The organism is Streptomyces sp. NPDC059861, from assembly GCF_042731435.1.
In the GTDB taxonomy this organism is placed as follows: domain Bacteria; phylum Actinomycetota; class Actinomycetes; order Streptomycetales; family Streptomycetaceae; genus Streptomyces.
The window spans coordinates 1-47,471 of the sequence record NZ_JBHWJQ010000053.1 but is presented as its reverse complement, the minus strand read 5'-3'; the positions used below and the strand labels follow the sequence as shown (position 1 = coordinate 47,471).

The window sequence follows — 47,471 nt, the reverse complement described above, 5'->3', positions numbered from 1 at the left end:
GCGGAACGAGGGAAAGCGGCACCACCAGGCCCTCATCGCCCTGGCGCGACGCCGCGTGAACGTCCTCTACGCCATCCTCCGCGACCGCCGTCCCTTCGAGAACCGGCCCCAACTGCGTCTCGTGGCTTGACTTCAGCATTAGGCAGCCACTCCTTCCTTCTCCGCCGCGGCGGCCGAAGCCTGCCCGGCGATCCGCAGAAACGCCTCCTCCAGTGAGGCCGATCGCACATCAAGCCCGCGAAGCTCGACTCCGGCGCCCCGGGCCCACACCAGCAGCTCGGTGGCCGTCCGCTGCACCTGGTGCGTGCGCAGCCGCACCGACCGCCCGTCCGTCTCGTGCCCGACGACCCCCAGCTCGCCGAGGGCCGGCAGGTCTCCGAGGAAATAGGACTCGGGCAGCTCGAAGGAGATCCGGGCCGGCTGGGTCGCCGTCACCTCGGCCGGGGTCCCGGTTTCCGCGATCTGCCCCTGGTGCAGGATCGCCAGCCGGTCGGCGAGGCCCTCGGCCTCTTCCAGGTAGTGCGTGGTCAGCAGCACCGTCGTCCCGGCGTCCCGCAGCTCCCGAACCAACTCCCAGGTGTCCCGCCGCCCTTCGGCGTCCAGTCCGGTCGTCGGCTCGTCCAGGAACAGCACCTCGGGTTCGCCGAGCAGGGCCAGCGCCAGGTCGAGCCGCCGCCGTTCACCCCCGGACAGTTGCTTCACGCGGACGTCGGGCCGCCGACCGAGCCCGACCAGCTCCAGCGCCTCGCCCACGGGCCGCGCCCCGCTCGTACAGCCGGCCCACATCCGGACGGTCTCCGCGACGGTCAGCTCGGAGGGGAAGCCGCCCTCCTGCAACATCACTCCGGTCCGCGGCCGTACGGCGGCGCGCTCGGCGTAGGGGTCGTGCCCCAGCACCCGGACCCGGCCCCCGGACGGTGCCGCGAGGCCTTCCAGCAGTTCGACGGTCGACGTCTTGCCCGCCCCGTTGGTGCCCAGCAGCGCGAAGACCTCGGCATGTTTCACGTGGAACGTGATCCCGCGTACCGCCTCGAACCCGCCCCCGTAGACACGGCTCAGATCCGTGACCTCAATCACGTGCTCGTGCTCGTTCGTGTTCATGGCTTCAGCATCCCGGCGCGGAATGCCCGGAAGCAGTGCGCGGTGTCATCACTGGTCATGACAAATGTCAGACGGCCGGTCCCTGGGCAGGGCACGGGCTCACGCACATACGCCGAAGGCCCCGGTCATTGACCGGGGCCTTCGGAAAGAGAGCGGACGACGAGGCTCGAACTCGCGACCTCAACCTTGGCAAGGTTGCGCTCTACCAACTGAGCTACGTCCGCATTGCCGCCGACCAGCTTTCACCGATCGGTGCGAGCACCAGCCTACCTGATCCACAAGAGTGGTCCGGACGGCTGTGCAGAGCGGGTGACAGGAATCGCACACTGCGCCTTCCCCCTGGAAGGGGGATGTTCTACTACTGAACTACACCCGCATGTACTCCGTGAGCTGGGGTTTTTCCGCCCCGCCCGTCGGCGTGCTCCAGACTCTAGCTGATCACCTGGGGTGCTGTGCAAGTCGGTTGCTCCGAGGGGCGGCTGAACGCCCGTCGGAGCCCGGCCCACGGAGTCGGTTCGGGCGGCCGGATTCACTGCGCCGCGGTGAACGCCTCGTAGACCTTCTTGGGGATACGGCCCCGCGCGGGTACGTCCATCTTGTTGGCCTGCGCCCAGGCCCGTACGGCCGCCGGATCGGGGGCGACCTCTGTCTGCCGGTAGGCCTTGCCCGACCTCGACCGCTTGCGGCCGGCGTCCACGTAGGGCGCGAGCGCCTTACGCAGTTTCTTGGCATTGGCTTCATTCAGGTCGATCTCGTACGACTTGCCGTCGAGTCCGAAGGCGATCGTTTCCGCCGCTTCCGAGCCGTCGATGTCGTCAAAGAGCGTGACCACGACCTTCTGCGCCACGAATATCGGTCCCTTCGTACGGCACGTCTATCCAGCTCAGCTGCGACGACATGCCGAGTGTCGGCTTTTGCCAATTCATTTGTACAGTGCCCGGCAAAGCATTGTGAAGCCCGACTAAATCTCTCCGCGTGTCCCGACGCAATAGCTCTCGCGGGTGGATCTCGCATCTTTCCCGGAACTTTTCGTGAACGCGCGCTGTCGATGCATGACCGTGACCATCGATCCGTAGCTTCCTACAACTCTACCCGCGTAGAAATTTTGTGCGGGTAGTCTGAAGGGACCTGCTCAGCACCACACACCGGGAGTGCCAGTGGCACGCGTCGTAGTCGACGTCATGCTCAAGCCGGAGATCCTCGACCCCCAGGGCCAGGCGGTGCAGCGCGCACTGCCGCGCCTCGGTTTCGACGGGATCTCCGACGTACGTCAGGGAAAGCGATTCGAACTGGAAGTGGACGGACCGGTCGACGAGGCCGCGCTCGCCCGCATCCACGAGCTCGCGGAATCCTTCCTCGCCAACACCGTGATCGAGGACTTCACCGTCAAGGTGGAGGAAGTCGCGGAGGCCGCCAAGTGACCGCTCGTATTGGCGTCGTCACTTTTCCGGGCAGCCTCGACGACCGGGACACCCAGCGCGCGATCCGTATCGCCGGCGCCGAACCCGTCGCCCTCTGGCACAAGGACAAGGACCTCAAGCAGGTCGACGCCGTGGTGCTGTGCGGAGGATTCTCCTACGGCGACTATCTGCGCGCCGGCGCCATCGCCCGCTTCTCGCCAGTGATGGAGCCCCTCATCGAGCAGGCGAAGTCCGGACTGCCGGTCCTCGGCATCTGCAACGGCTTCCAGATCCTGACCGAGGCCCATCTGCTGCCCGGCACGATGCTGCGCAACAACCACCTGCACTTCATCTGCCGCGACCAGAAGCTGCGGGTGGAGAACGACCGGACCGCCTGGACCAGTGACTACAGCGCGGGCCAGGAGATCCACATCCCGCTGAAGAACATCGACGGGCAGTACGTCGCCGACGAGCGCACGCTCGACGAGCTGGAGGCCGAGGGCCGGGTCGCCTTCCGCTACCTGGACGTCAACCCCAACGGTTCGCAGCGCGACATCGCCGGCGTCAGCAACGCGGCCGGGAACGTCGTAGGCCTCATGCCGCACCCGGAGCACGCCGTCGAGTCCCTCATCGGCACCGGCCGCACCGACGGTCTGCCCTTCTTCACCTCGATCCTCAAGAAGCTGGTCAACGCATGAGCAGGACGCCTCTGGACACGGTCGAGCACGCGACCGCGACCCCCGACGTCGAGCTGCCCTGGGCCGAACTCGGCCTGAAGAAGGACGAGTACGAGCGGGTGGTGGAGATCCTCGGTCGCCGCCCGACCGGCGCGGAACTCGCCATGTACTCGGTGATGTGGTCCGAGCACTGCAGCTACAAGTCCTCCAAGGTCCACCTCCGCCAGTTCGGCGAGAAGGCGCCGCAGAGCGACGCGCTGCTGGTCGGCATCGGCGAGAACGCCGGTGTCGTGGACGTCGGCCTGGGCTACGCGGTCACCTTCAAGGTCGAGTCGCACAACCACCCGTCGTACGTCGAGCCCTACCAGGGCGCGGCCACCGGTGTCGGCGGCATCGTCCGCGACATCATCGCGATGGGCGCCCGCCCGGTCGCGGTGGTCGACCCACTGCGCTTCGGCGCGGCCGACCACCCCGACACCAAGCGCGTCCTGCCCGGCGTCGTCGCCGGCATCGGCGGCTACGGCAACTGCCTGGGCCTGCCCAACATCGGCGGCGAGGTCGTCTTCGACTCCTGCTACCAGGGCAACCCGCTGGTCAACGCCGGAGCCATCGGCGTGATGCGGCACGAGGACATCCACCTCGCGAAGGCGTCCGGCGCGGGCAACAAGGTCATCCTGTACGGCGCCCGGACCGGCGGCGACGGCATCGGTGGCGCGTCGATCCTGGCCTCGGAGACCTTCGACGACGCGAAGCCCTCCAAGCGCCCCGCCGTCCAGGTGGGCGACCCGTTCCAGGAGAAGCTCCTCATCGAGTGCACCCTGGAGGCGTTCGCCGAGAAGCTGGTCGTCGGCATCCAGGACCTCGGCGCGGCGGGCCTGTCCTGCGCGACGTCCGAGCTGGCGTCCAACGGATCCGGCGGCATGACGGTCGTCCTCGACGACGTACCCCTGCGCGACTCGACGCTCTCCCCCGAGGAGATCCTGATGAGCGAGTCGCAGGAGCGGATGTGCGCGGTCGTCGAGCCGGCCAAGGTCGACCGCTTCCTGGAGATCTGCGAGAAGTGGGACGTCATCGCCACGGTCATCGGTGAGGTGACCGACGGCGACCGCCTGGAGATCTACTGGCACGGCGAGAAGATCGTCGACGTCGACCCGCGGACCGTCGCCCACGACGGCCCGGTGTACGAGCGTCCGTACGCCCGCCCGTCCTGGCAGGACGCGCTCCAGGCGGACGACGCGAACAAGCTGCCGCGGCCGGCTTCGAGCGAGGACCTGAAGGACCAGGTCCTCCAGCTGGTGGCGTCCCCCAACCAGGCGTCGAAGAAGTGGATCACGTCCCAGTACGACCACTTCGTCCAGGGCAACACGGTGCTCGCCCAGCCCGAGGACTCCGGCATGATCCGGATCGACGAGGAGACCGGCCTCGGCGTCGCCATCGCGACGGACGGCAACGGCCGCTACGCCAAGCTCGACCCGTACAAGGGCGCGCAGCTGGCCCTCGCGGAGGCCTACCGGAACGTGGCCACGACCGGCGCGAAGCCGCTCGCCGTCTCCGACTGCCTGAACTTCGGCTCCCCCGAGGACCCGGCGGTGATGTGGCAGTTCGCGGAGGCGGTTCGGGGTCTGGCGGACGCCTGCCAGCAGCTGGGCACGCCCGTGACCGGCGGCAACGTCTCCCTCTACAACCAGACGGGCGAGGCGGCGATCCACCCGACGCCGGTCGTCGCCGTCCTCGGCGTGATCGACGACGTGGCCCGCCGCACCCCGGTCGGCTTCCAGGAGGAGGGGCACCTGCTCTACCTCCTCGGCGACACCCGTGAGGAGTTCGGCGGCTCGGCCTGGTCCCAGGTCGTCCACGACCACCTCGGCGGTCTGCCGCCCGAGGTCGATCTGGAGCGCGAGCGTCTGCTGGCCGAGATCCTGATCTCCGCCTCCCGCGACGGCATGATCGACGCCGCGCACGACTTGTCGGACGGCGGCCTGATCCAGGCGGTCGTCGAGTCCGCACTGCTCGGCGGCAAGGGCGCCCGCCTGGTGGTCCCCGACGGCCTGGACGCCTTCACGTTCCTGTTCTCCGAGTCCGCGGGCCGCGCGATCGTCGCCGTCCCCCGCTCCGAGGAACTCCGCTTCACCGACATGTGCGGCGCCCGCGCCCTCCCGGCCACCCGCGTCGGAGTCGTCGACGGCACCACGATCGACCTCCAGGGCGAGTTCACCCTCACCCTGGAGGAGCTCCGCGAGTCCCACGAGGCCACGATCCCGGCCCTGCTCGCGTAGCCGGTCGTCCCACGGCGAAGGCCCTGCCCGGTGTCGGGCGGGGCCTTCGTGGTCCCGGCGCCCGTCCCGGTGCGCCCGTCCCGGTGCGCCCGGCCGTAGGCTCACGCTCATGTCACCGGCCAGGAAACGCGCCCGCAACTACGACCCCGTCAGGACCCGCGCCGCCGTGCTTGCTCAGTTCGGAGCCGTCCGCGGGGCCGTCCGGGGGCTCACGGACGAACAGCTCGGGTTGCCCACGCGGCTGGGGGACTGGGCCGTGCGGGACCTCGTCGCGCACATCGGGATGGCGCTCGCGGCCGTGAGCCGGCTGCTCGGCGAAGCCGAGCCCGTGCGGCAGGACGCGCAGTTGCTCGACTGGCCGTCCGCCATCGCCGCCGACGCACCGGCCATCGCCCGCACCGCCCGGAGCCTCGCCGAGCGGCATCCCGACCTGGACGCCCACCTCGCCGACGTCGAGCGGCGTTTCACCGCCGACCTCGACGCGCACCCGGGCACCCGTCTGCTTCCCACCAGCGCCGGCGCGCTCCCGCTGGCCGACTACGTCGTCACCCGCACCGTCGAGCTGGTCGTCCACACCGACGACCTGAACGCCGCCGTGCCGGGCCTCGAGATCCCCTACGACCGGCAGGCCCTCGCCGCGGCCACCCGGCTCCTCACCGACGCGCTCGCCGCGAAGGCCCCCGGCGGTTCGACCGAGGTGCGGATCCCGCCGTACGCCGTGGTGCAGTGTGTCGAGGGGCCGCGGCACACGCGTGGCACCCCGCCCAACGTCGTCGAGACGGCCCCGCTGACCTGGATCCGGCTCGCGACCGGACGCCTCACCTGGCCGAACGCCGTCGCCGAGGCCAAGGTGAGCGCCAGCGGGGAACGGGCCGATCTGGGGAAACTCCTCCCTCTGATGGCCTGAGAGGGGAACCGATCACCCCACCCGCCCCGTCGAATCGGCATGTCCAGGCAGAAGCAGCACATCACCCTCACCGCGGCCCTCGCCCTCCTCCCGCTCGCCGTCGCCTGTGGCAGTGAGCAGGCGGGAAGCACGACGGCCGACGCCTCGAAGCCCGTCACGGGCGTCCACTGGAGCGTCGACAGCGTCACCGTCGACGGCAAGGAGCACGACGCCCCCGCCGACGCGCACGTCACGATCGACGACAGCGGCAAGGCCCAGGGCAACTACGGCTGCAACCACTTCAGCGCGCAGGCCTCCTTCGACGGCGACCGTGTCCGGTTCGCCGACGCCACGACGACCGAGATGGCCTGCGAGGAGAAGCCCATGACCTTCGAGGAGAACCTCGCCCGCACCCTCGCCGACGGGTCCCTGAAGACCGAGGTCGGCGGCGGTCGTCTGACCCTCACCACGGACGCCGGCGACACCGTCCGCCTGACGGAGGAGCAGTCAGCCCCGCTGTACGGCACGAAGTGGACGGTCACCTCCCTCGGCAAGGGCGGCCCCGACGGCACCGCGGAGTCCCTCCCCAAGGGCGCCGAGGGCAAGGCGCACCTCACCTTCGACAAGGCCACCGGCCAGGTCGGCGGCCGGCTCACCTGCAACAAGGTGACCGCCGAGGCCACCGTCCGCGACGGCAGCATCACGCTCGGCCCCGCCTCCACCACCCGCATGATGTGCGAAGCCTCACTCATGGCGACCGAAAAGCGCCTCCTGCGCCTCTTCGACGGCACGGTGGCCTACCGTCTGGAACACCACAGCCTGACGCTGACCAGCGAAAACGGCGAGACGGTCACGGCCGTCGCCGGGAAGTGATCCGTTACCGCCCGGTATCCCCAATTCGGACCAGTGCGCGACCTCGCCTACACTCGGTGGCGTGCCACGTGGTGACGGTCGACTCAATCACGATCTGCTTCCCGGCGAGAAGGGCCCCCAGGACGCATGCGGCGTCTTCGGTGTCTGGGCTCCGGGTGAAGAGGTCGCAAAGCTCACGTACTTCGGGCTCTACGCCCTCCAGCATCGGGGCCAGGAATCCGCGGGAATCGCGGTCAGCAACGGCTCCCAGATCCTCGTCTTCAAGGACATGGGCCTGGTCTCCCAGGTCTTCGACGAGACGTCGCTCGGTTCCCTGCAGGGCCACATCGCGGTCGGTCACGCCCGCTACTCCACCACCGGTGCCTCGGTGTGGGAGAACGCCCAGCCGACGTTCCGCGCGACCGCGCACGGCTCCATCGCGCTCGGCCACAACGGCAACCTGGTCAACACGGCCAAGCTCGCCGAGATGGTCGCCGAACTGCCCAAGCAGGACGGCCGTACCACCCGGGTGGCCGCGACCAACGACACGGACCTGCTGACGGCCCTGCTGGCCGCGCAGGTCGACGCCGACGGCAAGCCGCTGACCGTCGAGGAATCCGCCCCGGTCGTCCTGCCGCAGGTCAGGGGAGCCTTCAGCCTCGTCTTCATGGACGAGCACACGCTGTACGCCGCCCGCGACCCGCAGGGCATCCGCCCGCTGGTCCTGGGCCGCCTGGAGCGCGGCTGGGTCGTGGCGTCCGAGAGCGCCGCCCTCGACATCGTCGGCGCCAGCTTCGTGCGCGAGGTCGAGCCGGGTGAGTTCCTCGCCATCGACGAGAACGGCCTGCGCACCTCCCGATTCGCGGAAGCGAAGCCCAAGGGCTGCATCTTCGAGTACGTGTACCTGGCCCGCCCCGACACCGACATCGCCGGCCGGAACGTGTACCTGAGCAGGGTCGAGATGGGCCGCCGCCTCGCCAAGGAGGCCCCCGTCGAGGCCGACCTGGTCATAGCGACCCCGGAATCCGGCACCCCGGCCGCCATCGGCTACGCCGAGGCCTCCGGCATCCCCTTCGGTGCGGGTCTGGTGAAGAACGCGTACGTCGGACGTACGTTCATCCAGCCCTCCCAGACGATCCGCCAGCTCGGTATCCGGCTGAAGCTGAACCCGCTCAAGGAAGTCATCAAGGGCAAGCGGCTGGTCGTCGTCGACGACTCGATCGTCCGCGGCAACACCCAGCGCGCCCTGGTCCGCATGCTCCGCGAGGCCGGCGCGGCCGAGGTCCACATCCGGATCTCCTCGCCGCCCGTGAAGTGGCCCTGCTTCTTCGGCATCGACTTCGCCACCCGCGCCGAGCTGATCGCCAACGGCATGTCGATCGAGGAGATCGGCACCTCGCTCGGCGCCGACTCGCTGTCCTACATCTCCATCGACGGCATGATCGAGGCGACCACCATCGCCAAGCCGAACCTCTGCCGCGCCTGCTTCGACGGCGAGTACCCGATGGAGCTCCCGGACCCCGAGCTGCTGGGCAAGCAGCTTCTGGAGACCGAGCTGGCGGCCGGTCCGGCGGCCACGGCCGCGGCCGACGCGATCCGCCGTCCGTAGGCACTCAAGCCTCGTATCACCAACCCGAAAGATCCCAGGCAATGTCTGCTGCAGACAATCAGTCGCCTCCGGCGACGGGTCCTGATTCCGGTGCTTCCTACGCGGCTGCCGGTGTCGACATCGAGGCGGGCGACCGCGCGGTCGAGCTGATGAAGGAGTGGGTGAAGAAGACGCAGCGCCCCGAGGTCCTCGGCGGCCTCGGCGGCTTCGCCGGCCTCTTCGACGCCTCCGCCCTCAAGCGCTACGAGCGCCCGCTCCTCGCCTCCGCCACGGACGGCGTGGGCACCAAGGTCGATGTCGCCCGCCGGATGGGTGTGTACGACACGATCGGCCACGACCTGGTCGCGATGGTCATGGACGACATCGTGGTGTGCGGCGCCGAGCCGCTGTTCATGACCGACTACATCTGCGTCGGCAAGGTCCACCCCGAGCGGGTCGCCGCCATCGTGAAGGGCATCGCCGAAGGCTGTGTGCTGGCCGGCTGCGCCCTGGTGGGCGGCGAGACGGCCGAGCACCCCGGGCTGCTGGGCGAGGACGACTTCGACGTCGCCGGCGCCGGTACGGGCGTGGTGGAGGCCGACCGGCTGCTCGGCGCGGATCGCATCCGAACGGGTGACGCCGTCATCGCCATGGCGTCCTCCGGTCTTCACTCGAACGGGTACTCGCTGGTCCGGCATGTCCTGCTGAACCAGGCGGGCCTGTCCCTCGACGCCCACATCGACGACCTCGGCCGCACCCTCGGGGAGGAGCTGCTGGAGCCGACGAAGATCTACTCGCTGGACTGCCTCGCCCTCACCCGCACCACCGAGGTGCACGCCTACAGCCACATCACCGGCGGCGGCCTCGCGGCCAACCTGGCCCGTGTCGTCCCGGACGGCCTGCACGCGATCGTGGACCGCTCCACCTGGACCCCGGCGCCGGTCTTCGACCTCGTCGGCAGGACGGGTGACGTCGAGCGCCTGGAGCTGGAGAAGACCCTCAACATGGGCGTCGGCATGATCGCGGTCGTCCCGGAGGAGTCCACCGAGGTGGCACTGGCGACCCTGGCCGACCGCGGGGTCGAGGCATGGGTCGCCGGCGAGATCACGGACCGTGGCGAGCACACCACGGGCGCGGCCCTCGTCGGTGACTACGACAGCTGAGCTCCGTGCGGGCAGCACAGAACCCGGTCGGTGACCAGGGGTCACCGACCGGGTGGGTGCTCAGTGCAAGGTCAAGCGCCGCGACGATGTGAGGACTGGCCTTCCTCGTCCTCGTCGTCGTCCTCATAGAGGTCGGCGTACCGTGCGTACAGGTCGTCGTCTTGCTCATCGTCCTCGAAACGGTCACCGTTCGTACTCGTCGTACTCGGTGACGTATTCGCAGTCGATGCGCCCAGCTCCTCGGCCAGGCGTGAGAGATCTGTCCCACCGCTGTTGTACTTCAGCTGGCGGGCGACCTTCGTCTGCTTGGCCTTGGCCCGGCCGCGCCCCATGGCTCGACCCCCTCAACGACGGGGCTCGACGGCCCCAGAGTCTTGACACGCGTTCATGATCCGGCACGGGCTCTCCGTGGAGAGACCGGTCCGTAGGGCTTCCACGGTACCTGAGCCCGCGCCCATACGGTACGTCGCCCGCAGCACGCGCGTGTGCCCACAACCTTTGAGGCGCCCTGTCCTCGCTGGTCAGTGGCGATTTTAACCACTTATCGGCGGACGACCCGCCGGTCGAAGTGAGAGTTCTCTCCAACTGTCCACCGGCAGGTACCGCTCAAACCCTCGGATGAGGCCTGCGGAACGTCACCATCCGCGCGCCGCGCGAGCCTCCGCCATCCGCTGCTCGGCGATCCGGTCGGCCGCGGCGGCCGGCGGAATCCCATCGGCCTTCGCACGTGCGAATATGGCCAGCGTGGTGTCGTAGATCTTCGCCGCCTTCGCCTTGCACCGGTCGAAGTCGAAGCCGTGGAGCTCGTCGGCGACCTGGATGACGCCGCCGGCGTTCACCACGTAGTCGGGCGCGTAGAGGATCCCGCGGTCGGCCAGGTCCTTCTCGACACCCGGATGGGCCAGCTGGTTGTTGGCCGCACCGCACACCACCCGCGCGGTCAGCACCGGCACGGAGTAGTCGTTCAGCGCCCCGCCGAGCGCGCAGGGAGCGTAGATGTCGAGGCCGTCGACGCGGATCAGCGCGTCGGTGTCGGCGACCGCCGTGACGCTCGCGTGCCGCTCGGTGACGCGGCGCACGGCGTCCTCGCGCACGTCCGTGACGTAGACCTCGGCGCCCTCCGCCATCAGGTGCTCCACCAGGTGGTGGCCGACCTTGCCGACGCCTGCGATGCCGACCCGGCGGCCCCGCAGCGACGGGTCGCCCCACAGGTGCTGGGCGGAGGCGCGCATGCCCTGGTAGACGCCGAAGGCGGTGAGGACGGACGAGTCGCCGGCCCCGCCGTTCTCGGGGGAGCGACCGGTGGTCCAGCGGCACTCGCGGGCCACGACGTCCATGTCGGCGACGTACGTACCGACGTCGCAGGCGGTGACGTACCGGCCACCGAGCGAGGCCACGAAGCGCCCGTAGGCGAGCAGCAGCTCCTCGCTCTTGATCCGCTCCGGGTCGCCGATGATCACCGCCTTGCCGCCGCCGTGGTCCAGCCCGGCCATGGCGTTCTTGTACGACATTCCCCGCGCGAGGTTGAGCGCGTCGGCGACGGCCTCGGCCTCGTTCGCGTACGGGTAGAAGCGGGTACCACCGAGGGCGGGGCCGAGGGCGGTCGAATGGAGGGCGATCACGGCCTTCAGGCCGCTCGCGGGGTCCTGGCAGAGCACGACTTGCTCATGTCCGCCCTGGTCCGAGTGGAACAGGGTGTGCAGTACATCAGCAGGTGCGCCGGTTACGTCGGTCACGGTGGTGACTCCTGAGGTAAAAAGCGGCGATCGGACGGGGTCCCGTGCGGGTGGCGGGGCCTGTGAGCACGAGATTAGAGCCTCTCGGCCCCGCCGACCGAGCAGTGCTCAGGATCACCTCCGCACGGAGTACGTCCGTGCGACGATTTGCATAGTTTTCCCGCGCGTTTGTGGGCGGGTTCCGCGGTTTTCCCCGGCAGGCGGCGGGGGAGGGAGCAGGCGTGCCCAAGGTGTCCTCGGTGATCGTCCCCTATGCGGCGTACCTGCGCGTGTACGAGCCGCTGGCGGCCTTCCCGGAGCCTGAGCGCGATCACTGGGCGCGCTACGCCCGCCGCCCGGAGCGCCCCTCGTACCAGGACGAACTCCGCCGCTCCCTTGCCGACTTGCTGCCCACCCCGCCCGTGCCCGTGCCGGTGCACGAGAGCGCGGACGCCTTCGTGCTGGAGGCCGACGGGGTGGTCCACGTCTGCCCCTGGCGGACCCGGCTGCGCGGCTGGCAGGCGCTCGGCGACCTCGCCGAGGAGCTCGCGCCCCCGCTGCTGGACGCCGTGCTGCCGCCGGTCCTGCGCCACCAGGCGACCCAGGACTACGAGCGCTGGCTGGCCGGCAACCCGGACGCCCGCCCCTGGATCCGTACGGCGACCTGGCAGGTGCCGCTGAACTGGTTCGTCCTCGTCTCGGACGAGGAGCGGGAGTACGACAAGGGCTCCGGGGGCACCGACGCGGCCCCGCCCGTGCTGCGCTACCGCACGCCCATGGTCCAGGCCCGCCGCAGGGTGGCCCGGGGCCTGCGCACGCTGCGGAACGCCATGGACGAGGGGCCGCTGATCGACGGCCTGGTGGACGTCGGGCGCTGGCTGGAGGAGTTCCACCCGCGCTCCCTGGTCGAGCTGGACTACGGCGGGCTGGTGCACGCCCTGCCGACCGGTGACCTGGAGGGCGACCACTCGGCGGCCGACGTGGCCGAGGGTATCGAGGCGCTGCGCCTGGGTGACGGGGTCGCGGCGGGCGAGGCGTACGCGCGGCTGGTGGAGCGCTGGCGGTCGGTGCGAGACCTGCGTTCGGCGAACTGACGTACTGTTCTGTGACGTAGCTTACGGGGCGTCAACAAGGGATCTAGGGCCCGTTCTGGGCGTATGTGTCAAGAGTGTGATGCATGCGACAAGCGTGATGGAGCGCACGTACACGGCTCTTGCGTCCCTTGCCCATCCTCATGCCAAAATAGGACAAGGAGTCCGGGGAGGACTCTGTCCGTCCCAGTGTGTTCAACTGTGGGCGGAATCTACGTATTGCGTGCTTTGGGGGGTCTGACGACTCCTGATCGCCCTGTGACTGATCGTCACAGTGGCGTGACTGTCCGCTATGGCATGGTCCATCGGCATCCGTCGCTGATGAACACCTGGGAGGGCAATTCCATCGGTTTGGCCGACGCGGCTGGACAGATGGTGTAGTTGTAGTGCCGAGGACAAGCCGTTCGTCCTATAACCGACTCGACTCGCGTCCGCCATTTCGGGCAACGCGGGTCAAGGTGCAGAATTTAGAGGAAAGAACCGAGAAGGTTCGGTTCTCCCGAGGAGGCCGCTCATGACCGCTCGCACCCCTGATGCCGAGCCGCTGCTGACCCCGGCTGAGGTCGCCACGATGTTCCGCGTCGACCCGAAGACGGTCACGCGGTGGGCGAAGGCCGGCAAGCTCACTTCCATCCGTACGCTCGGCGGGCACCGCCGCTACCGCGAGGCTGAGGTGCGCGCTCTGCTCGCGGGCATCCCGCAGCAGCGCAGCGAGGCCTGAACAACTCAATAACAGGGCAAATCGGCGGATCCCCCAACCTGCCGAGGCGTCCGAAACCACGCTCCAACCGACGCGGGTTCTGCCCCAACAGGGCCCACGCCCAGAGCCTTCGGGCGACTGACAGGGTGCGTCATCGATCGCGCTGGACTCCGCCGGGTCCAGCGCGATCTTTTTTGTGCGCACGATGGCGAGCCTGTGGGTGGGCTTGTCGGAGTCTGGGGAGGGGTGTCGGAGCTGCCGTGAGGAGACCCCGCGAGAGAGTGCAATTGCACATATTAAATTGACCAGTTGTAGGAGATGGGTAAGTACCGCTGTTTCAGAAACTCATGCGGTGACTCCCGTCACATGCCAGCGTGCTTGTTGCCTCTGGCCTATGTGCGGTAGGGGAGTTGGGGCTGTGGGGCTGTGGGGCTGTGGGGCTGTGGGGCTGTGGGGCTGTGGGGCTGTGGGGCTTTGAGGCTTTGAGGCTTTGAGGCTTTGGGGTTGTGGGGCTCTGAGGCACTCATGCGCCGGCGGGACGCTCGTCCTCGACGCACTCCTCGGGGGCGTCCGTCGCGTGCGGGGCGGGATCCATGGCGAGGGCGAGGCGCAGCAACCGATGGCAGACCGGGCAGTGCCGGGTCAGATGCCGGTACGACGACGCGGCCGCGAGGTGCGCCCGAAGCAACGCCCGCGTCTCATGCCTCACCGATGCCGCCATACGCCACCTCCGGGGGCCCAGCGGGCGTGTCGCCCTGGTTTCTGAGTACCGACCGAATGTGACGCCGTCAAGGCGGCGCAGGGGCACACGAAAGAGCCCGGACTCCGAAGAACCCGGGCTCGAGGGTGTGGTCATGAAGGAGGCCCGCGTCCCTTGCCGGGATGCGGGCCTCATCTTGCTGCGGTCCTGACGGGATTTGAACCCGCGGCCTCCACCTTGACAGGGTGGCGAGCACTCCAAACTGCTCCACAGGACCAGGTTTCGCGGCGCGATTCCTTCGTTGCGCTGCGAGAAGAGACTGTACAGGAGCGCGGCCGCCTGGTCGAACTCACTTAACGTGCGAGGCCCGTCACGGCGCCGCCGCGTCGATCGCCTTCACGATCCGCTTGTCCGAGACGGGGTACGCCGTGCCCAGCGCGTGCGCGAAGTAGCTGACGCGCAGCTCCTCGATCATCCAGCGGATGTCCCGGACGGCGGCGGGGACCGGTCGGCCCTGCGGCATCTGCTCCAGGAGCCACGCGTACTCGTCCCGCATCTCCCGGACCTTCTCCATGCGCGTGGTGTCCCGTTGGACGTTCGTCGGCATCTGCTGCAGACGCCGGTCCGCGGCCACCAGGTAGCGCATGAGGTGCGGCAGCCGGCTCAGCCCCGCCGCCGTCACGAAGCCGGGCTTCACAAGGGCGTCCAGCTGCCCCCGCACGTCCTGGAGGTTCGCCAGCAGCGCGGGGCTGCGCACGGCCTTCAGACGGCGCTCACAGGCCTGCCATGCGGCGAGGACCTGCTGCACCTGGCCCACCGTGCGCACGGTCGTGTCGACGATGTCGGCGCGCACCTTGTCGTAGAGCCTGCGGTACGACTCCTCGTCCCACGCCGGACCCCCGAAGTCGGCGATCAGCTTGTCCGCGGCCGCGGTCGCGCAGTCGTCGAACAGGGCCTGGATGGAACCGTGCGGGTTCGCTGACAGGGCGAGCTTCTGGGCATTGGTCAGCTTCTCGGACGCGAACTTCGCGGGATTGACCGGGATGTTGCGCAGGATGAGCCGGCGCGTGCCCTTCCACATGGCCTCGGCCTGCTCCGCCTCCGTGTCGAAGAGGCGTACGGAGACCGTGTTCGTCGTCGGTCCGTCGTCGACGAGCGCCGGGTACGCCTTCACCGGCTGGCCGGCGCGGCGGGTCTCGAAGACGCGGGTGAGGGTGCCGATGGTCCAGTCGGTCAGGCCCTGGCGCTCGACGGACTCGCCGCCGCTGCGCTCCGCGGTGGCCGCGGCGGCCTGCGAGAGGGCCTTGCGGGCCTTCGGCCTGAGCTGGAGCCTCAGCGTCTCCAGATCCTTGTCCTCGGCCAGCTTCCGGCGCCGCTCGTCGACGATCCGGAAGGTGATCCGCAGATGGTCGGGGACCTTGGACCAGTCGAAGTCGTCGGCGGTGAAGGGCACGCCGACCATCCGCTTCAACTCGCGGGCCATGGTGGTGGTGAGCGGCTCCTGGAGGGGGGCGGCGGTGTCCAGGAAGCGCTTCGCGAAGTTCGGCGCGGGCACGTAGTGGCGGCGGATCGGCTTGGGGAGGGAGCGGATGAGCTCCGTGACCACTTCCTCCCGCAGGCCCGGGATCTGCCAGTCGAAGCCCTCGTCGGTGACCTGGTTGAGGACCTGGAGCGGGACGTGGACGGTGACGCCGTCGGCGTCCGCACCCGGCTCGAACTGGTAGGTGACCCTGAACTTGAGCGGGCCCTGGCGCCAGGAGTCCGGGTAGTCCGCCTTGGTGACCGCCTCCGCCGACTCGCGGATGAGCATCTCGCGTTCGAAGTCGAGGAAGTCGGGTTGTTCGTGCCGCTTGTGCTTCCACCAGGAGTCGAAGTGCGCGCCGGAGACGACGTGTTCGGGCACCCGCTGGTCGTAGAAGTCGAACAGGGTCTCGTCGTCGACCACGATGTCGCGGCGCCGGGCGCGGTGCTCCAGCTCCTCGACCTCGCTGAGGAGCCGGCGGTTGTCGGCGAAGAACTTGTGGTGGGTCCGCCAGTCGCCCTCGACCAGCGCGTTCCGGATGAACAGCTCGCGGCTGGCCTCCGCGTCGATCCGGCCGTAGTTCACCTTGCGCTGGGCGATGATCGGCACGCCGTACAGCGTGACCTTCTCGTACGCCATCACGGCCGCCTGGTCCTTCTCCCAGTGCGGTTCGCTGTACGTCCGCTTGATCAGGTGCCCGGCGAGGGGCTCGACCCACTCGGGTTCGATCTTGGCGTTGACGCGGGCCCAGAGGCGGGAGGTCTCGACGAGTTCGGCGGACATCACGAAGCGGGGCTGCTTCTTGAAGAGCGCCGAGCCGGGGAAGATCGCGAACTTGGCGCTGCGCGCGCCCAGGTACTCGTTCTTGTTGCCGTCCTTCACGTCCTTCATCCCGATGTGGGACAGGAGGCCGGCGAGGAGGGAGGTGTGGATGCGGTCGGCGGGGGCGTCGTCCTCGTTGAGGTGGATGCCCATCTGCTTGGCGACCGTGCGCAGCTGGGTGTAGATGTCCTGCCATTCGCGGATGCGCAGGAAGTTGAGGTACTCCTGCTTGCACATGCGGCGGAAGGACGACGAGCCGCGCTCCCGCTGCTGCTCGCGGAGATAGCGCCAGAGGTTGAGGTAGGCGAGGAAGTCGCTGGTCTCGTCCCGGAAGCGGATGTGCTGCTGGTCGGCCTGGGTCTGTTTGTCCGCGGGACGCTCGCGGGGGTCCTGGATGGAGAGCGCGGCGGCTATGACCATGACCTCGCGGACACAGCCGTTCTTGTCGGCCTCCAGGACCATCCGGGCCAGCCGCGGGTCGACCGGGAGCTGGGCGAGCTTGCGGCCGGTGTCCGTGAGCCGCTTGCGGGTGTCCTTCTGCGCCGGGTCCAGCGCGCCCAGCTCCTGGAGCAACTGCACGCCGTCGCGGATGTTGCGGTGGTCCGGCGGATCGATGAAGGGGAACTTCTCGATCTCGCCGAGGCCGGCGGCGGTCATCTGCAGGATGACGCTCGCCAGGTTCGTACGGAGGATCTCCGCGTCCGTGAACTCCGGGCGGGCCTCGAAGTCGTCCTCGCTGTAGAGGCGGATGCAGATGCCGTCGGACGTACGGCCGCAACGGCCCTTGCGCTGGTTGGCGCTGGCCTGGGAGATCGGCTCGATGGGCAGCCGCTGGACCTTGGTGCGGTGGCTGTAGCGCGAGATACGGGCGAAGCCGGGGTCGATGACGTACTTGATGCCCGGGACGGTGAGGGAGGTCTCGGCGACGTTGGTCGCCAGAACGATCCTGCGTCCGGTGTGCTGCTGGAAGACGCGGTGCTGCTCGGCGTGCGAGAGCCGGGCGTACAGCGGGAGGACCTCGGTGAATCTGTACTTCTTCTTCTCCAGCGCGTCCGCCGTGTCGCGGATCTCCCGCTCACCGGAGAGGAAGACGAGGATGTCGCCCTTGCCCTCGCCCATCAGCTCCTCGACGGCGTCCGTGATCGCCGTGATCTGGTCGCGGTCGGCGTCGTCGGAGTCGTCCTCGAGGAGCGGCCGGTAGCGCACCTCGACGGGGTAGGTCCGTCCGCTGACCTCGATGATCGGGGCGTCGCCGAAGTGCCGCGAGAAGCGCTCGGGGTCGATGGTCGCCGAGGTGATGACGACCTTGAGGTCCGGCCGCTTCGGCAGCAGCTGCGCGAGATAGCCCAGCAGGAAGTCGATGTTGAGGGACCGCTCGTGGGCCTCGTCGATGATGATCGTGTCGTAGGCGCGCAGCTCGCGGTCGGTCTGGATCTCGGCGAGCAGGATGCCGTCGGTCATCAGCTTGATGAAGGTGGCGTCCGGGTTCACCTGGTCGGTGAAGCGGACTTTCCAGCCGACGGCCTCGCCGAGCGGCGTGTCGAGCTCCTCGGCGACCCGCTCGGCGACCGTGCGGGCGGCGATACGGCGGGGCTGGGTGTGGCCGATCATGCCGCGGACGCCCCGGCCGAGCTCCACGCAGATCTTGGGGATCTGCGTGGTCTTCCCGGACCCGGTCTCACCGGCGACGATCACGACCTGGTGGTCGCGGATGGCGTCCGCGATCGCGTCCTTCTTCTGGCTGACGGGAAGCTGCGGCGGATAGCTGACCACGGGCGCCTGCGCCCGGCGGTCGGCCATCCGGGCCTCGGCCTTCTCGATCTCCGCCTCGATCTCGGCCAGTACGGTGGCACGGGCCTCCGGCTTGCGGATCTTGCGTGCGCCTTCGAGCCTGCGGCCGAGCCGATGCGCGTCGCGCAGGGAGAGGTCCGTCAGGCGGGGGGCGAGGGCAGGCTGCGTAGACATACGGGTACCAGGATCTCATCCTCGGGAAATCCCTGGCGAATGATTTCGTTCCGGCGCGGGCACGGAGGCACGACGAAGCCCCCGCCGATGATCTCGACGGGGGCTTCTGCGGTGGCTGGGGCCGGGGTCGAACCGGCGACCTATCGCTTTTCAGGCGATCGCTCGTACCAACTGAGCTACCCAGCCAGGAGGTTTCAGGGAAACCTCAGCGGTCCTGACGGGATTTGAACCCGCGGCCTCCACCTTGACAGGGTGGCGAGCACTCCAAACTGCTCCACAGGACCAGGTGTGGATGGTGCGCGAACCAATGTAGCCAAGTGTCGCACACCGAACTGCGTGCCCCCAACGGGATTCGAACCCGTGCTACCGCCTTGAAAGGGCGGCGTCCTAGGCCGCTAGACGATGAGGGCTATCGGCCCGCCTGCGCGCTTCTCAGCGCGTCGGGGACGTGAGAAGCATATGGGATGGCGGGAGGGATCGCCAAAACGGTTTACGGACTTCGCTCGCCGGAGGGAACGGGGGACGGGCTGCGGGACGGCGTGGACCCTGGCCGGCCCGAGGGTGTGGCTCCCGGCTGGTCCGACGGTGTGGACCCTGGCTGGTCCGACGGTGTGGCTCCCGGCTGGTTCTCCTCCACCAGGTGGCGGCTGACCTCCGCCGTGGAGAGGCCGAGTCCGCCCAGGCGGATCGCGTCCCAGGCCTGGAGGCGGTGGGTGTCGCGGTCGAAGTAGAGGATCGACGCCTCGATCGGGTCCGGATGCGCGTCCTCCACCGCGCGCAGTCCGCTGCCGCCGGTCGAGCCCTCGATGCGCAGCCGGGTGCCGTACGGCAGCACCTCCATCTCCTGGTGGTGCACATGGCCCGCCAGGACCAGCGGAACCTCGCCGTCCGTCTGCCGCGCGGCCTGCGGCTCATGGGCGACGGCCACGTCCGCCGGGGTGCCGGCGGCGCTCTGGTCGCGCAGGGCGGTGGCCAGGCGGGCGCCGGCCAGCTCCTGGGAGGCCTCGGCGCCGGGCTTGTCGCTGCGGTCGGGGGTGAACTGGGGGTCGCCGATCCCCGCGAACCGCAGCCCCGCAACCGACACCGCGCGGCCGTCGTCGAGGACGTGCACGTTCTTCAGGTCCTCCAGATAGCGCTGGGTGAGCCGCGAGTCGTGGTTGCCGCGCACCCACACGTACGGGGCGCCCAGGTCCTCGATCGGGTCGAGGAACCCGTTCTCGGCAGAGGTGCCGTGGTCCATCGTGTCCCCCGAGTCGACGATCACGTTCACCTCGTACTGCTCGACCAGCGACGCGATGATCTTCCAGCTCGCCGGATTGAGGTGGATGTCCGAGACGTGCAGGACGCGGATGGTGGTCGGGTCCGGCCGGTACGCGGGGAGCGTGGACGTGGCGTCGTAGAGCTTCGTCACGTTCGTCACCAGGCGCGCCAACTCCTGCTGGTAGACGTCGAACTCGGTGACGATGCTGCGCGCGTCGCCGACCAGGGAGGGGGCGGAGGAGAGCAGGCCCGAGAACCTCGGCTCCAGGACCGACTTGGGATTCCAGGTGGCGTACGCCGTCGCCCCCGAGGCCGCCAGCAGGGTGAGCGCGATACCGCCGGCGGCGAGGGCGCGGCGCGGGCGGCGGTAGACGGCGAGGCCGAGCGCGGTCGCGCCGGCGACGACGGCCACGCAGGAGCGCACGGCCAGGTCGAGGGCGCCGTGGCCGACGTCCCGGGCGACCTCGTCCTGGAGGCCGGAGAGGCGCTCGGGGTGGTCGACCAGGGCCTGGGAGCGCTCCGGGTCGAGCTGGTCGACGTTCACGTCCAGCCGGACCGGGGCGCTGTGGCTGTCCAGGTGCAGGGCGCCCAGCGGGGAGATGTTGATCTTCGTGCCCCCGGTGAGGGACGGGCGCAGGGTCATCGTCGTGTCCATCGGGCCGACCGGGACCCGGACGTTTCCGACGACGAGCAGCCCGAGCCACGCGCCCAGCAGGACGACGGCCATCAGACCCAGGGCTCTGGTCCAGCGGTTCGGAGGTGAGGGGACGAGCGCGGTCTCGGTGGTGGGGCGGGGGCGGCGGCGGATACGGAAACGGCTCATGGTGGTCAGGACTGCGGCTGGGACGCGGGCCATTGGTCCCGTATGCCCATGTGGGCAGCTGGGTATGCGGCGCCGAGCGGGTCGTACCCGCGTGGTGGCGGGGGTCTCGAACCGGGGTGGCGTACCGGACAATGGGCCTGTGCTGGAGATGACGCGCGAGGAGTTCGAGGAACTGGTCGCCGAGGCGCTGGACCGGATCCCGCCGGAGCTGACGCGGCTCATGGACAACGTCGCGGTGTTCGTCGAGGACGAACCGTCCGCCGACGATCCCGACCTGCTCGGGCTGTACGAGGGGACGCCGCTGACAGATCGTGGGGAGTGGTACGCGGGGGTGCTGCCGGACCGGATCACGATCTACCGGGGGCCGACGCTGCGGATGTGCGGGACCCGCGAGGAGGTCGTCGCCGAGACCGAGGTCACGGTCGTGCACGAGATCGCCCACCACTTCGGGATCGACGACGCGCGGCTGCACGCGCTGGGATACGGGTAACGGGGCGCGTGTCCTCTTGTGGGTGGCGGGAGTTGGGCACGTTGACTCCATCACCCCGCCTCGGAGGTGGCTGCCCGTGCGCCCCTTGTACGTACCTGTCCGCCTGGCCGCCGCCGTCGTGGCCGCCGCCGCTGCCGCCGGCTGTATGAGCGTGGGTGACGACGACGGCGACCGGGCCAGGCCCTCGCACTCGGCCGGACCACGGGGCGGCGAGGCGCCCGACGGAGGAACGGCCTGGTCCGGCGGTGGCGTCGCGGGCGGCGGGGCCGCGGGCGGCGCCGATCATGTGCGCGGCAAGGACGGGAAGGGCGGTCGCTCGGCGTCGCCGGGCGGGTCGCCCACCCCCTCCGGTTCGGCGAAGGCGCCGGGGGCGACCGCGTCGGGCTCGGCGCCGGGCAAGCCAGGGCACACCGTCAAGCCGGGCGATCCGCCGCCCCCGCCCGAGCCGACCCCCACCCGCACCACCACGGCTCCGGAACCGCCCCCACCGACGCCGGAGCCGCCCACCACCCCGGAGCCGACGGTCGCGGAGCCGTCCTCGTCGGCGCACGAGGACACGAGCCCGCAACTGGTCCAGCGGGAGCCGGCGCCGGAGGCGGGGTCGCCGGTCTAGGGCTGGCTTTCCCGGCGTGAGGCGCCTCCCGCGGGCCCTCGTAGCCGCGCCGACCAGGCATTTCCGGACCGGTTTGCCTTCTGGGGTGGTGGGTGCGTATGGTGGTAGATCGTTTGATCCCATTTGCCCGGCGCCACCGCAGAGCGCGCCGTGTGGCGCGTACTCTCCCTTACCGTGGCGGACCGCATTGAGGCGGTCGTGTGCGAATCACGGAGTTGACGGGCGCGTGCCGATGAGACTCCGGAAGGTTTCGCAGACGTATGTCCATCGCCAGTACTGATCATGCCGTCATGCCCACGGGCGACGACCAGACCCCCGACGTACCTGAGGTACCCGAGGTACCCGAGATCACCTTCTCCGACCTCGGCCTGCCCGAGGGTGTCGTGCGCAAGCTCGCGCAGAACGGTGTGACCACCCCCTTCCCGATCCAGGCCGCGACCATCCCGGACGCCCTGACCGGCAAGGACATCCTGGGCCGTGGCCGCACCGGCTCCGGCAAGACCCTCTCCTTCGGCCTGCCGACCCTGGCCACGCTGGCCGGCGGCCGCACCGAGAAGAAGCGCCCCCGCGCCGTCATCCTCACCCCCACCCGCGAACTGGCGATGCAGGTCGCCGACGCGCTCCAGCCGTACGGGGACGTCCTCGGGCTGAAGATGAAGGTGGTGTGCGGCGGTACGTCGATGGGGAACCAGATCTACGCCCTGGAGCGGGGCGTCGACGTGCTGGTCGCCACCCCCGGCCGGCTCCGCGACATCATCGGCCGCGGCGCCTGCTCGCTGGAGGACGTGCAGATCACCGTCCTCGACGAGGCCGACCAGATGTCCGACCTGGGCTTCCTGCCCGAGGTGACCGAGCTGCTGGACCAGGTTCCGGCGGGCGGCCAGCGGATGCTGTTCTCCGCGACGATGGAGAACGAGATCCAGACACTCGTCGAGCGCTACCTGAACGAGCCGGTCTCGCACGAGGTCGACGCGGCTCAGGGCGCGGTGACGACCATGTCGCACCACATCCTGATCGTGAAGCCCAAGGACAAGGCCCCGGTCACCGCCGCGATCGCCTCCCGCAAGGGCCGCACCATCATCTTCGTCCGCACCCAGCTGGGTGCGGACCGGGTCGCCGAGCAGCTGCGCGACGCCGGTGCGAAGGCCGAGGCGCTGCACGGCGGCATGACGCAGGGCGCCCGGACCCGGACGCTGGCGGACTTCAAGGACGGGTACGTCAACGTGCTCGTCGCGACGGACGTCGCCGCGCGCGGCATCCACGTCGACGGCATCGACCTCGTGCTGAACGTCGACCCCGCCGGTGACCACAAGGACTACCTGCACCGGGCCGGCCGCACCGCGCGTGCCGGGCGCACCGGCACGGTCGTGTCGCTCTCCCTGCCGCACCAGCGCCGCCAGATCTTCCGCCTGATGGAGGACGCGGGCGTCGACGCCTCGCGCCACATCATCCAGGGCGCCGGAGCGTTCGACCCCGAGGTCGCCGAGATCACCGGCGCCCGGTCGATGACCGAGGTGCAGGCCGAGTCCGCGGGCAACGCCGCGCAGCAGGCCGAGCGCGAGGTCGCCCACCTCACCAAGCAGCTGGAGCGGGCGCAGCGGCGCGCCGCCGAGCTGCGCGACGAGGCCGACCGGCTGGTCGCCCGGGTCGCACGCGAGCGCGGCGAGGACCCGGAGGCCGCGGTCGCCGAGGCGCAGACCGCGGTGGCCGAGGCGGCCGAGCTGCCGGACGTCGTCGAGGTGTCGGTGCCGGAGCAGGTGGTGGCGCGGGACGTCGAGCGCTTCGAGCGGCCCGAGCGTTCCGGGGCCTCCTCCTACGAGCGCCGGGACCGTCGTGACGGTGGCGAGCGTGGTGGCTTCCGCCGCGACGAGCGCCGGGACAACGACCGTGGCGGTCGCTCCTTCGAGCGTCGTGACGGCGACCGTGGTGGCCGTTCGTTCGAGCGTCGCGACGGCGACAGCGGCGGCCGTTCGTTCGAGCGCCGTGACGACCGTGGCGGCCGCTCCTTCGACCGCCGTGACGACCGGGGCGGCTTCCGCCGCGACGACCGGGGCGACCGTGGTGGCCGCAGCGACAGCGGCGACCGTGGTGGCCGTTCCTTCGACCGTCGTGACGGTGGCGAGCGTGGTGGCTTCCGCCGCGACGAGCGCCGGGACAACGACCGTGGCGGTCGCTCCTTCGAGCGTCGCGACGGCGACCGTGGTGGCCGTTCGTTCGAGCGTCGCGACGGCGACAGCGGCGGCCGTTCGTTCGAGCGCCGTGACGGTGGCGACCGTGGTGGCTTCCGCCGCGACGAGCGTCCCGCCCGTTCCTTCGACCGTCGTGACGAGCGCGGCGGCCACCGCGGCAGCGACCGCCCGTTCAACCGCGACCGCCAGGGCGACCGCCCCGGCTTCCGCACCGGCGGTCACGAGCGTCCCTACGGCCGCCGTGACGACCACCGTGGCGGCGGTTCCTTCGGGCGCCGCGAGGACAAGCCGCGCTGGAAGCGCAACGGCTGACCTGCCGTAGCCGGCGAGCCATGAGCGCCGTGGCCCCCACCGATCCGTCGGTGGGGGCCACGGCGCTTTCCGTACATGAACAGTCGGGCAACTGGCCGGCCGAGCTACGGGGGCCTGTTCCAGCCAGTGACCGGCGCGTCCGGGGGACGCGCCGATTCGGTGACGCCTGTGGCTCGCGAACCGGGAGATCCCTAGCGCTTCCGGACCCTTCCGCCCCGCACACGGCCCCGTCTCCCGGATACCCGATCGGCGACGCGGCCTCCTCCGGCTATGCTCGGGGAGGCAACATCGCCTGGGCCCTTAGCTCAATTGGCAGAGCAGTGGACTTTTAATCCATTGGTTGTGGGTTCGAGTCCCACAGGGCCTACAAGAAAGCCCCCAGCTCACAGGACCCGAGCTGGGGGCTGCCGCGTCTTCGAAGTCCGGTCGGACCTCGGCACCCTGATCCGACGTCACCCGCACGCCGCCGTTCGCCCCGTCCGTCCGAGCCCGCCGGTCCCGTCCGCGTTCAGCTCACGCCCAGCTTCGCGAGCGGCAGCGTGTGCTGGGTCTGGAGGACCTTGGCGCGCAGGTAGCGGACGTTGTGGGCGGTGGCGAAGACGCCGGTGGGGACGCGGTCGTGGACGGTGATGCCGAGCGCGCGGAGCTGGTCGGCCTTGTCGGGGTTGTTGGACAGCAGGTCCAGGTCCGTCACGGACAGGGCGCGCAGCATCTGGGCCGCCGCCGTGTAGTCGCGGGCGTCCTCCGGGAGGCCGAGCGCGGTGTTCGCCTCGTACGTGTCGAGGCCCTGGTCCTGAAGGGCGTACGCGTCGAGCTTGTTGTAGAGCCCGATGCCACGTCCCTCCTGGCGGAGGTAGAGCAGCACGCCGCCGCGGGCCGCGATGCTCTCGACGGCCTCGCGCAGCTGAGGGCCGCAGTCACAGCGGGCGGAGCCGAAGAGGTCGCCGGTGAGGCACTCGGAGTGCAGGCGCACCAGGGGGCGGGGCCCGGGCTCGCCGAGGACGAGGGCCACGTGTTCCTGGCCGTCGGCCAGGCCGTGGAAGGTGACCAGGTCGGCGTCGACGCTGTAGCCGTCGTGGAAGCGCAACGGCACCCGGACGCGGGCGCGCGGCGTGGCGGCGGGGAAGTCGGGCATACGGTCTCCGGGGTCATGTGTTCCAGATTTGAAGCAGCCTCTCGAGGGGCGACCCTACCCCGTGCTTTAAAGTTGAAGCAAACAGTCCCGGGCGGTCTCAGGAGCACGGTGACGACCGGCGCCGCCACGGCACATCGCCCGACGTGCCGCCCGCGTCCTCCCCCTGCAGCGCCTGCGCGACCCCCGTGAAGATCTCCTCCAACTGCCCCACCTGCCGCGGGGTCAGATGGTCGAACAGGGTCGCGCGCACCGTCTCGACATGTCCCGGCGCCAGTCGCTCCACCGTGCCCATCCCCTCCTCCGTGAGCGCGGCCACGCTCCCCCGTTTGTCCGAGGGGCACTCCTCGCGCCGTACCAGCCCGTCCTTCTCCAGTCGGCCGACGGCGTACGTCAGCCGACTGCGGGTGATCTTCAGCAGCTCCGCGAGATCGGTCATCCGGAGCCGGCGTTCCGGGGCCTCGGAGAGATTGGCGAGGATGGAGTAGTACATGTGCGGCATGCCGGCCTCCTGCTGGAGCTGCCGGTCGAGCGCGTCCTCCAGGAGAAGGGTGGCCCCCAGGTACGCGCGCCAGGCGCGCTGTTCCTCCGGGGTGAGCCAGCGAGTCGTCATGCCGCCAGTGTAGATTTGCTTAAAACTTGAATCAAATCGCCGGACGGTAAGCCCCAGTCCCTCAGGCCACCCAGCCGGCGAACCGCCGGTCCCCGACCCCCGAGGTGGAGTGCGCCCCATGCCCTACCCCTACGTCCTCCTGTCCGCCGCCGTCTCCCTCGACGGCTACCTGGACGACACCGGCCCCGACCGCCTCCTCCTCTCCAGCCCCGCCGACTTCGACCGGGTCGACGAGGTGCGCGCCTCCGTCGACGCGATCCTCATCGGCGCCGGCACCATCCGCGCCGACAACCCCCGGCTGCTGGTCAACTCCCCGGCACGACGGGCGGCCCGGACGGCGGCGGGAAAGCCGGAGTACCCCCTCAAGGTCACGGTGAGCGGCACGGGCGACCTCGACCCGGCCGCCAACTTCTGGCACACGGGCGGCGAGAAGGTGGTGTACACGACGACGGAGGGTGCCCGGCGCCTCAAGGAGAACCCCGTCGCCGCGGACGTGGTCGCGCTCGGCGACACCCTCGACTGGCGAGCGGTACTGGCGCACCTGCACGACGTACGAGGCGTCCGCCGCCTGATGGTCGAGGGCGGTGGCACCGTCCACACCCAGCTCCTCCTGGAGGGCCTCGCCGACGAGGTCCAGCTGGTCCTCGCCCCCCTCTTCGTCGGCGACCCCGCCGCGCCCCGCCTCTTCGGCCCCGGCGGCTACCAGTCCGGGCGCCTGCGCCTGGTCGAGACCCGGCGTATCGAGGACGTCGTCCTCATGCGCTACGAGCCCACCGCCCCCGGTGCCGGCAGCCTCGCCTCGGCCGCCGACCGCCGCTGGCTGGCCCTGGCCTGCGAGCTGGCGGCGCTGTGCCCGCCGTCAAGGACGGCGTTCAGCGTCGGCGCGGTGGTGGTGGCGCGGGACGGCACCGAACTCGCGAGGGGGCACTCCCGGGAGGGCGGCGACCCGGTCGTCCACGCGGAGGAGGCGGCGCTCGCGAAGATCGACGCGGCCGACCCACGGCTGCCCGGCGCCACCGTCTACACCAGCCTGGAACCCTGCACCCGCCGTGCCTCCCGGCCCAAGCCCTGCGCGCGGCTGATCCTCGACGCCGGGGTGGGGCGCGTGGTGACGGCCTGGCGGGAGCCGGACACGTTCGTGACCGGCGCGGACGGGAGCGGCATGCTGGCGGGGGCCGGAGTGGAGGTGGTGGTGGTTCCGGAGTACGAGGAGGCGGCCAAGGCGCCCAATCGGCACTTGGTGGGGTGAGAGCCCCGCGGGGGACGCCGCGATCGCACCTCCGACCGCTGGTCGACGAGGGCGGCGGGAAACCGTGGCGCGGAGCGTCCCGCGCATGGCGTACACTGGTGTCATACCGACGCGGGGTGGAGCAGCTCGGTAGCTCGCTGGGCTCATAACCCAGAGGTCGCAGGTTCAAATCCTGTCCCCGCTACTGAAGGCCCGGGGCCGGAATCCAGATCTTGGATTCCGGCCCCGAGTCGTTTCCGGGCATCGCCCGCTCCTGTCATCCGGTCGGCCCGCCCGGCTGGTCCCGCGCCTGTCTTCCGGGAACTCTGGACTGGTGCGGTGACCTGCGTAACGGGAGACGACAGTGCGGCCTGCGGAGGCAGAGGGAGAGTGGCCGCACGCCAGATCCGGCGACCGCGTCCCCGACGCCGCCCTCGGCCGCGGGGACGACTCCTCCACGCTGGCACGCCCGGTGCCGCCCGTGCCCCCCGCGCCGCCCTCCGACGGACGGCGGATCTCCCTCGCCCGGGCCTTCGTCCGGGCGCTCCCCACCCTGCTCCTGGTCATCGGCGGCAGCTACGACTACTTCACCCCGCGGGGCTTCACCGGCGCCCCCCTCTTCACCGCCGCCCCGCTGGTCGCCGCCCCGATCCTGTCCCGCCGCGCCACGGTCCTCACCGGCGTCGTGGCCGTCGCCATGGTCATCGGGCTGCAGGTCCGGTACGGCACCCTGATGCAGGTCGAACCGTTCACCGAACTGCTCACCGTGGCCACGGTCGCCGTCCTCGCCGTGCTGATCAACGTGCTGGTCCGGCGCAGTCACGCCCGCCTCGACTCGGCCTGGGAGATCGCCGAGGCCGCCCAGCTCGCGGTGCTGCCGGAACCGATGCAGCGGATCGGCGGGTTCGAGATCGCCGCGCGCTACGAGGCCGCCCAGGCGGACGCCTTCATCGGCGGCGATCTCTACGCGGTGCAGGACAGCCGGTACGGCGTGCGGCTGGTGGTCGGGGACGTGCGGGGCAAGGGCATGGGGGCGGTCGCGGCGGTCGCGGTGGTCATCGGGGCGTTCCGGGAGGCCGCCGAGCACGAGACGACGCTGGAGGCGGTCGCACAGCGGCTGGAGCGGGCGCTGGCGCGCGAGGGCGCCCGCCGGGACGGGATCGACGCCTTCGAGGGGTTCACCACCGCCGTACTCGCCGAGATCCCGCACGAGGACGGGGTCGTACGGATCCTCAACCGCGGCCATCCACCGCCGCTGATGCTGTACGCCGACGGCACCGTGAGTCCGCTGCCCGCCCGTGATCCGGCGCTGCCGCTCGGGATGGGCGAGCTGGGCGCCTGGCCGGACCGTGCGGAGGAGTCCCGGTTCCCGGGCGGGGCGACGCTGCTGCTGTACACCGACGGCCTGTCGGAGGCCCGCGACGCGCAGGGCGCCTTCTACGACCCCGCGGCCCGGCTGGCCGGCCGGACCTTCCGCAGCCCCGGCGAACTGCTGTGCGCGGTGACCGAAGAGGTACGCCGGCACAGCGGCGGCGGCACCACCGACGACATGGCGCTGCTCGCGGTCCGGCGGCCGACCGACGACTGTCACCAGGCGTGATCGAACGGAATCCCTCCGCATAACAACTGACATACAGTCAGATGTGGAGATCACCCTGAACCGCGGTCAACTCGCCCGATTTTCGCCGTTCATGAACCTGTACGTCCCGACAGAAAGCGTTAATGATCAAGTGGAACGGCTTGGAAATCAGGCCCCGGTTCTATTAACGTCCGATAACGCAGCGCGGTCGTCCCAGCCGTCACAAGAGGCGGCTCCGTGCGCACGCGCCGAATCCCGCGCGAGGCCCTCATCGGCCGCACAAGGGAACCGGGGAACCATCATCTTGGGGTGAATCGGGCGTATGCCGTCGTAGCAGTACGGCTGGTTTACGCGCGTAGGAGACCTTCCTGCTCCGAACCCGTCAGCTAACCCGGTAGGCGAGAAGGAAGGAAAGGAGCGCGCCCACGTGGCGTCCAACCGGCCTGCCCCACAGGCCCCGTTCGTGCCGGACCAGCGCACCGCCGACAGCGCCGACACGTTCGTCTACGGCGCGCAGCGCACCGACGAGGGCCCGTGGGAGGAGTGGAATCCCACCGCGGAGACCATCCGTCCCGTACGCGGCCGGCATCGGGTCAGCAAGCAGCGCGGCGGCGGACTCGCCCGCAGCTCCACCGTTCTCGGCGTCGGTGTCATAGCCGCGGTCGGCGCGGGCGGCATGGCGAGCGCGAACACCGGCAAGCCGCCGGTGTCGATCTCCATGCCCGACCTGCCCAACGTCGGCTCGCTGATAGCCGACGACGACTCCGACTCCCCCGACACCAAGACCGCGAGCGCCCCGCTCAGCAGCCTCGGCACGGCCACCGTGGACACCGCGGAGGGCACCACCGACGCCGGTGAGAGCCTGCGCGCCCGCATCATCGCGCAGGCCGAGCAGCAGCAGGAGCAGGTCGAGAGCAAGGCCGCCGCGCAGGCCGTGGCCGCCGCCGAGAAGGCCGCCGCCGAGGCCGCCGCCAAGGCGGAGAAGGAGGCCGAGGAGAAGGCCGCCGCCGCCAAGGCGAAGGCCGAGGAGGAGGCCCGGCAGAAGGCCGAGGCCGAACGGCTCGCGGCGCTGGCCAAGCAGTTCACGCTGCCGACCTCCTCGTACACCCTGACCTCCACCTTCGGTCAGGCCGGCGCCCTGTGGTCCTCCGGCTACCACACCGGCCTCGACTTCGCCGCGCCGACCGGCACGCCCCTCAAGGCCGTGCACAGCGGCACCATCACCGAGGCCGGCTGGAACGGCTCGTACGGCTACAAGACCGTGCTGACCCTCGATGACGGCACCGAGATCTGGTACGCCCACCAGTCGTCGATCGGCGTCAGCGTCGGCCAGAAGGTCGCCACCGGCGATGTGATCGGCCGCGTGGGCGCGACGGGCAACGTGACCGGCGCCCACCTGCACATGGAGGTGCACACCGGCAGTTCCGGTGGCATCGACCCGCTGGCCTGGCTGCAGAGCAAGGGCCTCAACCCCTGAGAATCCCGACACGGGTTTCTCGCGAACTCCGGTGGTCCTGACGGCAACCCCCCGACGTCAGGACTGCCGGTTTTCGCATGTCCGGGGCTGTTCCGCGCCGCCTTCGTCCTACGTCCGGTACGGGTTGTACGCGGGGTAGGGCGCCGCGTGCCCGTGCATCGGCGCCCAGCCATGGACCGGCGGCATCAGCACCGGCACCGGCGGCGCGGTCGCCCGCGCCGCGTACTCCAGGGCCGGGCGGGCGATCTCCCGGCGGATCCACAGCTCCTGGAGCAGCTCGCGTTCCCGTACGACGAAGTCCGCACGGGCGCGGCCCATGCGGCCCCGGCGCCGGAGGAAGGCCAGGGACGTGGCGTACGCCTCGTACTGCGCGACCGTACGGGCCGCCGGTTTGCCGAGGTGGTGGCCGGCGTACTCGCGGGCCAGCCGACGGGCCCGCATCGAGCCGAGGGCGAACGGCTGCGCGGGCGAGAGCCAGCCGGCGACGACGTAGGCCGGGAGCTCCTCGCGGACGGTCCGCAGTTCCCGCTGGCGCGTCCAGATCACCAGCCAGGTCAGCAGCCCGAACGCGGGCACCATGAAGCCGCCGTACACCGCGAAGAAGCCGTAGTCGCCGAAGGTCGCCGAGCCGTTCCAGAAGGCGTGCATGCCCATCGCGAGCAGCAGCCCGGCCGGGGGCAGCAGGACGCGGCGCAGCCGCTGGCGCTCCCCGGCGAGCGCGGCGATGCCGAAGCCGATGCCGGTGAGCACGGTGAACAGGGGATGTGCGAACGGCGACATGATGACCCGCACGAAGAAGGTCGCGGCGGTCACGGAGGCGATCCCGCTGTGGCCGGCCAGTTGGTCGGTGCCGAAAGCGGTGCCGAGGTAGAGGATGTTCTCGGTGAAGGCGAAGCCGGTGGCGGTGACGCCGGCTATGACGACGCCGTCGAGGATTCCGGTGAAGTCGCGGCGCCGGAAGAGGAAGAGCAGCAGGACCGCGGCCGCCTTCGCGGACTCCTCGACGATCGGGGCTATGACCGTGGCGCCCCACGTGTCCGCGCTGGTCGGGTCGGCGGTCGCGGTCGCTATCCATCTGGTCGCGAAGCTGTTCGCGATGATGGCTATCAGCGCGGCCGCGCAGGCGCCCCAGGAGAAGGCGAACAGCAGATTCCGCCAGGGGCCGGGCTCGACCCGGTCCAGCCAGCGGAAGACGGCTATGAGCAGCGGCACGGGCAGGACCGCGAGGCCGAGGCCGACCAGGAAGCCCCGAGTGCCGGTCTGTTCGCGGACCAGGGCGAGGATCACCAGGCCGGACAGGGCGAGCAGTGTGATCAGCGCGCCGTACCGCACCCACCGCTTGTGCCACCAGTGCGCGTGCCGCAGGGCGCCGCCGGTGGGGATGCCGGGGTTCGTCGGGTACGGGGGACTGGTCGCCACGGCATTGACCCTAACGAGGGGAGGTTCGAACGAGGGAAGGTTTTACGGCTGACCTTCGTGCGATACGCGGCGGAAGAGCAGGTCGTTCACCACATGACCCTTCTCCAGCCCCTGCCCCTCGAAACGGGTGCGCGGGCGGAAGCCGGGGCGCGGCGCGAAACCTCCGCCGGGCCGGGTGTTCGCGAAGGCGGGGTGCGCGGTGAGCACCTCCAGCATCACCTCGGCGTACGGCTCCCAGTCCGTCGCGCAGTGCACGATCGCGCCTGGCCTCAGCCGGGTCGCGGCGAGGGTGAGGAAGGCCGGCTGGATCAGCCGCCGCTTGTGGTGCCGCTTCTTGGGCCAGGGGTCCGGGAAGAAGACGCGCAGCCCGTCGAGGGAGTCCGGGGTGAGCATCTCGTGCAGCAGGATGATCGCGTCGCCGTTGGCCACCCGGATGTTGCCGACGCCGCTCTGGTCGGCGAGGTTGAGCAGATTGCCCTGGCCGGGGGTGTGTACGTCCACGGCGAGGATGTTGGTGTCCGGGTCGGCGGCGGCCATCCGGGCGGTGGCCTCGCCCATGCCGAAGCCGATCTCCAGCACGACGGGGTTGTCGTTGCCGAAGAACTCGGCGAGGTCGAGGACCCTCGAGCCGTCGACGTCCAGCCCCCACTTGGACCACAGCCGCTGCAACGCGTCCGCCTGCCCCGAAGTCACCCGGCTCCGCCGCGGCTGGAAACTCCGGATCCGCCGCTCGAAGTGCGACCCGGCGGGGTCCGCCTTCGGCCCGTCCGGGAAACGCGGCTCCCCCTTGACCCGCACCCGTGGGGCGACGGCGTCGGGGGTGGGGTGGGGGGCTTCGGGGGTGTTCAGCGAGTCAGACACAGTGGGGTCGATTTTACGGGGTCCCGGGTGGGTGGGTTCGTGGTGCGCGGGCGGCGGGGGCGCGGGGGCACGAGAGGGTGCGCGGCCGCTGCCGCGGGGCAGGACCGGCCGGGCCGGCAGCACCCGCACGAGCCTCGGCGAGGCACGCCCGCACACGGCCTGACACCGCCGGCCCATACGGCCCGATATCGCCGCCCACGGCCCGATACCGCCGCACACGGCCTGACACCGCCCGCCCATACGGCCCGATACCGCCGCACACGGCCCGATACCGCCGCACACGGCCTGACACCGCCCGCCCATACGGCCCGATACCGCCCGCACACGGCCTGACACCGCCCGCCCATACGGCCCGACACTGCCCGCCCATACGGCCTGACACCGCCCGCCCACGGCCCGGCAATCCCGGACGCCGGCTCGCAGCGCCCCACGCGGCCACGGTCACGCACGGCTCAGTGCGCCCAGTGCGCGGCGGGCCACCTCCCGGCCGATCGGCAGGGACGCCGTGGCCGCTGGGGACGGGGCGTTCAGCACGTGGACGGCGCGGGCGCCCTCGTGGATCAGGAAGTCGTCCACCAGCGTGCCGTCCCGGAGCACCGCCTGGGCCCGCACCCCTGCCTCAGACGGGACCAGGTCCTCCTCCGTCACCGCGGGCAGCAGCCGCCGTACCGCACGGGTGAACGCGCCCTTCGACACCGACCGCCACAGCTCGCCGCCCCCGTAGCGCCAGTGCCGGCCCGCTATCCGCCACGCTCCGGGCCAGGCCAGCGTCCGGGCCAGCTCACGGGGCCGGACCACACCCCGGTCGTAGCCCTCACGGGCGAGCGCCGGGACGGCGTTGGGGCCGACGTGGACGCCGCCGTCGATGCCGCGTGTGAGGTGCACTCCGAGGAACGGGAACGCCGGGTCGGGGACCGGATAGACCAGTCCGCGCACCAGCTCGGGCCGCGCCAGCTCGTAGTACTCCCCCCGGAACGGGACGATCCGCATGCCGGGGTCGTCGCCGGTCATCCGGGCGACCTCGTCGCAGTACAGCCCGGCGCAGTTCACCAGGACCCGCCCGCGCACCACGGCCCCGTCCGCCGTCCGCACGGCGACCCCCAGCTCCGGGCGCCGGTCGACGCGCACCACCTGCGCGCCGTAGCGGATCTCGGCGCCCGAGGCCTCGGCCAGCTGCCGGGCGACCGCGACGAAGTCGCACACCCCGGTCGTCCCGACGTGTATGGCCGCCAGGCCCCGCACCCCTGGTTCGTACTCCGTGATCTGCGCCGCGACCAGTTCCCGCACCGGAATGCCGTTCTCCCGGCCGCGCTGCACGAGGGAGTGCAGCCGGGGCAGCTCGGCGCGCTCGGTGGCGACGATCAGCTTGCCGGTGACCGCGTGCGCGATGTCGTACTCCGCGCAGAACTTCACCATCTCGGCCGCGCCCCGCACCGCGTACCGCGCCTTGAGCGAGCCGGGGCGGTAGTAGATCCCGCTGTGGATGACGCCGCTGTTGTGCCCCGTCTGGTGCCGGGCCGGGCCGGCCTCCTTCTCCAGGACCGTCACCCGTGTCCCCGGCGCGGCGCGCGTGAGGGCGTACGCCGCCGACAGGCCGACGATCCCGCCGCCGATCACCAGCACGTCACAGTCGTAAGCGACAGCCCGCACCCGCACCACCTCCCGCTCTCGATAGTGCACTGCGCCACTGACAACGCCCTCAAACCCGCAGGCCGTGCCGCGGCCGCGGGCGGCGTCGGACGCGCGACGGCGGCAGGCCGCGCTACGCCGGCGTCATCAGCAGCGGCCGGGCCCGCTCGCGCAACTCCACCACGCGCGGCTCGTCACCGTACGGTTCCAGCCGATGCAGTAGATCCTTCACGTACTCCGTGGTCCGCGCGGACGATATCCGCCCCGCGACCTCCACCGCCCGCACCCCCTGCTCGCACGCCGCATCGAGGTTCCCGGACTCCAGTTCGGCGACCGCGGACACCACGAGCCGCAGCCCGTGCGAGCGGACGAACTCCTCCGTCGGCTTCGACAACGCCTGCTCGGTGAACCGCCGCACCTGCCGGGGCGCCTTCAGATCGCGGTAGCACTCCGCGGCGTCGGCCGCGAAACGGTCGTACGAGTAGAAACCCAGCCAGGACGGGTCGTGGTCCCCGTCGCGGGAGCGTTCCAGCCAGCCCTCCGCCGCCTTCAGGGCCGCCCCGGCCGCCTGCGCGTCACCCGCCCGCGCGTGGGCGCGTGCCTCGACCAGGCGGAAGAAGCTCATCGTGCGGGCGGTGGCCAGCCCCCGGTTGCGCTCCAGCGCGGCCTGCGCGAGGTCGACCCCCTCGTCTCCGAAGCCCCGGTAGGTCGCCTGGAGGGACATCGAGGCCAGGACGTAGCCCCCGAGCGGCACGTCCGCCGCGGCCCGGGCCAGCCGCAGGGCCTGGATGTAGTACCGCTGCGCGGCCTCCTGCTGGCCGGTGTCGAAGGCCATCCACCCGGCGAGCCGGGTCAGCTCGGCGCTCGCCCCGAACAGTGCGCGCCCGACCTCGTCGGAGTAGGCGCCGAGCAGCAGCGGCGCCGCCTCCACCCGCAGGCACTCCGGCACCATCGACGAACGCCAGTCGCCGCCCCCGTACTTGGAGTCCCAGCGCCTGGCGTCCTCCGCGGCCTCCCGCAGCTTCTGCACATCGCTGTGGCCGACTTTGATCGGTGCGCCGGACCCCTCCGCCGGGTTCACCTCGCGCGCGACCGAGCTGTCGGCCGGGGTTATCAGCCACCGTGAGGCGGGCGTCGCGTATGCGCTCACCGCGAACGAGCCGGCGAGCGACTGCCAGATGCCGCCGGAGCCGGCCCGGCGCCCGGCGAGGTCGAGGCGGTACAGGTCCGTCGCCGACCGCACGGCCTGCCCGACGTCCCGGGGGAAGGCGAGGCCCACCTCCGGCGCGGGATCCGCGTCCGCCAGGCCGATCTCGTGGAGCGGCACCGGACGGCCCAGCTTCTGGCCGATCGCGGCCGCGATGAGGTGCGGCGCGGCGCCCTGCGGCACCATTCCCTTCGACACCCAGCGCGCGACCGACGTCTTGTCGTAGCGAAGCGTCAACCCGCGCTGGGCGCCAAGGTCGTTGACGCGTCGTGCGAGTCCCGCGTTGCTGATTCCCGCGAGGGCGAGAACGGCGCCGAGCTTTTCGTTCGGCCCGCGTTGCTCCCTGGACATGCGCCACCCCTCGACACAGACGGCTGCCGCGCTGGCATAACCATGCGGCATTCGTAAACCCAGCGTAGTTCGCCGCATCCCAAGCGTTAAGGGGCATTGTTCCGGATGGCGGGATTGTGGTCCGTACGGAAGTACGGTCCCGATACGCACAGTTGTGGCGTGCTCCCATTGTGTGGCCGTGCGCCCGTCCGTGCGCTCTTCTCCGGCCATCGGGGGAGCGGTTCCATGGCTCTGCGTGGGTCGGCCCGCTGTACTGGACCAGTGGGCTGGGGGATACCGCCGCCTCAATCCCCGCGGGCGGCGGACCGGTCCGGGAGGCGTACTCCGCCTCCCGGACCGTGCGTGGTCCGACCGGTGCGCAGAGCCTGCACGGAGCGTGCACGGAGCGTATGCACGTGCACTTGCCCGGGGTCGATTTGGCCGAAAATCGACCCCGCCCTCCGTAGGTGACTTCCGCGTCCACCACGGAGTTTGAGGGCGCGTTGGGGTTTTCAGGGGGCGTGTCAGGGGCGCATTCGCGTCGCAGTTTCCTTGTGGCAAGCTGCTGTTGGGGCAGCATGCGATGCGTCAGCGGTCGGATTCCAGGGTATCTCCGGGGTGTTCCGGGGTCACGCGAGGCGGTGCGCGGGGCGCATTCGGGGGATCACAAGCGGCACCGCCGCCGCTCTGCGGCGCGTTCTTCGTGGCAGCATGGTGAACCGGTTCGTACGGTGCACTGGTTGTCCACAGCCTGTGGAGGCGTCGATGCGGTGGTTGGTGGGGTGGAGCAGCACCGCCGCGGGAGCCGCCCGGATCGGTTCGGCAGGCGCGACCGGCTTCGACGGCGAGACCCTGCACCCGGTCGGCTCCCAACTCCTGTGGGGCGACCCGGATCCGCTGTGGGCGGTCGGTGACTGGCGCCCGGACGAGGTCCGACTGGTCTCGGCCGACGCCCAGACCCGTGTCGCCGTCCTCGGCACCTGCGGCGCCACCGACGAGGAGCTGCGGCTCGGGCTGTTCACCGCGCGCGGAGGGGCACTTCGCCATCTGACGGCCTGGCCCGGCAGCTACACGGCGGTCGTCCAGGTCGGCCGCCGCATCACGGTCTGCGGCGATCTGGCGGGCGCGAGACCCGTATTCCACACCCCCTGGGCGGGCGGCACCGCCTATGCGACCGCCGCCCTGCCGCTGGCCGACCTCATCGAGGCCAACCTCGACTTCGGCCACCTCGCCGCCCTGCTGGCCGCCCCCGACGTCCCCGCCGCCCTGCACGACTCCACCCCGTACGACGGCGTGCGCCGCATCCCCCCGGGACACGCGCTCATCCTGCGTACCGGGGCCCGCGAGGTCGCCGGGTACGAGCAGGTCGCCTCGCTGGCCGTCGCCGCGCCGCCCGCCGACCCCGACCGCGCGGTCGACGCCGTCCGCGACGCCCTGGTCGAGGCCGTCCGCGCCCGCCTCGCCGCCCCGCGGCACGTGCCCGGAGCCGACATCGACCCCGGGCCCGTCCCCGGCATGGGCCCCGCCGAACGACGTGCCGCGCGCGGGATGCCGGTACCCGGCATCGGGGCGGACCTGTCGGGCGGGCCCGCCTCGGGGACGCTGGCACTCCTGGCGGCCGGGCTGCCCGGGATGCCGGGAACGGTGCTGGGACACGGCACGGGCGCCGGGGAGCGGCTGCTGGCGGTCACGTTCAACGATCTGGCGGTGGGCGGCCGGGAGGCCGAGCTGGAGCGGGCCGGGGCGCTCGCCGCCAACCCGCGCCTCCACCACGTGGTGGTGGCGGGCGGCGAGGAGACCCTGCCGTACGCCACCCTGGAAGGCCCCCTGACCGACGAACCCGGCGCCAGCCTGGTGACGGCCGTCCGGCACCGCGCCCGGCTCGCCTCCGGCAGCGCGGACCACCTCACCGGCTACGGCGCCCGTCAGGTGCTGGACGCCCATCCGGCCCGCCTCGCCGACCTGCTGATGGACCGGCGCAGACGCCATCTGGTCCGGCCGGTGGCCGCCCTCGCCAAGGCCGACGGGTCCGTACTGGTCCCCGCGCGCGTGTACGCGGCGGCCCGGCGGCTCGCCCGCACGCCCTACGGGTCGGGCCTGGAGAGCCTCGCCGACCGGCTGCTGCAGAAGCGGTTCGAGGAACCCGGCGGCGCGGTCGGCGCCTCGCTCGCCGCGCTGAACTGGGCCAGACCCGGTCCGGCCGCCCGCTGGCTGACGGGGGAGGCACTGGCAGAAGTATCGATTCGCTTGCAGGGGGCCACCCATCGCTCCGGCGCCGGGCTCGGACCCGGTCAGCGGCCGGGCGACTTCCGTGCGCGGGCCGCCCTCGCCCGCACGGCGGCCGACATCCGGGTACTGGAACAGGCCGCCGAGATCCGCTTCCAGCGCCTGCACGCGCCGTTCCTCGACAACCAGGTCGTCCGGGCCTGCCGCGCCCTGCCGGAGGCCCTGCGGGTCCAGCCCGGGGCGCGCGCCGCGATCCTGCGCAGGGTCCTGCGGGGCGCCGGCATCACCGACCTCCCGCCCGGCTGGGGCGCCCCCTCCCACGCACCGGCGGCGGCCGCCTCCCGGGCCGGTCTCCGGGTCGCGGTCGACTCTCTGATGGCGCTGTTCGACACACCCCTGCTGGCGGAGGCCGGGCTGGTCGAGGCCCGCGTCGTCCGCAAGGCCCTGCGGGCCGCCACCCAGGGCGAGTCGCTGCCCCTGGACGGCCTTGCGGACCTGGTGTCCCTGGAGCTGTGGCTACGACGGCTGCTGGCCCGGCGGGGCACCTGCTGGACCGGGACACCCGCACGCGCGCGTGCGGTGCCCGCCGGGATCACACCACGCCGGGGAGCGCTGGCGTCCGGCGGATGAGCCTCACCCGCACCGGAACCTCGACTCCGCCCAGTCCGCCACGGCCAGGCCGTCGAAGTGGCCGTGCGCTTCCACGACCAGGCGCACCGTGCTGTGCCCGATGAGGTTCACCCGCACCGGCGTCGCCGCGTCCCCGCCCCTGATCAGGTCGGACTTCCAGAGCCGGGTGCCGTCGGCGTAGACGGAGAAGTAGACCTTGCCCAGGCCCAGCATCGAGTCGTCGACGCCCACCAGGGCCTCGTACGACGTGCACGGTCGATTGAGCTCGACGGTGACGGACGAGCGGGCGTGGACGGTCACCCCGCGCGCGTACCGCGTCCCGCCGATCGACAGGCCGTGGCGCTGCCACACCCAGCTGCTCCCGCTCAGCCGCAGTTCGGGCTCGGTGCCGTCGCCCGTGACGTCGTAGGAGAGCTCACTGAGCTCGTAGGAGACGGGCGGCGGGGGCGGGGTGGGTGCCGGGGGCGGAGTCGGTTCCCGCGTCGGGGCGGGGCTCGGCGTCAGGGTCGGGGTCGGCCTGGGCGTGGGGGTGGGGCTCGGCTCCGGGGTCGGTGAGGGGGTGGGCCTCGGGGCCGGGTCGGCCGCCGGGACGACCGGGGGCGCGGGGGGTGCCGGGGGTGGGTGCGGGGCCGGCTCCGACGGGGTGGGCGTGGGCGGCTCCGGCTGTGCGGCCGGGGCCGACGCGGGGGGCTTGGCCGTCGGCTTGTTGTCGGCCGGCTGGTCGTCGCCTGCCAGGGCGAGGGCCACGACCGCGATCGCCGTGGCGGCGATGCCCGCCGCGATCCCGGCCTTCACGGGCGCTCCCAGGCCCTCGGACGCCGCTGCCCCGCCCCCACCGCTCGCCCCACCGGACGAACCGCCGGCGGCCGCACCGCTGCCGCCACCGGCCCCGCCGGCCGCCGAGCCGCCCGCTGCCCCGCCCCCTGTCGCCCCGCCTGCCGCCGAGCCGCCCGCAGCGGAGACGGCCCCCGCCGCACCGGCCGCGCCCGCGACGATCCCGGCCACCTTGGCGTAGCCGGCGGCCCCGAACCAGCCGATGACCGCGACCGGCACCACCGCGGGGATGCTGCTCGCGAGGTCCTCGATCTGGCTCGCGGCCAGCCGGCACTTCGCGCACTCCTCCAGGTGCTGGCGCAGCCCCCGCTCGGCACGGGTGCGCAGCCTGCGACGGGCGTACGTGCCGAGCTGGTCGGCGTAGCGGGCGCACTCCTCGTCGCTGGTGAGCGTCGCGCTGACGTGGGCCTGGAGATAGGCCTGCCTGAGACCCTCACGGGCGCGGGAGGCGAGGACGCGGGTGCCGTTGGCGTCGAGCCCGAAGAGCGTGGCGACCTCGCTCGGCGACTCGTCCTCGACCTCGGTGTGCCACAGCACGGCCTGCCAGCGCTCCGGCAGCGAACGGAACGCCCGCATGGCCAGGGACTGTTCGGCGGCGTGCATGGCGCGCACGTCCGCGCCCAGGTCCAGGGTGTCGGTGTCGGACACCTCGGAGGCCCGCCCGGCCTGGGCGGCGAACACCGCGAAGTCGTCTACCAGTTGCTCGCGCCTGGCGGAGTTCGTCCAGCTCGCGGCCACGCGCCGGACGGTGGTGAGCAGATACGCGCGTACGGCGTGCTCAGGGCCGTGCCCGCCGCGGACCGCCTGGAGCACGCGGGCGAAGACCTCGGCGGTCAGGTCGTCGGCGGTGTGCGGATCGCGGCAGCACGTGCGCGCGTACCGGCGTACGGCCTCGGCGTGGCGGCGGTACAGCTCCTCGTAGGCGCTGTCGTCGCCCGCGCGCATCCGGCCGATCAGCTCGGCGTCGGACGGCGGCAGCTCGATCGGCGGCGGCAGGACGCCGTCGTCCCGCCGGTCGCGCTGCGCCGGTACCTGGGGTGCGGGCAGGCCGTCGGCCTCGCCGTCCCCGTCACCGAGTGACTCGTCCCGCCCGTCAAAACCCATCGCGGAAAGCCCCCGCCGCCTGCCCAGCCAGTCCCGAACAGGGGCCAGGTTGCCATATTGGCTTTTGTTCAGGAGGCGGTCGTGCGAACCATCCACCCGTCCGTGGCGGCCTGTCGTGAGCCAGTGCTAGAACTCAGCCGTTCGAGGCGGGACAACAGGGCACCGTGAGACAGGGGCTGGGCAGGGACGGGCGAGGCGTGGGCGGGTCGCGCCCACGCCCTCCGTCACATCGGCCGCGACCGCAGACCCTCCAGGAGGATGTCCAGCAGCCGTGCCGAGGCCGCCGCCTGCTGCGCCGCGTCCGGCAGCGCGGGCGCCGCCGTCGCGATCACCAGCAGGACGTCGGAGACCGACACGTCCGGCCGCAGCTCGCCCGCCGCGCGCGCCCGCTCCACGAGCCGGCCCACCACGTCGAGCAGCGCCGCCGCACCGGCGTCGTCCCCGGCCGCCGGCGGCTCCGGCACCAGCCGCAGCTCACCGCCGCCCGGCTGGGTCCGCTGCTGCGGCACACGCGTCCCGTCGAGTTCCTCCTCCTCGGGGACGCCGACCCGCAGCACCTGCGGCGGCAGCAGCCGCCCGGCGCCGGACGCCACCGACGTGCGCAGGAAGCGCGACAGGGCCGACCACGGCTCGTCCTCCTGGCCGAGCGCCGCCCGGGCCTGGTCGGTCAGCCGGGAGGTCTCCTCCTCGGCTATCCGCCGCACCAGGACGTCCTTGCTCGGGAAGCGGCGGTACACCGTGCCGACGCCCACGCGGGCGCGGCGTGCCACGTCCTCCATCGGCGCGCCGTAACCCAGCTCACCGAAGACCTCGCGCGCGGCCCGCAGTACGTGTTCGAGATTGCGCTGTGCGTCCACCCGCAGCGGCGCGGTCCGCGGGCCGTCCCCGCGTCCGTTGCTCGCCGCCGCGACCGCGCCACCAGGTGCGACGGCAGTTGCGGATGACCAACGAGAGTCCTGAATCTGCATACGAAATCCCCCGGTAATGATGTCTCCCCCCGGAGACACTCCCCGCATTCGGCAGCCGGAGCGCCGGGAACAGGCCCCTACCGCGAGCCTGCCCGCCGGGCCACCGGGCCGCCCGTCGCGAACCCGAGAACCGACGGGCGTATCCCCCTACACCCCGTCGACACACGAACATAGTTGAGAGACAGTCAATTCAGAAGGGGCAGGTTCCGCACGGAGCGCCCCCCGATCGGAGTACGGGTCGTATACGTCCCGATTGCGCCCCCTTACTCCACCCGGCTCACGCCTCCTGACCTGCACGGCTCCCGCACGACCGGTCGTTTCGGCCAACCATGGGCCCGCTCCCAGCCCGGTCACACAAATTGTCGAGGCTGTGGACAAACGCGAGCGCCGGGTGCGTCATGGGATGGTGAAGGAACGAGCGCGCATTCTCGTTGTCGGCGGCGGCTACGTCGGGATGTACACGGCCCTGCGCCTGCAGCGGAAGCTGAGGCGGGAGCTCGGTCGGGGTGAGGTCGAGATCACGCTCGTCACCCCTGACCCATATATGACCTATCAGCCGTTCCTTCCCGAGGCGGCCGCCGGTTCCATCTCCCCGCGCCACGTCGTCGTACCGCTGCGCCGCGTCCTGCCCGACTGCCGGGTGATCGTCGGAGAGGTCCGCTCCGTCCAGCACGCCAAACGCCTCGCGACTCTCGCCACCCTCGCCACCGAGGAGGAGGGCGCCGGCCTCGAACCGCTGCCGTACGACGAACTGGTGCTCGCCCCCGGCTCGGTCTCGCGGGCCCTGCCCGTCCCAGGTCTCGCCGACCACGGCATCGGCTTCAAGACCGTCGAGGAGGCCATCGGCCTGCGCAACCACGTCATCGAGCAGATGGACATCGCCTCCTCCACCCGCGACCCCGACATCCGGGACGCGGCCCTCACCTTCGTCTTCGTCGGCGGCGGCTACGCGGGCGTCGAGGCGCTCGGCGAGTTGGAGGACATGGCCCGCTACGCCACGCGCTACTACCACAACATCCGCCCCGAGGACCTGAAGTGGATCCTCGTCGAGGCGACCGGCCGCATCCTCCCCGAGGTGGGCGAGGAACTCGGCCGCTACACGATCACCGAGCTGCGCCGCCGCAACATCCAGGTCCTCCTGGAGACCCGCCTGGAGTCCTGCGCCGACCGGGTGGCGGTGCTCAGCGACGGACAGCGCTTCCCCACGCGCACGGTCGTCTGGACGGCCGGCGTCAAAGCCCACCCCCTGCTCGCCGCCACCGACCTGCCGCTCAACGGCCGTGGCCGTCTGCGATGCACCCCGGAGCTGGCGGTCGAGGGGCACGCGCACGCGTGGGCCGCGGGTGACGCCGCCGCCGTTCCCGACGTCACCGCCGGCGCGCCCGGCACGGAGTGCGCCCCCAACGCCCAGCACGCGCTCCGCCAGGCGAAGGTTCTGGGCGACAACGTCGTCCACTCCCTGCGCGGCGAGCCCCTCCAGACGTACGGCCACAGGTACGCCGGCTCGGTCGCCTCCCTCGGACTGCACAAGGGCGTCGCCCACGTCTACGGGCGCAAAGTGAAGGGCTACCCCGCGTGGTTCATGCACCGGGCCTACCACCTGAGCAGGGTGCCGACGTTCAACCGCAAGGCGCGCGTGCTCGCCGAATGGGTCCTCGCCGGCCTCTTCAAACGGGAGATCGTCTCCCTCGGTTCACTCGAACATCCCCGAGCGGAGTTCGAACTCGCGGCCGGTGGAAAGCCTCCTTACGACCCGAAGGGGTCGACCTGACCTTCCCGAGGAACTCCTGCGGCCACCCCCGCGTCTGACGGATGTCGGCCCGGTCGGCCACACTGCCAGACTGGTCCCCGCGCCGGGGCGGGCCGCCGCCCACCCCGGCCACCGAACCCACGAGGCTTTTCCCAAGTGCTGCACTTCCCAGGGGTCGTAACAGGGCGTGGCCACCGCCATGCCACCCCCGGGGGACCGGGCCAGGTCCGGAGCCGGTCGACGACGACTACACGAGGCAAGGATTCGTGAACTTCACGCGCTGGAGCGCCCGGCTCCCCGGAACGCAGCGCCGCGCCGCAGCGCGGACCGACCAGGGGGTCGCCCCGGACCGCCGCGGGGACGGCTCCGTCCCCGCGGCCCGCGCCGAACAGCTGACCGACGACCCACCGTCGGCCCCCGCCGTCGACGAACTGCCGGTACGCGAGGTCCTGGAGCGCGTCCCCGCACTCGTCGCCCTCGTCCACGGCCCCGACCACCGCCTCGCCTACATCAACGACGCCTACGCCACGGCCTTCGGCGGCCGCCCGGCGGGCGAACCGGCCGGCGAGGCCCTCCCCGAACTCCGCGAGCTGGGCCTGCTGCCCCTCCTCGACCAGGTCCTGCGCAGCGGCAAGCCCCGCACGGTCAAGTCCCGCAAGGCCCCCGACGGCCGCTCCTACACCTTCACCTGCACCCCCGTGGCCGACGGCGACGGAGCCGGCGTCCTGATCTTCGCCACCGACGTCACCGACCACGCCGAGGCGGCCGAGCGCGTCAGAGCCAGCGAACGCCGCCAGCGCGAGACGGCCGTGACCCTCCAGAGGTCCCTGCTCCCCCAGGAGCTCGAACAGCCGGACGACCTGCGCATCGCCGTCGCCTACCAGCCGGGCGGCACGGAGGCCGCGGTCGGCGGCGACTGGTACGACGTGATCACCCTCGGCGGCGGCCGCACGGCCCTCGTGATCGGCGACGTCATGGGCAGGGGCGTGCGCGCCGCGGCGGTCATGGGCCAGCTCCGCACGGCCGTCCGCGCCTACGCCCGCCTCGACCTCCCCCCGCACGAGGTCCTCCAGCTCCTCGACGGCCTCGCCACGGAGATCGACGCCAACCAGATCGCCACGTGCGTGTACGCCATCCACGACCCGAACGAGGGTCGGCTGGTGTACGCCTCCGCGGGCCACCTCCCCATCCTCGTCCGCGACGAGAACGGCACGGTCCTGCGTGCCGATGAGCCCAACGGCCCGCCCCTCGGCACCGGCGGCTGGATGCACGCCTCGGGTTCGGTCCCGCTCGCCCCCGGCTCCACGGCCGTCCTCTACACCGACGGCCTGGTCGAACGCCGGGACGCCGACCTCGACGAGGGCATCGAGGCCCTCCAGCGTGCGCTGGCCGGCGCCAGGGGCACGCCCCAGGTGATCTGCGACCGCCTGCTCCGCTCGGCCGGCGTCACCGCCGACCACGACGACGACGTGGCCGTCCTCGTGCTCCAACACCCGGCCCGCACCGGCGCCGACAGCGACCTTTTCCGCAACGCCGCCCTGGAACTCCTCGGCGGCGTGGAAGCGGCCCCACGCGCGCGTGCCTTCGCCTCCGGAGTCCTGAGCAGCTGGCGCTTCCCGGCCGAACTGCACGACCTGGGCGTCCTGGCCGCCAGCGAACTGGTGGCCAACTCCCTCCAGCACGGCACCCCACCCATGCGGCTGCGCCTGCGCCGCACCGACCGCCGCCTGATCGTCGAGGTCACCGACGGCGACGACCACCTGCCCCGCCGCCGCCGGGCGGAACCGGGCGACGAGTCGGGCCGTGGCATCGCGATCGTGGCGACGATCGCCTCGTCCTGGGGCAGCCGCAGAACACCCGGCGGCGGGAAGGCGGTGTGGTGCGAGTTCGCGCTGCCGAACAAGCCGACGTGACGACGTGACGACTTGTTCGGGGTGACGGCGTGACGGCGTGGCAGCCGGCCGGGGGCTATGCCTCCGCCGGCACCGGCTCCGCGGCCCCGCCCCGTGTCACGACACGGCTGCGCGCCCGCCACGGCTGATCCTGCGCCTCGGTCAGCCGCCGCCCGAGCCGCAGCGCGAGGACGGTGATCCCCAGCGAGAACAGCAGGAAAGTCACGATGTACGGCGCGTGCAGCGAGGCCCCCATGGGCCCGCCCACCGCCGGCCCGACGGCCAGCGCCAGCTGCTTCACCAGGGCGAAGGCGGAGTTGTACTGCCCCGCCATCCCCCGCGGCGCGAGATCGGCGACGAGCGGGGCCACCGTCGGCGACAGCATCGCCTCACCGAGCCCGAACAGCGCGTACGTCGAGACGAAGGCGGCCGTCGCCATCTCCTGACTGCCGTGCCCCAGCCCGGCGTACCCCGCCGCGATCCAGGCGACCGCCCAGATCAGACCCACCACGGCGATCATCCGCGAGCGCCGACGCCGCTCGACGAACCTCAGCACCAGGAACTGCGCCACGACGATCATCGCGGTGTTGGCGGCCAGCGCGGTCCCCAGCGCGGACGTGGAGATCCCGGCGGCCTCGACCCCGTACGCACTGAGCCCCGACTCGAACTGCCCGTAGCAGGCGAAGAACAGCACGAACCCGAGCACGCACAGCTGCACCATCGCCCGGTTCCCCAACAGCTGCTTCCAGCTGCCCTTGGCGGACGCGGCCGCGGCCGGGGCGTCCTCGATCCGCGGCGAGCGCGGCATCCGCACGGTCACCATCACCACGACCAGAAGCAGGAACATCGCCGCCTCGATCGCGAACAGCAGGGTGAACGACGAGGCCCGCGTCGCGTCGACGAGGTGCCCTCCGATGAGGCCACCGACGCCGAGCCCGAGGTTCTGCAGAAAAAACTGCGTCGCGAACGCCCGCGACCGCGTCTCCGCCGACGAGCAGTCCACGATCATCGTCGCCAGCGCCGGCTGCATCACCGCCTGCCCGGCACCCAGCGCCGCCGCCGACAGCAGTACGGCGGTCGCGTTGCTCGCGAGCCCGAGGCTCAGTGCCCCCACGGCGGCGGTGACCAGGGCGGTGAGCAGAACCGGCAGCGGCCCGCGCCGGACGATGGCCCGCCCGGCGAACGGCAGCACGATCAGCGCGGCCACGGCGAAGACGGCGAGGACGAGCCCCGCCGTCATGGCCCCCAGCCCCCGCACCTGCGCCACGTAGACGTACAGGTAGGGGACCGTGAAGCCGAGCCCGAAGGCGCTGAGTGCGTTACCCACGTGGATCCGGCGCATCGCTGCGCCCATCGCCCTGGTCACGTTCACCTCTCTCAGGATGGCGAAGCCGTCAGAGGTTAGGCCTGAAGACTTCGAAGCTAAACTTTGAATGTAAAGAGTACATACAGAAGGACTTCAACGCCAACGGCTCCGTGCCATACTGCGATCCATGGGCGACACCCCCGGTGCCACAGAGCCGACCCTCGAAGAACAGATCGCGGCCTACCAGCGCGAGTTCCAGGACCTCGATCCGCAGGTCGAGAAGATCGTCTCGGCGCTGTCGCGGCTGAACCGCCGCATGAACGTCGCCTACGGCCGCCAGACCGCCGCCCTCGGCATCAGCAACGCCGAGTGGGAGGTCCTCAAGGCTCTCGTCCTGTCCGGCGCCCCCTACCGGCTGGGCCCCAGCGAGCTCGCCAAGCGCCTCGGCCTCACGCCGGCCGCGATGACCCACCGGATCGACCGCATGGTCGCCGAGGGACTGGTGACCCGGGAGCGCGACGAGAACAACCGTGTACGGGTGATCGTGGAGCTGACCTCCGAAGGCCGCGAGAAGTGGCTGGAGGCGATGCGCCTCGCGACGGTCTTCGAGGAGGACCTCCTCCAGGACCTGTCCCCGGACGACCGAACTGCCCTCGGCGAGGTCCTCACCCGGCTCCTTCGCCGGGTGGAGCACGCGCAGCCGGACGCGGGCGGCCGCCTCAGCGACCTCGACTGACCAGGGCCTCCAGATCCTTACGGACGGATGGACAAGCAGTGCTTGACAGCCTCCCGTCCGATCCGTAAAGTTCTTCGGGTTGCCGCGGAGCCGTAACGGTTCTCCGGCAGCACCTTCCGCCGCGCGAGCGGCAACAAACCATCAGCACGACCTCCCCCCGGGAACGAATTCGGCATGCCCGAATTCAATTCCGAATGGGACTCGGCGGCCCCGATCGGCTCGATTGGGAATCACCGAGAGGATCCGCTAAGGTTTGAGACGTCGGAACAGCCGAAGGGCCGGGAAGACAAACCCCGCTGACTGGGGATCAGGTCGAGAAAAGATCTGATAGAGTCGGAAACGCAAGACCGAAGGGAAGCGCCCGGAGGAAAGCCGCGAGAGAGATTCTCGGGTGAGTACAAAGGA

At 71.3% G+C, this 47,471-nt stretch carries 35 protein-coding genes, 8 tRNA genes, 1 pseudogene and 1 riboswitch; of the genes and pseudogenes, 22 read left to right on the top strand and 22 right to left on the bottom strand.

Annotated features, from left to right (window positions below):
- Positions 1-130 (top strand): annotated as a pseudogene (locus ACFV6X_RS32620) (IS110 family transposase); the annotation flags it as partial.
- An 8-nt stretch (positions 131-138) separates the two neighbouring features.
- Here ACFV6X_RS32620 and ACFV6X_RS32615 read toward each other — a convergent pair.
- From ACFV6X_RS32615 to ACFV6X_RS32600, 4 genes are all read right to left on the bottom strand, one after another.
- Entirely contained in the window at positions 139-1,101 is a 963-nt protein-coding gene (locus tag ACFV6X_RS32615) for an ABC transporter ATP-binding protein (RefSeq protein WP_385389753.1), read from the bottom strand.
- 151 nt (positions 1,102-1,252) lie between these two features.
- Positions 1,253-1,325, bottom strand: a tRNA-Gly gene (locus ACFV6X_RS32610).
- 80 nt (positions 1,326-1,405) lie between these two features.
- Positions 1,406-1,477, bottom strand: a tRNA-Gly gene (locus ACFV6X_RS32605).
- 153 nt (positions 1,478-1,630) lie between these two features.
- Positions 1,631-1,948 (bottom strand): Lsr2 family protein, encoded by a 318-nt coding sequence (locus ACFV6X_RS32600; protein WP_365454801.1) that lies wholly within the window; start codon positions 1,946-1,948, stop codon positions 1,631-1,633.
- Between the two features lie 310 nt (positions 1,949-2,258).
- Here ACFV6X_RS32600 and purS point away from each other — a divergent pair, with 310 nt between their 5' ends.
- From purS to purM, 7 genes are all read left to right on the top strand, one after another.
- Complete coding sequence (purS, locus tag ACFV6X_RS32595) at positions 2,259-2,522, top strand: phosphoribosylformylglycinamidine synthase subunit PurS (RefSeq protein ID WP_053763366.1); 264 nt, start codon at positions 2,259-2,261, stop codon at positions 2,520-2,522.
- Positions 2,519-3,199 carry a phosphoribosylformylglycinamidine synthase subunit PurQ gene (gene purQ / locus ACFV6X_RS32590; RefSeq protein WP_385389752.1) on the top strand — a complete coding sequence of 227 codons (681 nt, stop codon included), beginning with the start codon at positions 2,519-2,521 and terminating at the stop codon, positions 3,197-3,199. Before purS ends, purQ begins: the two co-directional genes overlap by 4 nt.
- A complete protein-coding gene (gene purL, locus ACFV6X_RS32585) occupies positions 3,196-5,454 on the top strand; it encodes a phosphoribosylformylglycinamidine synthase subunit PurL (protein ID WP_385389751.1) in 2,259 nt (752 codons plus the stop codon). The genes purQ and purL overlap by 4 nt, the downstream gene beginning before the upstream one ends.
- 109 nt (positions 5,455-5,563) lie before the next feature.
- The gene (locus tag ACFV6X_RS32580) at positions 5,564-6,361 is read left to right on the top strand and encodes a sterol carrier family protein (protein WP_385389750.1); all 798 of its coding nucleotides are present in this window, start codon (positions 5,564-5,566) and stop codon (positions 6,359-6,361) included.
- A gap of 39 nt (positions 6,362-6,400) precedes the next feature.
- Positions 6,401-7,213 (top strand): META domain-containing protein, encoded by an 813-nt coding sequence (locus ACFV6X_RS32575; protein ID WP_385389749.1) that lies wholly within the window; start codon positions 6,401-6,403, stop codon positions 7,211-7,213.
- 61 nt (positions 7,214-7,274) lie between these two features.
- Entirely contained in the window at positions 7,275-8,801 is a 1,527-nt protein-coding gene (purF, locus tag ACFV6X_RS32570) for an amidophosphoribosyltransferase (protein ID WP_385389747.1), read from the top strand.
- A gap of 41 nt (positions 8,802-8,842) precedes the next feature.
- Positions 8,843-9,943, top strand: a complete 1,101-nt coding sequence (gene purM, locus ACFV6X_RS32565; RefSeq protein ID WP_385389746.1) for a phosphoribosylformylglycinamidine cyclo-ligase — start codon at positions 8,843-8,845, stop codon at positions 9,941-9,943.
- 71 nt (positions 9,944-10,014) lie between these two features.
- On the opposite strand, the gene ACFV6X_RS32560 is transcribed toward purM, so the two are convergent.
- Positions 10,015-10,275 (bottom strand): DUF3073 domain-containing protein, encoded by a 261-nt coding sequence (locus ACFV6X_RS32560; protein WP_365454823.1) that lies wholly within the window; start codon positions 10,273-10,275, stop codon positions 10,015-10,017.
- A 303-nt stretch (positions 10,276-10,578) separates the two neighbouring features.
- The gene (locus tag ACFV6X_RS32555; RefSeq protein WP_385389745.1) at positions 10,579-11,679 is read right to left on the bottom strand and encodes a Leu/Phe/Val dehydrogenase; all 1,101 of its coding nucleotides are present in this window, start codon (positions 11,677-11,679) and stop codon (positions 10,579-10,581) included.
- 221 nt (positions 11,680-11,900) lie between these two features.
- Between ACFV6X_RS32555 and ACFV6X_RS32550 the strand changes: the two genes are divergently transcribed.
- Positions 11,901-12,752 (top strand): hypothetical protein, encoded by an 852-nt coding sequence (locus tag ACFV6X_RS32550; protein WP_385389743.1) that lies wholly within the window; start codon positions 11,901-11,903, stop codon positions 12,750-12,752.
- Between the two features lie 511 nt (positions 12,753-13,263).
- Positions 13,264-13,470, top strand: a complete 207-nt coding sequence (gene bldC, locus ACFV6X_RS32545; RefSeq protein ID WP_003949541.1) for a developmental transcriptional regulator BldC — start codon at positions 13,264-13,266, stop codon at positions 13,468-13,470.
- A gap of 502 nt (positions 13,471-13,972) precedes the next feature.
- On the opposite strand, the gene ACFV6X_RS32540 is transcribed toward bldC, so the two are convergent.
- The 7 genes from ACFV6X_RS32540 to ACFV6X_RS32510 form a co-directional block, all read right to left on the bottom strand.
- Positions 13,973-14,170: a DUF6274 family protein gene (locus ACFV6X_RS32540; RefSeq protein ID WP_385389741.1), complete on the bottom strand. Its 198-nt coding sequence runs from the start codon at positions 14,168-14,170 to the stop codon at positions 13,973-13,975.
- Between the two features lie 181 nt (positions 14,171-14,351).
- A tRNA-Asp gene (locus ACFV6X_RS32535) sits at positions 14,352-14,426 on the bottom strand.
- A 93-nt stretch (positions 14,427-14,519) separates the two neighbouring features.
- A complete protein-coding gene (gene hrpA / locus ACFV6X_RS32530; protein ID WP_385389739.1) occupies positions 14,520-18,458 on the bottom strand; it encodes an ATP-dependent RNA helicase HrpA in 3,939 nt (1,312 codons plus the stop codon).
- A gap of 112 nt (positions 18,459-18,570) precedes the next feature.
- Positions 18,571-18,644: transfer RNA gene (locus ACFV6X_RS32525), tRNA-Phe, on the bottom strand.
- Between the two features lie 23 nt (positions 18,645-18,667).
- Positions 18,668-18,742: transfer RNA gene (locus ACFV6X_RS32520), tRNA-Asp, on the bottom strand.
- A gap of 53 nt (positions 18,743-18,795) precedes the next feature.
- A tRNA-Glu gene (locus ACFV6X_RS32515) sits at positions 18,796-18,868 on the bottom strand.
- An 80-nt stretch (positions 18,869-18,948) separates the two neighbouring features.
- The gene (locus ACFV6X_RS32510; RefSeq protein WP_385389738.1) at positions 18,949-20,574 is read right to left on the bottom strand and encodes a metallophosphoesterase; all 1,626 of its coding nucleotides are present in this window, start codon (positions 20,572-20,574) and stop codon (positions 18,949-18,951) included.
- Between the two features lie 106 nt (positions 20,575-20,680).
- On the opposite strand from ACFV6X_RS32510, the gene ACFV6X_RS32505 reads away from it, so the two are divergent.
- The 4 genes from ACFV6X_RS32505 (at position 20,681) to ACFV6X_RS32490 (ending at position 24,512) form a co-directional block, all read left to right on the top strand.
- On the top strand, positions 20,681-21,031 hold the full coding sequence (locus tag ACFV6X_RS32505) for a metallopeptidase family protein (protein ID WP_385389736.1): 351 nt from the start codon (positions 20,681-20,683) through the stop codon (positions 21,029-21,031).
- Positions 21,032-21,107: 76 nt separating this feature from the next.
- The gene (locus ACFV6X_RS32500; protein ID WP_385389735.1) at positions 21,108-21,644 is read left to right on the top strand and encodes a hypothetical protein; all 537 of its coding nucleotides are present in this window, start codon (positions 21,108-21,110) and stop codon (positions 21,642-21,644) included.
- A gap of 290 nt (positions 21,645-21,934) precedes the next feature.
- Positions 21,935-24,145 carry a DEAD/DEAH box helicase gene (locus ACFV6X_RS32495; protein ID WP_385389733.1) on the top strand — a complete coding sequence of 737 codons (2,211 nt, stop codon included), beginning with the start codon at positions 21,935-21,937 and terminating at the stop codon, positions 24,143-24,145.
- Between the two features lie 294 nt (positions 24,146-24,439).
- A tRNA-Lys gene (locus ACFV6X_RS32490) sits at positions 24,440-24,512 on the top strand.
- 141 nt (positions 24,513-24,653) lie between these two features.
- Here the strand turns inward: ACFV6X_RS32490 and ribA are convergent.
- Together ribA and ACFV6X_RS32480 are read right to left on the bottom strand one after the other, a co-directional pair.
- A complete protein-coding gene (gene ribA / locus ACFV6X_RS32485) occupies positions 24,654-25,280 on the bottom strand; it encodes a GTP cyclohydrolase II (RefSeq protein ID WP_385389731.1) in 627 nt (208 codons plus the stop codon).
- Positions 25,281-25,377: 97 nt separating this feature from the next.
- Positions 25,378-25,890, bottom strand: coding sequence for a MarR family winged helix-turn-helix transcriptional regulator (locus ACFV6X_RS32480; RefSeq protein WP_385389730.1), 513 nt, complete (start codon positions 25,888-25,890; stop codon positions 25,378-25,380).
- A gap of 118 nt (positions 25,891-26,008) precedes the next feature.
- Between ACFV6X_RS32480 and ACFV6X_RS32475 the strand changes: the two genes are divergently transcribed.
- From ACFV6X_RS32475 to ACFV6X_RS32460, 4 genes are all read left to right on the top strand, one after another.
- Positions 26,009-27,139 (top strand): dihydrofolate reductase family protein, encoded by a 1,131-nt coding sequence (locus ACFV6X_RS32475; protein ID WP_385389728.1) that lies wholly within the window; start codon positions 26,009-26,011, stop codon positions 27,137-27,139.
- Positions 27,140-27,249: 110 nt separating this feature from the next.
- A tRNA-Met gene (locus ACFV6X_RS32470) sits at positions 27,250-27,323 on the top strand.
- 159 nt (positions 27,324-27,482) lie between these two features.
- Positions 27,483-28,718, top strand: coding sequence for a PP2C family protein-serine/threonine phosphatase (locus ACFV6X_RS32465; protein ID WP_385389726.1), 1,236 nt, complete (start codon positions 27,483-27,485; stop codon positions 28,716-28,718).
- Positions 28,719-28,933: 215 nt separating this feature from the next.
- Positions 28,934-29,113, top strand: a riboswitch (cyclic di-AMP (ydaO/yuaA leader).
- An 11-nt stretch (positions 29,114-29,124) separates the two neighbouring features.
- Positions 29,125-30,174 carry a M23 family metallopeptidase gene (locus tag ACFV6X_RS32460; RefSeq protein WP_385389724.1) on the top strand — a complete coding sequence of 350 codons (1,050 nt, stop codon included), beginning with the start codon at positions 29,125-29,127 and terminating at the stop codon, positions 30,172-30,174.
- A 108-nt stretch (positions 30,175-30,282) separates the two neighbouring features.
- On the opposite strand, the gene ACFV6X_RS32455 is transcribed toward ACFV6X_RS32460, so the two are convergent.
- From ACFV6X_RS32455 to ACFV6X_RS32440, 4 genes are all read right to left on the bottom strand, one after another.
- The gene (locus ACFV6X_RS32455) at positions 30,283-31,593 is read right to left on the bottom strand and encodes a PrsW family intramembrane metalloprotease (RefSeq protein ID WP_385389723.1); all 1,311 of its coding nucleotides are present in this window, start codon (positions 31,591-31,593) and stop codon (positions 30,283-30,285) included.
- 42 nt (positions 31,594-31,635) lie between these two features.
- Complete coding sequence (gene trmB / locus ACFV6X_RS32450) at positions 31,636-32,454, bottom strand: tRNA (guanosine(46)-N7)-methyltransferase TrmB (protein WP_385389721.1); 819 nt, start codon at positions 32,452-32,454, stop codon at positions 31,636-31,638.
- 441 nt (positions 32,455-32,895) lie between these two features.
- Positions 32,896-34,104, bottom strand: a complete 1,209-nt coding sequence (lhgO, locus tag ACFV6X_RS32445; RefSeq protein ID WP_385389720.1) for an L-2-hydroxyglutarate oxidase — start codon at positions 34,102-34,104, stop codon at positions 32,896-32,898.
- 112 nt (positions 34,105-34,216) lie between these two features.
- On the bottom strand, positions 34,217-35,641 hold the full coding sequence (locus tag ACFV6X_RS32440) for an MFS transporter (protein WP_385389718.1): 1,425 nt from the start codon (positions 35,639-35,641) through the stop codon (positions 34,217-34,219).
- Positions 35,642-36,385: 744 nt separating this feature from the next.
- Between ACFV6X_RS32440 and ACFV6X_RS32435 the strand changes: the two genes are divergently transcribed.
- Positions 36,386-38,476 carry an asparagine synthase-related protein gene (locus ACFV6X_RS32435; protein WP_385389717.1) on the top strand — a complete coding sequence of 697 codons (2,091 nt, stop codon included), beginning with the start codon at positions 36,386-36,388 and terminating at the stop codon, positions 38,474-38,476.
- Positions 38,477-38,479: 3 nt separating this feature from the next.
- Here the strand turns inward: ACFV6X_RS32435 and ACFV6X_RS32430 are convergent, their stop codons facing one another.
- Positions 38,480-40,414 (bottom strand): sigma-70 family RNA polymerase sigma factor, encoded by a 1,935-nt coding sequence (locus ACFV6X_RS32430; protein WP_385389715.1) that lies wholly within the window; start codon positions 40,412-40,414, stop codon positions 38,480-38,482.
- A 224-nt stretch (positions 40,415-40,638) separates the two neighbouring features.
- Positions 40,639-41,382, bottom strand: a complete 744-nt coding sequence (locus tag ACFV6X_RS32425; RefSeq protein ID WP_385389713.1) for a TetR/AcrR family transcriptional regulator — start codon at positions 41,380-41,382, stop codon at positions 40,639-40,641.
- A gap of 403 nt (positions 41,383-41,785) precedes the next feature.
- On the opposite strand from ACFV6X_RS32425, the gene ACFV6X_RS32420 reads away from it, so the two are divergent.
- Together ACFV6X_RS32420 and ACFV6X_RS32415 are read left to right on the top strand one after the other, a co-directional pair.
- Positions 41,786-43,153, top strand: coding sequence for an NAD(P)/FAD-dependent oxidoreductase (locus ACFV6X_RS32420; RefSeq protein WP_385389711.1), 1,368 nt, complete (start codon positions 41,786-41,788; stop codon positions 43,151-43,153).
- A 245-nt stretch (positions 43,154-43,398) separates the two neighbouring features.
- Positions 43,399-45,045 carry a SpoIIE family protein phosphatase gene (locus ACFV6X_RS32415; protein WP_385389710.1) on the top strand — a complete coding sequence of 549 codons (1,647 nt, stop codon included), beginning with the start codon at positions 43,399-43,401 and terminating at the stop codon, positions 45,043-45,045.
- A 55-nt stretch (positions 45,046-45,100) separates the two neighbouring features.
- Here ACFV6X_RS32415 and ACFV6X_RS32410 read toward each other — a convergent pair whose 3' ends face one another.
- Positions 45,101-46,378 (bottom strand): MFS transporter, encoded by a 1,278-nt coding sequence (locus tag ACFV6X_RS32410; RefSeq protein WP_385389755.1) that lies wholly within the window; start codon positions 46,376-46,378, stop codon positions 45,101-45,103.
- A gap of 139 nt (positions 46,379-46,517) precedes the next feature.
- Here ACFV6X_RS32410 and ACFV6X_RS32405 point away from each other — a divergent pair, with 139 nt between their 5' ends.
- Positions 46,518-47,066, top strand: a complete 549-nt coding sequence (locus tag ACFV6X_RS32405) for a MarR family transcriptional regulator (RefSeq protein ID WP_365459379.1) — start codon at positions 46,518-46,520, stop codon at positions 47,064-47,066.
- Positions 47,067-47,471 lie beyond the last annotated feature (405 nt).

Excerpts from the sequence above, each read along its gene's own strand:
- ACFV6X_RS32430 (WP_385389715.1), bottom strand. The coding sequence starts at position 40,414 with ATGGGTTTTGACGGGCGGGACGAGTCACTCGGTGACGGGGACGGCGAG.
- ACFV6X_RS32475 (WP_385389728.1), top strand. The coding sequence starts at position 26,009 with ATGCCCTACCCCTACGTCCTCCTGTCCGCCGCCGTCTCCCTCGACGGC.
- ACFV6X_RS32540 (WP_385389741.1), bottom strand. The coding sequence starts at position 14,170 with ATGGCGGCATCGGTGAGGCATGAGACGCGGGCGTTGCTTCGGGCGCAC.
- ACFV6X_RS32575 (WP_385389749.1), top strand. The coding sequence starts at position 6,401 with ATGTCCAGGCAGAAGCAGCACATCACCCTCACCGCGGCCCTCGCCCTC.
- hrpA (WP_385389739.1), bottom strand. The coding sequence starts at position 18,458 with ATGTCTACGCAGCCTGCCCTCGCCCCCCGCCTGACGGACCTCTCCCTG.
- ACFV6X_RS32440 (WP_385389718.1), bottom strand. The coding sequence starts at position 35,641 with ATGTCCAGGGAGCAACGCGGGCCGAACGAAAAGCTCGGCGCCGTTCTC.
- ACFV6X_RS32435 (WP_385389717.1), top strand. The coding sequence starts at position 36,386 with ATGCGGTGGTTGGTGGGGTGGAGCAGCACCGCCGCGGGAGCCGCCCGG.
- ACFV6X_RS32560 (WP_365454823.1), bottom strand. The coding sequence starts at position 10,275 with ATGGGGCGCGGCCGGGCCAAGGCCAAGCAGACGAAGGTCGCCCGCCAG.
- ACFV6X_RS32425 (WP_385389713.1), bottom strand. The coding sequence starts at position 41,382 with ATGCAGATTCAGGACTCTCGTTGGTCATCCGCAACTGCCGTCGCACCT.
- ACFV6X_RS32480 (WP_385389730.1), bottom strand. The coding sequence starts at position 25,890 with ATGACGACTCGCTGGCTCACCCCGGAGGAACAGCGCGCCTGGCGCGCG.
- purM (WP_385389746.1), top strand. The coding sequence starts at position 8,843 with ATGTCTGCTGCAGACAATCAGTCGCCTCCGGCGACGGGTCCTGATTCC.
- ACFV6X_RS32420 (WP_385389711.1), top strand. The coding sequence starts at position 41,786 with ATGGTGAAGGAACGAGCGCGCATTCTCGTTGTCGGCGGCGGCTACGTC.
- ACFV6X_RS32615 (WP_385389753.1), bottom strand. The coding sequence starts at position 1,101 with ATGAACACGAACGAGCACGAGCACGTGATTGAGGTCACGGATCTGAGC.
- ACFV6X_RS32580 (WP_385389750.1), top strand. The coding sequence starts at position 5,564 with ATGTCACCGGCCAGGAAACGCGCCCGCAACTACGACCCCGTCAGGACC.
- ACFV6X_RS32405 (WP_365459379.1), top strand. The coding sequence starts at position 46,518 with ATGGGCGACACCCCCGGTGCCACAGAGCCGACCCTCGAAGAACAGATC.
- ACFV6X_RS32410 (WP_385389755.1), bottom strand. The coding sequence starts at position 46,378 with ATGGGCGCAGCGATGCGCCGGATCCACGTGGGTAACGCACTCAGCGCC.
- purL (WP_385389751.1), top strand. The coding sequence starts at position 3,196 with ATGAGCAGGACGCCTCTGGACACGGTCGAGCACGCGACCGCGACCCCC.
- bldC (WP_003949541.1), top strand. The coding sequence starts at position 13,264 with ATGACCGCTCGCACCCCTGATGCCGAGCCGCTGCTGACCCCGGCTGAG.
- ACFV6X_RS32495 (WP_385389733.1), top strand. The coding sequence starts at position 21,935 with ATGCCCACGGGCGACGACCAGACCCCCGACGTACCTGAGGTACCCGAG.
- ACFV6X_RS32510 (WP_385389738.1), bottom strand. The coding sequence starts at position 20,574 with ATGGCCCGCGTCCCAGCCGCAGTCCTGACCACCATGAGCCGTTTCCGT.
- ribA (WP_385389731.1), bottom strand. The coding sequence starts at position 25,280 with ATGCCCGACTTCCCCGCCGCCACGCCGCGCGCCCGCGTCCGGGTGCCG.